General features: G+C 63.2%; 49 protein-coding genes and 1 pseudogene (1 of these 50 running past the window's edge). 30 read left to right on the top strand and 20 right to left on the bottom strand.

The window, feature by feature from the left end; all coding sequences use genetic code 11:
• Together VKP62_00250 and VKP62_00245 are read right to left on the bottom strand one after the other, a co-directional pair.
• On the bottom strand, window positions 1-646 hold the 5' end (the start) of the coding sequence (locus VKP62_00250) for a hypothetical protein (protein ID MEB3195610.1). 923 nt of this gene lie to the left of the window's left edge; the window shows 646 of its 1,569 coding nt (coding positions 1-646); its start codon is at window positions 644-646; its stop codon lies beyond the left edge, outside the window.
• A gap of 286 nt (window positions 647-932) precedes the next feature.
• The gene (locus VKP62_00245) at window positions 933-1,565 is read right to left on the bottom strand and encodes a hypothetical protein (protein MEB3195609.1); all 633 of its coding nucleotides are present in this window, start codon (window positions 1,563-1,565) and stop codon (window positions 933-935) included.
• Between the two features lie 542 nt (window positions 1,566-2,107).
• Here VKP62_00245 and VKP62_00240 point away from each other — a divergent pair.
• From VKP62_00240 to VKP62_00190, 11 genes are all read left to right on the top strand, one after another.
• Entirely contained in the window at window positions 2,108-3,268 is a 1,161-nt protein-coding gene (locus tag VKP62_00240; GenBank protein MEB3195608.1) for a glycosyltransferase family 4 protein, read from the top strand.
• 115 nt (window positions 3,269-3,383) lie between these two features.
• A complete protein-coding gene (gap, locus tag VKP62_00235) occupies window positions 3,384-4,406 on the top strand; it encodes a type I glyceraldehyde-3-phosphate dehydrogenase (protein ID MEB3195607.1) in 1,023 nt (340 codons plus the stop codon).
• Window positions 4,407-4,489: 83 nt separating this feature from the next.
• Complete coding sequence (locus tag VKP62_00230) at window positions 4,490-5,686, top strand: phosphoglycerate kinase (protein MEB3195606.1); 1,197 nt, start codon at window positions 4,490-4,492, stop codon at window positions 5,684-5,686.
• A gap of 12 nt (window positions 5,687-5,698) precedes the next feature.
• Entirely contained in the window at window positions 5,699-6,478 is a 780-nt protein-coding gene (gene tpiA / locus VKP62_00225) for a triose-phosphate isomerase (GenBank protein ID MEB3195605.1), read from the top strand.
• Between the two features lie 60 nt (window positions 6,479-6,538).
• Complete coding sequence (gpmI, locus tag VKP62_00220; GenBank protein MEB3195604.1) at window positions 6,539-8,050, top strand: 2,3-bisphosphoglycerate-independent phosphoglycerate mutase; 1,512 nt, start codon at window positions 6,539-6,541, stop codon at window positions 8,048-8,050.
• A gap of 164 nt (window positions 8,051-8,214) precedes the next feature.
• Window positions 8,215-9,168 carry a GGDEF domain-containing protein gene (locus VKP62_00215; GenBank protein ID MEB3195603.1) on the top strand — a complete coding sequence of 318 codons (954 nt, stop codon included), beginning with the start codon at window positions 8,215-8,217 and terminating at the stop codon, window positions 9,166-9,168.
• A gap of 68 nt (window positions 9,169-9,236) precedes the next feature.
• Window positions 9,237-10,187 (top strand): hypothetical protein, encoded by a 951-nt coding sequence (locus VKP62_00210; protein ID MEB3195602.1) that lies wholly within the window; start codon window positions 9,237-9,239, stop codon window positions 10,185-10,187.
• Window positions 10,188-10,319: 132 nt separating this feature from the next.
• Entirely contained in the window at window positions 10,320-11,312 is a 993-nt protein-coding gene (gene ricT / locus VKP62_00205; GenBank protein MEB3195601.1) for a regulatory iron-sulfur-containing complex subunit RicT, read from the top strand.
• Between the two features lie 43 nt (window positions 11,313-11,355).
• Complete coding sequence (locus tag VKP62_00200; protein MEB3195600.1) at window positions 11,356-12,648, top strand: sugar ABC transporter substrate-binding protein; 1,293 nt, start codon at window positions 11,356-11,358, stop codon at window positions 12,646-12,648.
• Window positions 12,621-13,568: a sugar ABC transporter permease gene (locus VKP62_00195; protein ID MEB3195599.1), complete on the top strand. Its 948-nt coding sequence runs from the start codon at window positions 12,621-12,623 to the stop codon at window positions 13,566-13,568. The genes VKP62_00200 and VKP62_00195 overlap by 28 nt, the downstream gene beginning before the upstream one ends.
• Window positions 13,569-13,581: 13 nt before the next feature.
• Window positions 13,582-14,001, top strand: coding sequence for a cytochrome c (locus VKP62_00190; GenBank protein MEB3195598.1), 420 nt, complete (start codon window positions 13,582-13,584; stop codon window positions 13,999-14,001).
• A 283-nt stretch (window positions 14,002-14,284) separates the two neighbouring features.
• Here VKP62_00190 and moaC read toward each other — a convergent pair.
• From moaC to VKP62_00175, 3 genes and pseudogenes are all read right to left on the bottom strand, one after another.
• Window positions 14,285-14,752: pseudogene (gene moaC / locus VKP62_00185) on the bottom strand (cyclic pyranopterin monophosphate synthase MoaC).
• Window positions 14,753-14,875: 123 nt separating this feature from the next.
• The gene (gene moaA / locus VKP62_00180) at window positions 14,876-15,871 is read right to left on the bottom strand and encodes a GTP 3',8-cyclase MoaA (protein MEB3195597.1); all 996 of its coding nucleotides are present in this window, start codon (window positions 15,869-15,871) and stop codon (window positions 14,876-14,878) included.
• A 123-nt stretch (window positions 15,872-15,994) separates the two neighbouring features.
• A complete protein-coding gene (locus VKP62_00175) occupies window positions 15,995-16,738 on the bottom strand; it encodes a hypothetical protein (GenBank protein ID MEB3195596.1) in 744 nt (247 codons plus the stop codon).
• Between the two features lie 149 nt (window positions 16,739-16,887).
• Between VKP62_00175 and VKP62_00170 the strand changes: the two genes are divergently transcribed.
• The 6 genes from VKP62_00170 (at window position 16,888) to VKP62_00145 (ending at window position 21,129) form a co-directional block, all read left to right on the top strand.
• A complete protein-coding gene (locus tag VKP62_00170) occupies window positions 16,888-17,472 on the top strand; it encodes a hypothetical protein (GenBank protein MEB3195595.1) in 585 nt (194 codons plus the stop codon).
• Complete coding sequence (locus tag VKP62_00165) at window positions 17,469-18,587, top strand: hypothetical protein (GenBank protein MEB3195594.1); 1,119 nt, start codon at window positions 17,469-17,471, stop codon at window positions 18,585-18,587. The genes VKP62_00170 and VKP62_00165 overlap by 4 nt, the downstream gene beginning before the upstream one ends.
• Window positions 18,584-19,180, top strand: a complete 597-nt coding sequence (locus tag VKP62_00160; protein ID MEB3195593.1) for a hypothetical protein — start codon at window positions 18,584-18,586, stop codon at window positions 19,178-19,180. Before VKP62_00165 ends, VKP62_00160 begins: the two co-directional genes overlap by 4 nt.
• A gap of 30 nt (window positions 19,181-19,210) precedes the next feature.
• Window positions 19,211-19,828 (top strand): hypothetical protein, encoded by a 618-nt coding sequence (locus tag VKP62_00155; GenBank protein ID MEB3195592.1) that lies wholly within the window; start codon window positions 19,211-19,213, stop codon window positions 19,826-19,828.
• Between the two features lie 22 nt (window positions 19,829-19,850).
• Entirely contained in the window at window positions 19,851-20,627 is a 777-nt protein-coding gene (locus VKP62_00150; protein MEB3195591.1) for a hypothetical protein, read from the top strand.
• Between the two features lie 208 nt (window positions 20,628-20,835).
• Window positions 20,836-21,129, top strand: a complete 294-nt coding sequence (locus tag VKP62_00145; GenBank protein ID MEB3195590.1) for a hypothetical protein — start codon at window positions 20,836-20,838, stop codon at window positions 21,127-21,129.
• A gap of 9 nt (window positions 21,130-21,138) precedes the next feature.
• Here the strand turns inward: VKP62_00145 and VKP62_00140 are convergent, their stop codons facing one another.
• From VKP62_00140 to VKP62_00120, 5 genes are all read right to left on the bottom strand, one after another.
• Window positions 21,139-22,458: an aspartate aminotransferase family protein gene (locus tag VKP62_00140; protein ID MEB3195589.1), complete on the bottom strand. Its 1,320-nt coding sequence runs from the start codon at window positions 22,456-22,458 to the stop codon at window positions 21,139-21,141.
• A 310-nt stretch (window positions 22,459-22,768) separates the two neighbouring features.
• Window positions 22,769-23,641: a nitrilase-related carbon-nitrogen hydrolase gene (locus VKP62_00135; GenBank protein MEB3195588.1), complete on the bottom strand. Its 873-nt coding sequence runs from the start codon at window positions 23,639-23,641 to the stop codon at window positions 22,769-22,771.
• A 192-nt stretch (window positions 23,642-23,833) separates the two neighbouring features.
• Window positions 23,834-25,219 carry a 6-bladed beta-propeller gene (locus tag VKP62_00130; protein MEB3195587.1) on the bottom strand — a complete coding sequence of 462 codons (1,386 nt, stop codon included), beginning with the start codon at window positions 25,217-25,219 and terminating at the stop codon, window positions 23,834-23,836.
• Window positions 25,220-25,582: 363 nt separating this feature from the next.
• A complete protein-coding gene (locus tag VKP62_00125) occupies window positions 25,583-25,906 on the bottom strand; it encodes a hypothetical protein (GenBank protein ID MEB3195586.1) in 324 nt (107 codons plus the stop codon).
• Between the two features lie 144 nt (window positions 25,907-26,050).
• A complete protein-coding gene (locus VKP62_00120; protein MEB3195585.1) occupies window positions 26,051-26,551 on the bottom strand; it encodes a CvpA family protein in 501 nt (166 codons plus the stop codon).
• Window positions 26,552-26,850: 299 nt separating this feature from the next.
• Between VKP62_00120 and VKP62_00115 the strand changes: the two genes are divergently transcribed.
• The 3 genes from VKP62_00115 (at window position 26,851) to VKP62_00105 (ending at window position 29,461) form a co-directional block, all read left to right on the top strand.
• Window positions 26,851-27,660, top strand: coding sequence for a hypothetical protein (locus tag VKP62_00115; GenBank protein ID MEB3195584.1), 810 nt, complete (start codon window positions 26,851-26,853; stop codon window positions 27,658-27,660).
• 51 nt (window positions 27,661-27,711) lie between these two features.
• The gene (locus tag VKP62_00110; protein ID MEB3195583.1) at window positions 27,712-28,041 is read left to right on the top strand and encodes a hypothetical protein; all 330 of its coding nucleotides are present in this window, start codon (window positions 27,712-27,714) and stop codon (window positions 28,039-28,041) included.
• A gap of 115 nt (window positions 28,042-28,156) precedes the next feature.
• Complete coding sequence (locus VKP62_00105) at window positions 28,157-29,461, top strand: peptidoglycan-binding domain-containing protein (GenBank protein MEB3195582.1); 1,305 nt, start codon at window positions 28,157-28,159, stop codon at window positions 29,459-29,461.
• A gap of 68 nt (window positions 29,462-29,529) precedes the next feature.
• Here the strand turns inward: VKP62_00105 and VKP62_00100 are convergent, their stop codons facing one another.
• The gene (locus VKP62_00100; GenBank protein MEB3195581.1) at window positions 29,530-30,189 is read right to left on the bottom strand and encodes a biotin transporter BioY; all 660 of its coding nucleotides are present in this window, start codon (window positions 30,187-30,189) and stop codon (window positions 29,530-29,532) included.
• A gap of 187 nt (window positions 30,190-30,376) precedes the next feature.
• Here VKP62_00100 and secD point away from each other — a divergent pair, with 187 nt between their 5' ends.
• Genes secD through VKP62_00085 form a run of 3 tightly spaced genes read left to right on the top strand, consistent with a single transcriptional unit; the run spans window position 30,377 to window position 35,610 of the window.
• Complete coding sequence (gene secD / locus VKP62_00095; protein MEB3195580.1) at window positions 30,377-31,720, top strand: protein translocase subunit SecD; 1,344 nt, start codon at window positions 30,377-30,379, stop codon at window positions 31,718-31,720.
• Between the two features lie 39 nt (window positions 31,721-31,759).
• Complete coding sequence (secF, locus tag VKP62_00090; GenBank protein MEB3195579.1) at window positions 31,760-32,671, top strand: protein translocase subunit SecF; 912 nt, start codon at window positions 31,760-31,762, stop codon at window positions 32,669-32,671.
• A gap of 20 nt (window positions 32,672-32,691) precedes the next feature.
• On the top strand, window positions 32,692-35,610 hold the full coding sequence (locus VKP62_00085) for a phospholipid carrier-dependent glycosyltransferase (GenBank protein ID MEB3195578.1): 2,919 nt from the start codon (window positions 32,692-32,694) through the stop codon (window positions 35,608-35,610).
• Between the two features lie 9 nt (window positions 35,611-35,619).
• Here the strand turns inward: VKP62_00085 and VKP62_00080 are convergent, their stop codons facing one another.
• The 6 genes from VKP62_00080 to VKP62_00055 are packed head-to-tail and all read right to left on the bottom strand — an operon-like array spanning window position 35,620 to window position 44,861.
• Window positions 35,620-36,303 (bottom strand): VanW family protein, encoded by a 684-nt coding sequence (locus tag VKP62_00080; GenBank protein ID MEB3195577.1) that lies wholly within the window; start codon window positions 36,301-36,303, stop codon window positions 35,620-35,622.
• 3 nt (window positions 36,304-36,306) lie between these two features.
• Window positions 36,307-41,106, bottom strand: coding sequence for an MG2 domain-containing protein (locus VKP62_00075; protein MEB3195576.1), 4,800 nt, complete (start codon window positions 41,104-41,106; stop codon window positions 36,307-36,309).
• Window positions 41,103-41,723, bottom strand: coding sequence for an AMMECR1 domain-containing protein (locus tag VKP62_00070; GenBank protein ID MEB3195575.1), 621 nt, complete (start codon window positions 41,721-41,723; stop codon window positions 41,103-41,105). The genes VKP62_00075 and VKP62_00070 overlap by 4 nt, the downstream gene beginning before the upstream one ends.
• Window positions 41,723-42,661, bottom strand: a complete 939-nt coding sequence (locus VKP62_00065; protein ID MEB3195574.1) for a glycosyltransferase — start codon at window positions 42,659-42,661, stop codon at window positions 41,723-41,725. Before VKP62_00065 ends, VKP62_00070 begins: the two co-directional genes overlap by 1 nt.
• Window positions 42,658-43,896 carry an O-antigen ligase family protein gene (locus VKP62_00060; protein ID MEB3195573.1) on the bottom strand — a complete coding sequence of 413 codons (1,239 nt, stop codon included), beginning with the start codon at window positions 43,894-43,896 and terminating at the stop codon, window positions 42,658-42,660. Before VKP62_00060 ends, VKP62_00065 begins: the two co-directional genes overlap by 4 nt.
• 32 nt (window positions 43,897-43,928) lie before the next feature.
• Window positions 43,929-44,861, bottom strand: a complete 933-nt coding sequence (locus tag VKP62_00055; GenBank protein ID MEB3195572.1) for a lysophospholipid acyltransferase family protein — start codon at window positions 44,859-44,861, stop codon at window positions 43,929-43,931.
• A 73-nt stretch (window positions 44,862-44,934) separates the two neighbouring features.
• Here VKP62_00055 and VKP62_00050 point away from each other — a divergent pair, with 73 nt between their 5' ends.
• The 5 genes from VKP62_00050 (at window position 44,935) to VKP62_00030 (ending at window position 50,672) form a co-directional block, all read left to right on the top strand.
• Window positions 44,935-46,011, top strand: coding sequence for a tetratricopeptide repeat protein (locus VKP62_00050; GenBank protein MEB3195571.1), 1,077 nt, complete (start codon window positions 44,935-44,937; stop codon window positions 46,009-46,011).
• A gap of 34 nt (window positions 46,012-46,045) precedes the next feature.
• On the top strand, window positions 46,046-46,429 hold the full coding sequence (locus VKP62_00045) for an EamA family transporter (protein MEB3195570.1): 384 nt from the start codon (window positions 46,046-46,048) through the stop codon (window positions 46,427-46,429).
• A gap of 4 nt (window positions 46,430-46,433) precedes the next feature.
• Complete coding sequence (gene rffA / locus VKP62_00040) at window positions 46,434-47,564, top strand: dTDP-4-amino-4,6-dideoxygalactose transaminase (GenBank protein ID MEB3195569.1); 1,131 nt, start codon at window positions 46,434-46,436, stop codon at window positions 47,562-47,564.
• Between the two features lie 73 nt (window positions 47,565-47,637).
• Window positions 47,638-49,716: a hypothetical protein gene (locus tag VKP62_00035; GenBank protein MEB3195568.1), complete on the top strand. Its 2,079-nt coding sequence runs from the start codon at window positions 47,638-47,640 to the stop codon at window positions 49,714-49,716.
• A gap of 2 nt (window positions 49,717-49,718) precedes the next feature.
• The gene (locus VKP62_00030; GenBank protein MEB3195567.1) at window positions 49,719-50,672 is read left to right on the top strand and encodes a glycosyltransferase family 2 protein; all 954 of its coding nucleotides are present in this window, start codon (window positions 49,719-49,721) and stop codon (window positions 50,670-50,672) included.
• Between the two features lie 21 nt (window positions 50,673-50,693).
• Here VKP62_00030 and VKP62_00025 read toward each other — a convergent pair whose 3' ends face one another.
• From VKP62_00025 to VKP62_00015, 3 genes are all read right to left on the bottom strand, one after another.
• A complete protein-coding gene (locus VKP62_00025; GenBank protein MEB3195566.1) occupies window positions 50,694-52,271 on the bottom strand; it encodes a hypothetical protein in 1,578 nt (525 codons plus the stop codon).
• Between the two features lie 167 nt (window positions 52,272-52,438).
• Window positions 52,439-53,761: an ATP-grasp domain-containing protein gene (locus VKP62_00020; GenBank protein MEB3195565.1), complete on the bottom strand. Its 1,323-nt coding sequence runs from the start codon at window positions 53,759-53,761 to the stop codon at window positions 52,439-52,441.
• 120 nt (window positions 53,762-53,881) lie between these two features.
• Window positions 53,882-54,778 (bottom strand): hypothetical protein, encoded by an 897-nt coding sequence (locus VKP62_00015; protein ID MEB3195564.1) that lies wholly within the window; start codon window positions 54,776-54,778, stop codon window positions 53,882-53,884.
• A 565-nt stretch (window positions 54,779-55,343) separates the two neighbouring features.
• Between VKP62_00015 and VKP62_00010 the strand changes: the two genes are divergently transcribed.
• Both VKP62_00010 and VKP62_00005 read left to right on the top strand, forming a co-directional pair.
• The gene (locus VKP62_00010; GenBank protein MEB3195563.1) at window positions 55,344-57,341 is read left to right on the top strand and encodes a hypothetical protein; all 1,998 of its coding nucleotides are present in this window, start codon (window positions 55,344-55,346) and stop codon (window positions 57,339-57,341) included.
• 57 nt (window positions 57,342-57,398) lie between these two features.
• Window positions 57,399-57,671: transposase (locus VKP62_00005; protein MEB3195562.1), on the top strand; the 273-nt coding region annotated here is incomplete at its 3' end.

Raw genomic sequence — 57,671 nt, 5'->3', positions numbered from 1 at the left:
AATTGACGAAGTCGTTGGCCGGATCCGCCGTGACGTTGAACTCGGAAACGCCTTGTGCACCGACCTGCACAATCACTTGATCGTGCTTGGCGTGTTTCGGACGCGGCCCCACCGAATACTTGAAGTCGGTATGACCGAAGGTCTGGAAGAAGGTGCGCGTGGCCTCGGGCACCTTGGTCTGCGGCGCTTTGCTGGGAGCCGCCGCGGGAGCCACCAGTGGCGTCGCCGCGGGAGCCTCGAAGGGAACCTCTTGAGGCACCAGCACGATCTGATGGCGGGAGGTGTCATTGAGGACCAGCACCTGCGTGGGCGCCTTGAAGTGGAGGACCAGGCGAGTGACGCCGCCCGGCCGATGCGCCATCGTGACGCGTTGCAGGGTCGTGCTTCCGCTCACGGCCTGCGCCAACAGGCCGACATGCCGTGGCATGGCCTTGAAGTCGAAGTACACCCGCGGAGGCGTCGCCAAGGCATCCGAATCGAACGTCGGGAACGCGCCGAAGTAAGGTAGGACCACCGCCTTCTTGGCCACATCGAATCGCGGCGTGCCCAACTCGGTTCCGGCAGCCGCCACCGTTGCGGGGGCCACCCAGGCGGGGGCCACGACAGCGGCAGCAATGCAGATAGAACGAGCGGGGGAGAAGAACATGGCAACCCCTTGTTATTTGACAACCGGTTGCCGTTTGAACGAGTCAAGACGGCATCAACGGGCGGTATCGTAACAACTTGGGGTAACAGAATCTGTGTTCCACGCACCAGAAATGACATAACGTCTGAAAGAGGTGCCGGGGCCGAGCGGACATCAGCGCCCTCCTCGCCCGCCAGCGAGGGACACGAACGGCACGCGACCCTATGGATGGAATGAATGGCAGAAGCCCCCCGTCACCGGTGGGCGAGGGGGGCTTGAAGCGGATGCCGGTGAACGTTGACTCGGGTCAGAAGCGCCGCGGAGCGGGGTAACCCGCGTTCATGGTGCCCATCCCGTAGGAAGCACCCATCGGCGCCCCGTAGGGGCTCCCCGTGGCAAAGCTTCCTGCCGCCGGGGCTGCCGGCATGGTTTCGACCGTCACCTCAGCCTCATCCATGTTCGATTTCGTGGCAGTGATTTCGAAAGGTAGACTTTGGCCAGGCGCCAGTTGCGCTATCACCTGCGTCTTGGTTTCCTCCGTCACGAAGGTCTTGGTGAACAGGCCCTTCTTGTCCTTGAAGTCCACCTTCAAGGTGCCCGAGAGAGGCACCGTACTCGTGTTCACGATGGCCCCCTTGACGATCAGCTTCTTGAAAATCAGGCCGGTCTTGGACTTTTCAACCCCGCTCACCACCAGCGACCCGGTCGTGGGCGCACTGTAGTTGGGGGCTCCCGGCGCGGGGGCGCCAACGGGCGGCGCCACCGGCTCTTGCGGAATCGGCGCGACCGACGGCGCTGGCACGGCAGGCGCCGCAGGAGGAGCGGGTTCTTCCGGCTCCGGAATGTTGGCAGGCATCCGATTCCCACAGCCCGCGAGCAGAAGGGCGCACAGCAAGGCGCCACAAATGCTGATCCGCTTGAGGGTGGTCTGGCTGGCCATCGGTTCGGTCCTCCTACCTGGGTGGCACCCCGACGCACACACACCCGGCGTGGGTCTACCCAAGGGTTGTATAGGAGGCAGTTCACAGTCTCTGAACGGAACCGCGTTATGCCTGCTTTAAGTTTGCAGAAATTTTACTTAAATGAGGCGCCCTGGAGCCCGCTGAAAAGCTGTTCCAGAGCGGAACGTCAGGGCAAAAAGAAGGGCGCGAAGGAGGAAAAGAGCATGGCCAGCACCACACATACACCGATCGCAGCCGCCAACACGTCCCGCGCGCGCATCGGTCGGCGCACGGGCCGCTCTGCCGGTACACCACCGTGGCTGGTCGCCTGTGATCTGGATGGGGAGCGAGCCGTTCGATTGCGTGAACTCATCGGCTTGATCGTAACATGGTGTCGGCCCAGGGAGGGCACATCGCGAGGCTCCAATCGGTTCAACCCGCATCGCAGGCTTTGGCCGTTGCGCCTCGCGCGACCCGGCGGCCGTCGCCTCACTGAACGATGGGTTTCGCACTCGGCATCGTGCCTGGCTATAATGGCCCCATGGCGCTCGACATCGCTCTGACCGTCGGTAGTTTCGACCAACGCGGCGGAATCGAACGCGTCACTGTCGACATGGCCCACGCCTATGCCCGCCTGGGGCACCGGGTGACCGTCTATGCGACGTCCTGGGACCCCCGTTACGCCGAGCGTTTCCATTTCGTTCGACTGCACGCCCCCCATCGTCCGGCCTGGCTCAGAACGGCATTTTTACCGCTCTCAGCTTCCGCGCGCCTTGCCCGCCACGACATCATTCACGTGCAGGGCACCAGTGCCTGGCAAGGTGACCTGCTCACCTTTCACTCGGTGCACGCCGCCTGGTGCGAGCAATCGATTCAATCGGACGGCGCCCTTTCCGTCCATGGACTGGCCAAGCGCCTCCACCCCTTTCATCGCTTGACGATTGCGATGGAAAAACGCCAGGTCAAGACCTGGCAAGGCCTGCTGCACGCCTGTTCAGGGGAGGTCGCTGAGGAACTGGCCCATCACTATCAGGCCCCCAGCGGACGCGTTTTCGCCCAACCCTGGGGCGTTGACACCACCTTGTTCCGGCCGGACCCCGAGGCGCGCGCGCGTCAGAGAAGGGCCTGGGGTGTACCGGAGGATACGCCCGTCCTGCTGCTGGCCGCGAATGAATTTGCGCGCAAGGGACTGGCCACCATCCTGGAAGCGCTCCCCGCGGTTCAACCTCATCAACCGTGGCTGCTGGTGGCGGGACGGGATGACCCTGAGCCGTATCGCGCCCGCATCCAGGCTCTGGGGCTCGACGCCCGCGTGCGTTTTCTCGGTAGCGTGGCCCCCGAAACGCTCTACCCCGCGGCTGACGCTTTCGTCATGCCCTCCAGCTACGAAGGCTGGGGCCTCGTGGTGGCAGAGGCCCTGGCCTGTGGCGTGCCGGTGCTGGCCTCACGATTCCCTGCCAGCACCGCGCTGATCCAGCCGGCCCAGAACGGCTTCCTCCTGAACAGCCCCCGCGATGCCACGGAGCTCGCTGGACGCCTCAATACCCTGCTGACGCCTGACTGCCTGGCCCACCTCCGGGACCAAGCCAGAGCCAGCGTGATGCACCTCGATTGGCTGCGGGTGGGGGAACGGCTGGTTGAGCTGGGGCAGCGAGGCGCCCAGCTCCGAAAGGCGGGAGGCCGCATGATGAGCCAACCTTGACCCTTGCCCCCTCGGGACGGTACAGTGGGCGCGCTTCGGGTCACCGTTCGTGCGACCGCCCCCTGTCGCGGTCGGCGTGAACCGTGCCCCATCGATTCGAGGAGGGACTTGCAAGATGGCCACTCAAGTGGGAATCAACGGCTTCGGCCGGATCGGGCGTCAGGTGCTTCGGGCAGCGCTGAAAGAGAATGCGCCCCTGACGTTCGTGGGAATCAACGACCTGACGGACGCCGCCACGCTCGCGCACCTGTTCAAGCACGACACCATTCACGGCACCTATCCGGGTGACGTGCGCACCGATGGTAACGCGATCGTGATCGATGGCAAGCGAATCCCCATCAGCGCGGAGAAAGATCCCGCTGCGCTTCCCTGGAAAGAACTCGGGGCCGAAGTGGTGGTGGAATCCACCGGCCGTTTCACCAAGCGCTCGGATTGTCAGAAGCACCTGGACGCCGGTGCGAAAAAGGTCATCATCTCTGCGCCTGCCACCGATGAAGACCTGACGGTGGTCCTCGGCGTCAATGAGGATGCCTATGACCCGAGCCAGCACCACATCCTGTCCAACGCCTCCTGCACCACCAACTGCCTCGCGCCGGTGGCCAAGGTGTTGCACGAGCAGTTCGGCATCATCAACGGGCTGATGACCACGGTTCACTCCTACACGAACGACCAGGTCATTCTGGACCTGCCCCACAAGGATCTGCGCCGCGCCCGTGCCGCCGCGGAGAGCATCATTCCCACCACCACCGGTGCTGCCAAGGCCGTTGCGCTGGTGCTGCCGGAGTTGAAGGGCAAGCTGAATGGCTTCGCCATGCGGGTACCGACCCCGAACGTGTCCGTGGTCGACCTGGTGGTGAACGTGTCCCGCGACGTGACAGTGGACGAGGTGAACGCCGCCCTGTCTGGCGCGGCCGATCAGGGCCGCATGACCGGCATCCTGAAATACACCACCGAGCCGCTGGTCAGCCGGGACTACATCGGCTGCGCCTACTCGTCGATCGTGGACGCGCCCCTGACGATGGTCATGGACAAGCGCGTGGTCAAGGTGATCGCCTGGTACGACAACGAGTGGGGTTATTCCAACCGCGTCGTCGACCTGGCGGCCTATGTTGGTCAGCGTCTGAAGGCGACCGTCTGAACCATCCGATGCCCGGAGCGCGCCTGCGCTCCGGGCTTTCCCCTTCATATCCCTTATAAGGAGGCCCCATGACTGCCACGGTGCTGCAGAAACGCTCGATTTCCGATTGGAGCGACGCCGACCTGCGAGGCAAGCGCGTTCTGGTCCGCGAAGACCTCAATGTTCCGCTGGATGGTGAGCGGATCACGGACGACACCCGCATCCGCGCGGCGGTCCCCACCTTGCAGGCACTGCGGGAGAAGGGAGCCCGTGTGATTGTCGTCTCGCACCTGGGCCGCCCCAAGGGCGTCACTGAAGCCCTGCGGCTCGACACCGTCGCCGCTCGTCTGGCGGAATGCCTGGGAACCCCCGTTTTGAAGGCCGCCGACACGATCGGACCAGACGCCCAGGCCAAGGTCGCAGCCAGTCAGCCTGGAGACGTGATCCTGTTGGAAAACGTGCGTTTTCACCCGGAAGAAGAGAAGAATGATCCCGCGTTTGCCCGAGCCCTGGCGGACCTGGCCGACTTCTATGTGAACGATGCCTTTGGAACGGCCCACCGAGCGCACGCGAGCACGGCGGGTGTGGCCGCTCACCTGCCCGCCGCGGCGGGCTTGTTGATGCAGAAGGAGATCGAGATCATGGGCCAGGCGCTCAGTGCGCCCAAACGCCCCTTGGTCGCCATTATCGGGGGTTCCAAAGTCAGTACGAAGATCGGGGTGCTCGATCATCTGGTCGGCAAGGTCGATGCCCTGGTGGTCGGGGGGGCCATGGCCTTCACCTTCCTGCGGGCGCAAGGCCACGCCACCGGCAAGAGCCTGGTGGAGGAGGACCAACTCGCCGTGGCGACGCGCGTCCTAGACCTCGCCGAGCGGATGAAAACGACCCTGATTCTGCCCTCGGATGTGGTGCTCGCGCCAGATATCGCAGCCCCTGCAGCCAGCGCCACGGTCGAGGTGACCGCCATTCCCGCCGACCAGATCGGCGTGGACGTAGGCCCCAAAACGCTGGGTCGCATCGCTGAAGTGCTGGCCGGAGCAGAGACGATCATCTGGAACGGTCCGATGGGCGTGTTCGAGAACCCGGCTTTCGCGGTGGGCACCGAGGCCGTCGCGCGTCAGTGCGCCGCGGCGACCGAGAGAGGCGCCATCACGATCGTCGGCGGAGGCGACTCGGTCGCAGCCGTGGAAGGCTTGGGCCTGGCGGACCGCTTGACCCACGTCTCCACCGGCGGTGGCGCGAGCCTCGAGTTCTTGGAAGGCAAGGTCCTCCCGGGCGTGGCTGCCCTCAACGACCGTTAGGAGGTGCTGCCCATGTCTTCCCCTCGTCGCCCCGTCATTGCGGGCAACTGGAAAATGCACAAGACCATGGCGGAAGCGCGGGACCTGAGCCGCGCCCTGTTGGCTCAGCTCGGGCCCGCCGAACTGGCCGCGGAGGTGGTACTCTGTCCACCTTTCACCGCGCTTGCGGCCGTATCCGAGTCAATTCGCGGCACGGCCTTGCGCCTCGGCGCCCAGAACATGCACTGGCAAACGCACGGAGCCTTCACAGGTGAGATTGCACCAGCCATGCTGGTGGAACTCGGGGTCTCTCACGTGATTCTGGGGCATTCCGAACGCCGTCAGTATTTCGCGGAGACAGATGACACCGTCGCTCGAAAAGTCGAATCCGCCCTGGCTCATCAACTCATCCCGATCGTGTGCGTGGGCGAAACGCTCACGGAACGCGAGGGCGGCCTGACCGATAACGTTGTCATCGTCCAGGTTCAGCGTGCCCTGCAGGGCCGCACGGCGGAGGAGGTCGCTGGACTCGTCTTTGCTTACGAACCAGTCTGGGCGATTGGTACGGGCAAGACCTGCGAGGCAGGGGAGGCCAACCGGGTCTGCGGCATCATCCGCGACACGGTGGGGCGTCTGTTCACCCCGGCGGCCGCCGCCGCCGTCCGCGTGCAGTACGGCGGCAGCGTCAAGGCTGAAACGATTGCAGAGCAGATGGCGCAGCCCCACATCGACGGCGCTCTGGTGGGGGGGGCCAGTCTGGAGGCCAGCTCGTTTGCGGCGATCGCCCGGCTCGGCCTCATTCCTACCCACTGAGGCGGCCATCCCGCGCCCCCCACGCCCCGTCTTGAACGCCTGAAAGCGAAATGACCTGCCATGACCCGACCCGTCGCCCTGATCATCTGTGACGGATGGGGGATCAACCCCCGTCGAGAAGCCAACGCCATCGCAATGGCCAGAACCCCGCACTTTGACGCGCTCAGCCAGCGCTGGCCCCACACCCAGCTGTTTACCTCTGGGCTGGCGGTCGGCCTTCCCGAGGGGCAAATGGGCAACTCGGAAGTGGGCCACATGAACATGGGGGCAGGCCGCATCGTCTACCAGGAACTGACGCGCATCGACGAGGAGATCCGACAGGGTCGACTCCAGGGCAATCCCGCCCTGGTGGCCGCCATGGACGAAGCCAAACAAACCAGTGGGCGGTTGCACCTGATGGGGTTGCTCTCCGACGGGGGCGTCCACAGCAGCATCCAGCACCTGTTTGCCCTGCTGCGGATGGCCAAGGACCGAGGGGTTCCCCACACTTACATTCACGCGTTTCTGGATGGTCGGGACGTCTCCCCTCGCAGCGCGCTGGGCTTCCTGTCTCAAACCGAGGCCATGCTGCAGGAACTGGGATACGGCCGGATCGCCACCGTCTCCGGTCGATACTACGCCATGGATCGTGACCAGAACTGGGAACGCATTGAGCGGGCCTACAGGGCCTTGGTGGAGGCGCGCGGGGAATCCGCCCCCTCCGCCCGGGAAGCGGTGGAGCGAAGCTACGCCGCGGATGTCTCGGACGAATTCCTGGTCCCCTGCGTGGTTGACGCGGCCGGACGGATGCAGAGCGGCGATCGCGTGATCTTCTTCAATTTCCGACCAGACCGCGCCCGCCAGATCTCCCGCGCGCTGACTCAGGCAGACTTCCCGCACTTCGAGCGCCCGGACTGGCCCAGCCTGCATCAGACCTGTTTGACGCAGTACGACGCCAAACTGCCCTTGCCGGTGGCCTACACGCCGCAGCAGTTGAGCGACAACCTGTCACAGGTGCTGGCAGAGCGAGGCCTCAGGCAATACCACACCGCAGAAACGGAAAAGTACGCCCACGTGACCTTCTTCTTCAACTGCGGAAGGGAGGCCCCCTACGAGGGGGAAGAGCGCATGCTGATCCCCTCGCCGAAAGTGGCCACCTACGATCTGCAGCCCGAAATGGCCGCTCCGGCGGTGGCCCAGGCGGCGTGCGCGGCATTGGATGGAGGCCACACAGACTTTCTGGTGATGAATTTCGCCAATGCCGACATGGTCGGACACACGGGCAACATGGCGGCGACCCTTCAGGCCATCGAGGCCGTCGATGCCGCGGTGGGCCGGGTGGTGCAAAGCGTGCTGGCCCAGGGGGGAATCGCCCTGGTGACGGCGGACCACGGCAATGCCGAACAGATGATCGACTATGAGACCCGGCAACCGCACACCGCTCACACCACCAACCCTGTGCCCCTCTACATGGCGGGTTCGGAGCGCCGGCTGCGGGAGGGGGGGGTGCTTGCCGACGTGGCCCCGACCATCCTGGACCTGCTCGAGCAGAGCGTTCCAGGCGCCATGACGGCACGTAGCTTGCTGGCGTAAACAGCGCCTGGAGGCAGCATCGGCCTCATTCTCGGTCAGGTTTAGTCGATTCTTAACACGCACTCTGTAACTTTTGCTCGTTTTTGGGTTCAATAGGGGGGTACCCCCAGGCGGTTGCCGTCGCATCACAGACAGGCACCTGGAGGACGCCACTGGAGGCAATCATGGAAACCAAGACCACACTGTCGACAGCGCAAGCCCAAGCGCTCGTTCAATTCGCCACCCAACTCAACCTGACGGTTTCCTGGGAATACAACCACCAAAACATCAAGCAGCTGGTCGGGAAATACCTCAAGGAGGTCGACCTGGCGGTGTGGTGGCCCCAACCCGAAGGTTTCGTCCCGCTTTCGGACGGTGCGGAGCAGCGCTTCGGTGCCTTCGTGGAAGCCAATCAGCTCGAAGTGGTTCAGCAGGAGGCGGCCCTGCGGGAACTGCCCAACGTTCCGGGCGGCTGGATGACCGCCATCGTGTCCAACCGTCAAACCTTTGGCGTGGCCTTCGCGGCCAGCCCCTCGGACGAACTCAGCGAGGCGGTCCTCAAGACCGTGTTGCCACAGCTCGGGCTGTCCAGGCTGGCCACCGCCTTGACCGATGAGGTGGCCAAGCGCACCTCGACCGACAAGGTGACGGGCCTGTGGAACCGTCAATACTTCAACGAACGCTTCCGGGAGGAGTGCGAGCGCCTGGTGCGCTCGAAGGAGACGGGCTCCGTGGCCATCATCGGCCTGGATAACTTCGGGGCCCTGTCCCGCACCATGTCCTCCGATGAAGTGACGCAGTTGTTCACCCTGGTGGGCCAGACGGTCCGCAACGTGATCCGCCAGACGGACTGGGCCGTGCGTTGGGACACCAACGAACTGCTGTTCTACTTCCCGTCCACGCCCGCGGAGGCGTCCTTGGAGGTCCTGAAGCGGTTCGGTAAGCGCCTGGTGTCTTCGCACGCCATTCTGGAGCCCTTGGTGGGGCTGTCCAGTACGGTGGAAACCACCTCGCCGCGCGCCTTGATCCAGCTGGCCACGCGCCGGCTTGACCTGGCCCGCAAGGATGGCCACCGTCGCGTGATCTGTTACGCGACGCCGGCCCACGGGCTTCAATTCTGGCGTGGAGAAGAAAAATAGCCGACTCCGAAGGGAACGAGGTCACAGGCCTGCGCGGCCTGCTCGGACAACCGCTGGCTCGCCAGCGGTTGTTTGCCGCATTGGAGCATCCCTCCCACGCCTATTTGCTGGCAGGCCCCGCTCACACCGGCAAGCGCACCGCCGCCAGGGCCTTTGCTCAGGCCCTGTTGTGCGATACCCCTGAACGGACTGGCGAGGGCCCGGATGCCTGCGGCGCGTGTCGCGCCTGTCGGCTGATTGCCGCGGGAAGCCATCCGGACGTGCGGGAATGGGACGTTCCGGAAGGGGAAAAAACCTTCAAGGTGGATCAGGTGCGCGAGTTGATCGCGGCAGTATCGTGCAAGCCCTTCTCCGCGAAGCGCCAGGTCCACATTCTGGCGGCCCTGGACGCCATCCATCCCACAGGGGCCAACGCCCTGTTGAAAACCCTGGAAGAACCACCGCTGACCAGTCTTCTGATCCTGCTGAGCGCCGATCTGGACGGCCTTTTGCCGACCTTGCGCTCGCGCTGTCAGATCGTGCGATTCGGCCTCACACCGCCGGAGCAACTGGTGGCCCTGCTGCGGGAACGCGGCGCCGAGGACGTCACCCGCGCGAGGACGGTGGCCCTGAACTCGGAGGGCCGCATCGGCTTGGCGCTGACCAGGCTCTCCGAGTCGCCCAACCCTGTGCTCCCCTCCGCTCCCTGGCCAGAAGCGCATCTTTCCGGCTACATGACCTGGGCCGACGCCCTGGCCGCGCGCCCCCCCGAGGAGCAAACGGCGGCGCTCGATTCCCTGCTGGGTCAATTGCGAGACCTGGCCTTGCTGGCGGCCCAACCGGACATCAGCGCTGAACGACTGCGCGCGAGCGACGCGCGCGAAAGCCTGCGTCATCAGGCCGCCAGCGCGCCAGTCACCACCTGGCTGCAAATGGCGCAGGAGGTCGAACAAGCACGTGAGGCCCTGCGGCGCCATGCGAATGCCCGGCTGGTCTTCGATGCGCTGGGACAACGCCTGCTGGCCCAGCCCCCCGTGTAACCTCGCCGCTTTCGGGGAATGCCATGGGCAGATTGGCCCTGCTCGTCGGGCCGTTTTTGATAGGTTATCCGTTTCCACCGTTTGCCACTTACTCGGCTTGTCCAACAGGCCGTCATCAGAATCGAGGGACCCTTGGCCCGACTGGCCATCCGGTTTCGGCCGGGTGACATCCGGCTGCTGGAGCACGCTCCGGAGGGACTGCTCCCCCGCACGCCCGTAGTGTTCGAACTGGACGGGGGGCTGGATTGCCGCCCCCTCTCGGTCATGGCCAACCCGGTCGTGGCCGCGCACGGCTCCTTGGGCGCAGCACGATTCGTGAGGGTCGCCACCGAGGCCGACCTGGTGCAACTGGAGTCAAAAACCACGGAAGAGGTCAAAGCGCGGGGAGTCTGCCTCACCAAGATTGCCCAACACGCCCTGCCGATGAAGCTGGTCGACGCCCTGTACACGTTGGACTTCAGTCGCCTGACCTTTCTCTACACCTCCGAAGGCCGCGTCGACTTCCGCGACCTGTTGCGCGACCTGACGGGCACGTTCCGACGGACCCGCATCTTGCTCAAACAGATCGGGGTCCGCGACGAGGCCCGCCATCTCTCCGGCGTTGGCCCCTGCGGCAAGGAACTTTGCTGTTCCACGTTCATCCGAGAATTCGCCCCGATCAACATCAAGCTGGCCAAGGACCAGGACATGTCGCTCAATCCGGCCAAGCTCTCTGGAGCCTGCGGACGCTTGAAGTGTTGCCTGAGCTACGAGGTGGAGGCCTATCGGGCCGCCAAGAAGCAATTGCCGCGCCAGGGAGCACGCGTGCTTACCGGCGGCGGGGAAGGACGCGTGCTTGAAGTGCAAGCGGCCCACGAGCGAGCCCTGGTGGAACTCTCCGATGGAACGGTGGTGGCACTCGCCCCGCACGAGATGAACGTGCTGGCCCCGGCACATCCCGGTGACTCGGCGCCAGCGCCCACCTCGGGTTCAGATGAACTCCGGCCGGCGGCAGCGCCAAACGCACCTTCGGCTCCCCCAGTCCCCCCTCGGAATGTGGGACCGACGCGCGAACGGGTGATCCCCGAAGCGTCGCCGCGGGCGTCTCGTAACGACCCTCATCACCCCTCATCGACCAGTTCCTGATCGCCTCAACCCACGCATCGACGCGTGATATACTGGCGTCGACATGCGCCACGTCTTCGTTGAAACCGGCCGTTGCCTCGCACGCCGAATCACCACCCTGCTCCTGGCCGGTGCGCTCTTGCTGGCGGGATGCGGTCGTTCGGACGGTGAACGAACGGTCGAAATCAAGTTCTGGACCATGCAGTTGAAGCCCACCTTCGAGGATTACGTGGGGGGCTTGATCAAGGCGTGGGAATCGAACCACCCCGGGGTCCGCGTGAAATGGGTCGACCTGCCAGCCAACGAAATCGAGAACAAGACGCTGACCGCCACCGCCAGTGGCCGCGCCCCCGACCTGGTGAATCTGAACCCGATGTTTGCCAACAAACTCGCGTCGGCCCGGGCCCTCGTGCCCTTGAACCTGCCGAAAGCGACCCTCGACGCCTATTTTCCGGCCGCCCTGGAGGCCAACACCGTCGCGGGGCGTTTGATCGGGCTCCCCTGGTATCTATCGACCTCGATCACGCTCTACAACGCTGACTTGTGGAAATCAGCCGGTTTGGAGACCGGTTCATGGCCGACCACCTACCGAGAGCTGGCAGCCGCCGCTCGCACCATCAAGCAGAAGACCGGCCACTACGGATTTCTGCCGGCCTTCGGCGACCGTGGCAAATGTCTGGATCTGTTCGCCGCCGACCACGTGCCGTTGTTGACGCCGGACGGCAAACACGCAGCCTTTGCTGGCCCTGAGGGTATCCAAACCCTGAGCTTCTGGGCGAGTTTGTTCCACGACGGGGTGCTGCCGCAGGAAGCACTGACACAACCCCATCGTGAGGGCATCGATCGCTTCCAGGCCGGACAAATTGCAGCCTTGCCGGCCGGTCCCCAGTTCTTGAAGATGGTCCGCCAGAACGCCCCCGAGCTGTATCAGCGCATTGGCCTGGGGCCGCAGGTAGGAGGCGCAGACGGTCGCGTCGGCATGCAGGTGATGAATTTGGTAATCCCCTCTGCCAGCCAACATACGGACCTGGCCATCGACCTGGCGCTGCATGTGACTTCGGGAGCCAGCCAGCTGGCATTCTGTCGCATCGTCCCGATCCTGCCTTCCATTCAGGTCGCCTCCCGCGACCCCTTTTTCCAGGCACCGCAGGAAGCGCCCCTGGAGGACCGGGCCCGTGCCCTGGCGGCCGCGCAACTTCAGCGCGCCACCCTGCTGGTCCCGCCGCTCTATCGCCAGGCAGAACTGGCCAAATCCCTCGACAACGCCCTGCAGCGGGCCGTCTTGAAACAACAGACGCCCCAGCAAGCCCTCGAACAGGCAGCCGACGAATGGTCTCAGATTCTGGCATCCTCGTAAATTCCGCGCCGCCAACCCCCGGGTCGCCCCACGCCCCGGGGCGCACCGCGCTGCGGGTGGCTGCGCCGTACCTGTTTTTGCTGCCTGCAGCCGTCGTCCTGGTCACCTTCCTGTTCGCGCCGCTGGCCTACGCGGGATGGCTGAGTTTCACAAACTTCAACGCGCTGGTGCCGCCGGACTGGGTGGGAGGTGCGAATTATGCGCGACTCGTTTCGGATCCGGTCTTCTGGAAGACCCTGCGCAACACGGTGATCTACCTCGCGGGCGTGGTGCCGGCCTTGGTTCTGCTGCCCTTGCTGCTGGCCGTGCTGGTCAACCACTCGCTGCCCGGCGTGACGTTTTTTCGAGCGGCGTACTATCTGCCCGTGGTCATTTCCATGGTCGTGGCCGGCTTGATGTGGAAGTGGATCTTTGCCGAAAATGGGCTGCTTAACTATCTCCTGGGCCTGGTCATCCCCTGGTTGGCAGCCCATCCGGTCGCCTGGTTGTCCCGCCCGGAAACCGCCCTTGCGGCCGTGATGGTCGTGACCGTCTGGAAGGGCCTGGGCTACTATATGGTGATCTACCTGGCCGGCCTCCAAACCATCCCTTCTGACATTTACGAGTCGGCGGCGATCGATGGGGCCAGTCGCTGGCAGACGCTGTGGCGGTTGACCGTGCCGATGCTCTGGCCGTCCATCACCTTCGTGGCGATCGTGTCGAGCATTTCGGCCTTGAAGACCTTCACGGAGATCTATGTGATGACCGACGGGGGCCCCCTGAATGCCAGTACGACCGTCGTTTATTATCTGTACCAGCAAAGCTTCCAGAACCTGAACATGGGCTATGCCAACGCCATCGGGATGGTCTTGTTCGTTCTGATCCTGGCGTTCTCCATCCTGAACGTGCGTGCCTTCGAGCGGGGGCAGGCGCCTGCTTGAGGCCCGTTTTCCCATGTCCAACGCACCCAAGTGGTCTCCCTCTCTGATGCCCTGGTTGCTGGCAGCGAGCTTGTTGCTCCTCGGTGCCGGCTGTGACCGTCTCAGTCGCCAGACCAGCCAAGAGTCCGCCGGAGCAGACCAGGGAGCCAGCCCCGGCGCCCCCCAGGTGGCGAGCCTCGCCGCGAGCCCGTCGCCCCCCGCCGGCGCGCCGGATGGGGCCGTGCTGTTCAAGACCCATTGCCAGGCCTGTCACGGAGAGGCGGGGACGGGCGGAATGGGCCCTGCGCTGGCAGCGGCGGCCCAGCGTGGGGAGGGGCATGTTCGCACCATGATCGCCAATGGCAGCCCCGATCGCGGTATGCCCCCTTTTGCGGCAGCGCTGACTCCCGGTGAGGTGGACGCCATCGTCCAGCACGTGGGGGCGTTCAAGTAACGGCGTCCAGGAAATCTCCGGCACGCAGCACGCCCGCATCGTTCACCTCAGCCAACCAGCCGTTGGCTCGCGCATAGCGAACCTCCATTTTCAGAGGGCCCGCTTCCAGACACGCCCCGGGCGCGAGTGTCTCCAGGTCCGAGGTATTGAGCCAGATGGCCGGTTGATCCGGATGAGGTTCCCCCGCTTGCGGCATCAGTTGAACCTGCGCCTCGCGCGCCAGAGACAGGACCCTTACCTCCCCAGCTGGCTCAGCCAGGGCCACCACCTGAGCCCTGAAGTGTCTGAAACTTCCGCGTTTCCCACCCTCTTTGGCGGCCAGCCAGGCCGGTCCGATCACCATGCCCGGATCAAGTCCCTTGGCCATGTCGTAGATCGTCAACGCGGCAGCTGATACGGCCGTGAGCGCCTCCATCTCGACACCCGTGGGCCCCTGCGCCTGCACGCGTGCCTCGATCTCCACCTGGGCCAGGGCCTCATTGAGACGAAAGTGCAAGTCAGCACCGGCCAGCGCCAAGGGATGACACAGCGGAATCCAGTCCCCGGTGCGCTTGGCAGCCATGATGCCCGCCAGTTGAGCGGTCGCGAGCACGTCCCCTTTGGAGATGGTCCCCTCCCGAATGGCATTCAAGGTCGCCGGGGCCATGCGCACCGAGCCGCGCGCGATCGCCATGCGCGAGGTCGACGGCTTGCCCGTGACATCCACCATGCGGGGGCGCCCCTCGGCGTTCAAGTGGGTAAAGCCTGACATCCTGACCTCCACCCTGAATCGCGGGCAGTCAAGGCCGCCCGGCGTTTCTGCTAGCTCGTCCGACCCTTCAGGCCAGCCGCCGTCTCACGGAAATCCCCGCGGCGAATGGCCTCCAGCAGGAACCTACCCACCGATCTGGGACATGGTACGCCCGCGCCCTGAAATCCCCTGGCCATCGAAGTGACGCTGCGGTTTGCGCTGCAGGTCCAGGGCGATCGCCTCCCGGATATCGGCCCAGGCCCCCCCGGAGCGGAGCAGGGCGCGCAGGTCGAGTTCGTGGTCCGACAGCAGGCAGTGTCGAAAACGACCATCCGCGGTCAGGCGAACCCGGTTACACGACGCGCAGAAATCGTGACTCATCTGGCTGATGAACCCCACGCTCCCCAGGGCACCCTGTACCTGCCAGTACCGAGCCGGGCCATTGCCGGCAAAATCGCGCTGAGCGAGGGGCTCCAGGCGATGCCGCTCAGCGATGCGAGCTTGCATGTCAGCGGAAGAGACGTAGCCGAGGTGCTGGAATCGGGCGTAGTCTCCGACCGGCATGAACTCGATGAAACGCACGTGCCAGGGGCGCTGCAAGGTCAACGCCACGAAGTCGACCAGTTCGTCTTCATTGAAGCCCCGCATCACCACACAATTCAGCTTGAGGGGCGCGAAACCCAGACGCTCCGACGTTTCCAGACCTTCCCAGACGCGCTGGAAGTCTCCCCCCCTGGTCATCTCCCGGAAACGCTCCGGGCGCAGCGTATCCAGCGAAATGTTGAGGCGCGTCACGCCCGCCACCTGCAAGTCACGCGCCAGCGTCGTCAGCAGCGCACCATTGGTGGTCAAGGCCAGATCACGAATCTCCGGCAGTGCCGCCAGGCGTGCCGCCAGGCCGGGCAGGCCCGGGCGCACCAGGGGTTCACCACCGGTCAGACGCAGCTTGGTGATGCCGAGGGGAACGGCCACTTCGCGGACAAAGGCCACGATCTCATCGAAGCTGAGCAGCTCCTCGCGAGGGGCAAACGCCATCCCCTCGGCCGGCATGCAATACTGGCAGCGCATGTTGCAGCGGTCCGTCACCGAAATGCGGAGATAGTCGATCCGACGGTCGAACGCGTCGTGCAAGAGCGCCATCGTGTTTCCCTCTGCCCCAGTGTAACGCAAGCCCAGGGTGACAGCGCCAGCGAGAGGCCATCGCGATGCCTTCAAGACCGACTAGCCGCGATCACCCTGCCCCGGTGGTCTGAGCGACCGCTTTCAGAGCCAGCGCCAGGTTTTCAAGATGGCTGTGACGTCCCGCTCGATGGCCCCAGCCTCAGGGGTGCGTTTGTCCCATTCACTGACGATGCGCCAGTAACGACTCCGATAGATGAAGCCCCGTTCGATCACGTAACGCTTGCCCTCGGCGCCGTCGCGATTGCTGTTGATCTGAAAACCACGCACCTCATCGAGCGTCAGCGCCGCCTGGGCGAGATAGCCATCCCCGGCCAGCCCGCGGGCCTCCGCTTGACGGCTTTCCAGGCGCGTATCGCCCGCCTCCTCGACGGCCACGCGCAGGCCACCGACCCCAGCACCGGGCACCAGTTGCAGGGCAATCGGCTCGGTTTGCTTGAGGGCGACCCGCCAGGGATGCGGCACGCGCACCAGAAAGGCATCGAATTCCAGGACTTGGGGCTCCGGCGTGGGGGTGGGCGTGGGACTGGGACTGGGCGAGGGCGTCGATGCCGGGGGCGGCGTCCGCGCGATCGGCGCACCACCGGAGGTGGGATTGCCCCCAACCAGCACGGGGCCCGTGATCACCGGCGGAGGGGTCACGACCCAGGGGACCGAGTTGAACAGCACCGGAACCCCAGGTGGGCCCTCGGTGGGGCCCACCCCCGCGTGGGGCACGGGCGAGCTGGAACCGCCCGGCGCCACCCCGGCGGGGGGAGGCAGGTGGTCGCAAGCGACGAGACTGGCCAGCGCCAGCCATCCCGCCACACGTTGAGTCCATTGCGTCATATGCGCATTATAACCGCCCCATCCCCTCCGGCGCGGCCCCGCAACACCCGGTTGAGGGAAAACAAGGCCTGAGGCTGACGTGGCGGTGGCTGGCGGGTACAAGGAATGAGAGAGCCAGTGCTTCCCTCTCGCTTCGGGTCTCTTCATCGATGCGTCCCACCTCTTACTTTCTGGCCCTGACCCTGATCACGCCGCTGGTTGCTTGCAGCCCACCCGACAGCGCGGCGGCCCCGGCTTTGGCCCGGGCGCAAGGCCGATTGGCCTGGCCCTCGGCTGGCCCGCGCTATCCTCTCCAGCAGGTTCCCGAGTCCCTCCGGCCCTTCTCGAAAGCATTTCTCCATCACCTTGAACTGTACGTCCGTCGGCGCGACAAGCCCACGCAACCGGATGTGCTGCTCGGCGTGCTGGAGCCCGGGCAATTCGACCGGCCCATCTGGGTCGACGGCTTGACCCCCCAGGCTCCCTATCGCGTCCTCGCCAAGGCCTACCAGGCTTGGGACGCGAGCCGAAGCACCGAATTGGTGGAGGCTCAGGTCGACGCGTCCAGCATCACCGACTTCATCGCTGGCCCCCCCGACAGTGTGACCGACCTGGATGCCCTGGGGGGCATCCGGGTCGTCCTGGCGGAACGCTCCTTTGTGGCGCAGGCCACGGGAAGCCTGGCCATCACCTGGGGCCGTTTCGACGATCCGCCTGCCGCAGAGACCCTGCGCCAATGGGAATGGCCCCGATGAGGCGCGCGGGAAGCCTAGCCGTTCACTGGAACGAGTTGGCCCGCCGAAGCGTGGTGGTGGCCGCATCCTGGGCCTGTGGAGCCTGTCACCCTGTCGGTCCCGGCTCGCCGGAGCCCCGCTCGTTCCCGCTTGATGCCACGCAAGGCCTGCAACGGCTGCGATTGCAAGGCCAGGTGCTCCACCAGGGGCAAGCCGTGCGAGGGGCTCAGTTACAGGCGTTCGATCTCGCCACCGAACGCGTGGTGCCTGTGATGGCGATGGAGACCACGACGTGGTTCACCGACGACCAGGGCCGCTTCAGTCTGGAATTGCTGACACGCTCCCCCCATCAGGTGTTCAAACTGATGGCCGTGGGGGAGGGGCGCGCCTATGTGACCCTCTGTGATGGACGAGGCCAGTCGCTGAGCAGCGATGTGGCGACGAGGAACGCCCGTTTCCAGCTGGCCCAATGGCCCCTTGCTGCCCCCGTGCGCCTGACGCCAGCCAGCACGCTGCTGGCTCAGGTCTTGGAGGGCCCTCTGCAACTGCAGTTCCGTCTGCCGGACACCCAGCGGGATGTCGCCGTGGCGCAAAGTCTGGACGCCACCCGGCTTCTCGTTGACCAGCTAGAAGTTGGCCTGGGCGCCAATCCGATGCTGGCCGAACGACTCGTGCGCAATGTCGACACCCAGGGACGGGCGCGAACGCGGGAAACCTTGGTGGCGCCCTTGGTGTCGTTGGATCTGCTGACCGCGGTGAATGACCTGACGAACCTCGTGGTGCGAACCTTCAACCGGCAAACCGACCCTTTCGTCCCCCAGGTTTCCCGGGAAGCTGGATTGGCGCCATTGTCGCCGGAGGCCTTTCCCCTGGGAACCTTCAACCTGTCAGAGGATGGAAACTTCAGCTACGTGGACGCGAACGGCCAGGCCATCGATGGCGTGTTGACGCTCGAGGCCCTCAGCGAGGAGCCCCTCCCCTCCTCCGCGCCCCCCAGCGGGCCGACGGGAGCCCTCGCGTCTCCGGAGCCGGCTCCTGGCTTCATTCCGGGCAGTGAAAGCTTTGCCTCCGCCACTCTGGCCATTCAGGATGGTTCCTTGCGCAATCCGACAGCCAGTGAGGGTGTGACGCCGTGAACGCGCGTGCCTCCCACATCGTCACGGCAGGATTCGTCGTTTTCGCCGGATGGCTGCTCACCGCCTGCGACCAGGCCCCGGCTGTCACGAGCGAACCGGGCCTGGTCGCGAAGGGTCGCATTGCGCTCACCGCGACGAGGGCCCCACTGGCACGGGGATTTCGTCTGCAGACCCTGCGCAGCCGTAACGATGAGGCCGCCCTGCTGGCCGGCGAGATCCACGTCTTTCTGCGGCGCCTCGGCGATCCCCCGCCCGGGAGCTTGCTGGCGGTGCTGCCTGGAAGCCGCCGGGATTTGACCCTGTATCGGCTGCAGAAGGACCAGACCTACGAGGCGCTGCTGCGGGCCTCCAAGCCCGACCCGGAGCAGCCGGGGGGCTTGCTGCCGATGTCGGACGATGCCAGCTCGACCGTTCGCTTCGACACCCTGCCGAGCGGGGGCAGCTATGCCACCACCCGCGAGGTCACCTTTCAACTCAAGCTGAGCGACCAGGTATTTTTGGGCATCGCCAGTGGCACGGCCCATATCACTCAGGGCGAAATCGACGATACACTGGAGTTCGAGACCCTTGCCACCTTCTTCCCCCGGTTGTGAATCCCGCCTTCCCGACGGAGGAGGTTCCCGATGACGAGACCCCACCCCCCATTCCGCGCCTTCCTCTGGCTCCTGGCCCTGCTGTTCGCAGGGGGGTGCGTCCTGCCGCTCGGTTCGGCCAGCCTGCGCGGGGAGGGGCCAGTCAAGGTCACAGGCAAAGCCCGCGTGACGGCTGGGGCCACCGGCTATCGGCTGGCCCAGGCGCAGACGTATACCATGACACCCTATGTCGCCAGCGATATCGCCACCATGGACGTGATCATCTGGCAAAGCAATGGTTCGGGCGACCTGGATTCCGATGAGAACTCGGTGGCAACGGCTTTCTTGGGCAGCGTCACGGGTCCGGATGCGCCCATCGTGATCGAAAACCTCAAAAAGGAAAAAACCTATCGGGTGCGCCTGGTCGCCTATATCGGCCGGAACGAAACCCATCCAGAGGGGCGTGTGCTGGCGCAAGGCGCGCGCTTTGACGACGAAAGCACCGCCTGCATCACCCAATTCTCGACGGGGTTGGAGGATTTCCGGGACGGCATGAGTTTCAACCTGCGTCTGCGCAACCAGACCTTTGCCGGTGAACGCGAGGGCACCGCAGCCATCACGCCTGGCGTGATCGTGGACACCTCAAGCCCGGAACAGTTGGGCAACTGACCGGCGTGCCGGAATGAAACCGATGCCCACCTCCCGCTTCCCCGACTTGAGGGCCACGGCCATGACGGCCTGGGCCCTACTGGGACTGGCCTGCAGCGTGCTGCCCCCGGCCGCTACCTCGGCCCGATCGGCCGGCGTCAGCGTGCAAGGGGTGGCCCATCTCTCGCCCAGCGCGGGCGCCCCGCGCCGTTTGATGGCCTACGTCCCCTACACCGCCACGGACGTGGACCATCTCGAAGCCAGCATCTGGCGAGCGGACCAGTCGGAAGCCACGTTGCTCGACACCCAGTTCAACCTGGACCCCGCGACCCCGATCGTCATCACCAACCTCAAACAGCACACCGATTATCGCGTTCGTTTGAAGGCATTCGATGGTTCGGGGGCTCGCATCGATAACCAGGGCCCCGAATGCGTCAGCGAGTTCAGCACGGGCCAGGTGGACGCCACGGGCACGTTGACCTTCGGCGTGAGACTGGCCGACCGGGTATTCCCCGGCGTCGCTTCCGGGACCATCGTGGTCACGGGCGACGCGAGCGCGGTCGCCACGGCCACCGTGGCCTTGCGTCACCAGGGCGCGCTGCTGGACCAGCTTGAAGTCTCGGGAGGCAATCTGGGCACGGTGATCGAACTCAGTCACCTGAAACGCGACCGGGAATACGAGGTGCTGGTGACCGCCGTCGACGCAGCAGGTCACCCGGTCGATGACTGCGAGGCAGCGACGCCCGCCTGCCTGGCCACTTTCACCATGGACCCGTCGGGTCCGATGGCGCCGCTGAGCTTCGGCTTGCGCCTGCCTTGAGGGCGAAGACAGCCTGCTCCCGGTCCGTCTCCACGTCCCGGCGAACCAGTTGTCGCATCACGCCAGCCTCGAACCACGCCGGAGCGGGCCGCAGGCGTCCGCGCGTCGCAGGGCTGACAGTGGCTCAGGATTGCCTGTTGGCGCATCGAGGGGCGTCACCCAGGATTGGGGGGACGCCGAAGCGGCGTTGAGGTGAAGGAGGAGCCAGATGCAAAGCAACACCTTGAAGCAAGCCAGTTACGTGGCCCTGGGCGCCGGGGTCGGGGCCATGGCGCTGTCCGCACTGACGTTCCTGGCCGGGCGCAAGGATGACGGGGGCAGCCCGCGCCACACCGGTCAGTTCATCGGTTTGTGGGTCCCCACGCTGTTCATGCTGGCCGAGATGCTCGATCGCATCGCCGTCGAGGATGATTCGTTTCTGGGAGTCCCGGTCGAACGCCCCAAACGCGATGCTCAAGGTCTTCGGAGTGCGGCGGAGCAACTGATGGGCCGAGTCCGCTGAGCGCCAGGCTCAGCCGGTTTTACTCGCCAGTTGCTCGCTCACGGTCGCGATCGCCCGGCGCATGCTGGTGACCAGGCGATCGCAATCTCCCCGCGTGATCACCATCGGGGGCTGCAAGCGCAAGACGTTGCCGTGGAGGCCGCCTCGGCCCACGATCACGCCATCATCCTTCATCAGTTCCAGCACGCGCTTGGTCTCGACCAGGGCCGGGAGCTTGCTGCGAGGGTCTTCCACCAGTTCGACCCCCAACATCAACCCCTTCCCTCGCACGTCTCCGATCAAGGGGAACTCCTCCTGGAGGCCCCGCAAGGCATCCAGGAGGTAATCGCCCAACTCCCGCGCCTGAGCCATCAGATGCGCCTGTTCGATGTAATCGATGGTGGCCAGGCTGGCCGTCGCGGAAATCGGATTTCCACCGAAGGTGTTGATGGTTCCAGCCTTCAGGCTCTCCGCAATCTCAGGCGTCGTGATGCAGCCTCCGATGGCGAAGCCGTTGCCCATGCCCTTGGCCATGGTGATGATGTCCGGTTCGACGCCATAGTGCTCAATGCCGAACCAGCGGCCGGTTCGCCCGAAGCCCGCCTGCACCTCATCGATGTGGAAGACCATGCCGTGGCGCTGCGTGATCTCGCGCACCACCTTGAAATAGTCCGGCGGCGGGGTAATGATGCCACCCACGCCCTGCATGGTTTCCGCCACGAAGGTGGCAGGAGCCCCGGTCGTTTGCGTCTTGATGACATTTTCGACATCTTTGGCGCATTCCAGCGCGCAGGCGCTGGGCACCTTGCCGTAGGGGCAGCGGTAACAGTACGGGTTCTCCGCGAAGCTGATGCCTGGCACGGGCACCGGATCGACCCGATAGGAGGCGATCGCCGTCAGGCTGGCAGCCAACCAGGACCGCCCGTGATAGGCGTGCTTCAGGGCCACGATTTCATTTCGCCCGGTAAAGCGCTTGGCAAGCAAGACGGCCGTCTCGTTGGCCTCGGTGCCGCTGTTGGTCATGATGCTCATCTGGAGGCGGCCGGGCGTGATCTGCGCCAGCCGTTCGGCCAGGTTCACCATGGGCTCGGTCAGGAACACCGTGCTGGTATGCTGCAAACGTCCGATCTGGTCGATGACGCGCTGGTTGACCTGCGGGTTGGAATGACCGACGCTGACGGTGCAGATGCCGGCAAAAAAGTCGAGGTAACGTCGCCCGTCCGAGTCGAACAGGTGCTGCATTTCGCCCCTCACCAGGTTCATGGGGCGCTCGTAGTAGTGGGCCAGCGTGGGGGCCATGTACTGTTGGCGCTTGGCCAGCAGTTCGGCAGGGGTCAATGGTTCGCTCACGGCAGCTCCTTTTTGACCAGCGAGGCCGATGGTGAAGCAGCGACGCAGCCAGGGCCCCGAGCAAGCAGAGGCGGCCACAATGACGCCTCCAGGAATCCCATCCCAGCGGGGTCGCGACGCCTGGCCCCGGCTGTTTGGCGAAGGTTTCCCTCCGAGGGATATCCTAGCACAGGGCCCCAGGGCGGACAGCCCTCCTCACCCGGGCGAACGTGCGCCCTGAGGGCATTCCAGGGGGAATGTCACCCGCGCGACGGCCCCAGAGGAAGCCCCCTCGGGTCGGCCCCCACCAGCGCTGCCCCCGGACGCACGCTCAAGGAAGCAGCGCCGACAAGTCCTGATAGGTTTCGGGACGGCGGTCGCGATAGAACTGCCAGGTGTGGCGTGTCGCCTTGATGTCATCAAGATTCAAGTCCGCCACCAGCAGTTCGTCACGGTCCCGCGAGGCCGTCGCCAGAAATTGACCGCGCGGGTCGACAAAATAACTTTGCCCGTAAAATTCCCCGATGTTCCAGGGAGCTTCCGTGCCAACCCGATTGATGGCGCCCACGAAATAGCCGTTGGCCACGGCGTGGGCGGGTTGCTCCAGTTTCCAGAGGTATTCGGACAGACCTGCCACCGTAGCGGAGGGGTTGAACACGATCTCCGCCCCGTTCAGGCCCAGCAAGCGAGCCCCCTCCGGGAAATGGCGGTCGTAGCAGATGTACACGCCGACGTCCGCGTAGCGGGTTTTGAAGACGGGATAGCCCAGATTGCCGGGTTTGAAGTAAAACTTCTCCCAGAAGCCTGGGTGCGTGTGGGGAATGTGCTGCTTGCGATATTGGCCCAAGACGGCCCCATCCGCATCAATCACGGCCGCCGTGTTGTAGTAGGTTCCCGTTCCCACTTCTTCGTAGTAAGGGACCACCAGCACCATCCGATAACGTTCCGCCAGTTCTCTGAAGCGCTGGATGGTCGGGCCATCGGCCCGTTCAGCGGAACCGTACCAGCGCGTGTTCTGCTCGGCGCAGAAGTACGGGCCGTAGAATATTTCCTGGAAGCACAGCACCTGCACCCCTTGGGTGGCCGCCTGCTCCACAAAGCCCACGTGCTTGTCGACCATGTGACGCTTGATCTCGTCGATGGCGCGGTCGCTTGCGATGTCGCAAGCCGCCTGAACGAGGGCGCACTTCACGTTGCGTGCCATGGTGGGACATCCTCCCTCTCGCCGCCTCGGAGGGCTCCGGGCAGCCCCTGCGCGTCGCCCATCAGCGCCAACGCGCCGAAGCATCGACTGGGCTGGATTCTGACCGAAGCGTACCCACGCGTCAAGGCAAGCGCCACAACAAAACGCCCTGACCCACCGAAGGGCCAGGGCGAGCGTCTCGGGCGTCCCGAACTACTTGGTCGGATAGAACACGTTGTTGAGCGAGTTGGCCTGATTGAAGAGTCGGCCGGGAGCGAACTTCTGGATTCGCTTGTTGCCGGAATCCGAGATGAAGATGTAGCCGTCCTTGTCGATCGCGATCCCGTAGGGACGGTCAAACTGTCCGTTGCCACGCCCGGCCGAGCCGAACTCGGAGACGAAGCGCCCATCCCGGTCGAAGCGTTGCACCCGGTTGTTGCCCGAGTCCACCACGTACACGTCGCCGTTCCGGTTGTCGATGGCCAGGTCAGTGGCCCCCCGGAACTGGCTGGGACCGGAACCCGAATTGGTCGCGAACTGCAAGACCGGCTTGTTGCTGCGGGCATCGAACTTCTTCACGGCCGCCCCGGGGCCCGCCGAGTTGTCGAGGACATAGATGAAATTGGCGTTGTCGACCGCCATCCCGCGGAATCCGCCATTGATGGCCGCGTTATCAGCCGTTCCAGCAAAGTCTCGCGAGGCCGCCGTCAGGTTGACGTCGAACAGGACCACCTTGCTGGTGCCCGAGGAACTGACGCCAATCTGCCCGGAGTTCAGAACCGCCACGTCGAAGTTGTTCTTCACGTTCTCACCAAACTTGGTGATGTAATCGCCATCCGAACTGAACTTGACGATGCGGTCCCGGTTGGTCTCCGCCACGTAGACGTTGCCACCGGCATCCACGTCGACCCCGTAGGACCAGGACAGGTGATTGAACACGTCAAAGGCCCGGCCGGTCTCATTGCCCCGACTGAGGTTGAACTTCTGGCCGCCGAAGCGCTTCACGAAGCCCCCGTTCAGGTTGTACTTCTTGACCTCGCAGCGACGGTCGAGCGGCGTTCCGTACCCGATCCGGTCCACCGCGTAGAGGGCGTTTCGGTTGTTATCGAGGGCCAACCCGTAGGGTTCGACCAAGCCGCCAATGGCCGTCAGAAACGCATTCGAGGCCGCTGCGATGGCCGGGCTCAGCTGGATCGTGGGGAGGTTGACGGTGGTATTCGGGACGACGTCCGCAATGATCGATCCCTGGGTGGCGAGGTACACGTAGTCAGGGCGGTTGACCACGACAATCTGCTTGCCCTGGGGCACGTTTTGCAGGACAAAGTTGCCCGAGGAGTCGGTCCGCGCCATCACGGCCGGTTGCACGTTCTGGACCTCGACGATCACATCCGGGATGCCCATCTTGGTCCGTTCGTCCATAATGCGCCCCGTGACGGTCCCGGTGGGGAGACGGTTGTAGGGTCCCCCGACCGGCGACAGCAGGCCGTCGCCCCCGTAGGCTGGAAGGGCCGGTACGTCCTGATAACGGCCGCAACCCGTCATCGTCCCGCTCAACAGGAGCAGGGCAACGAGTTGCAAACTGGCGGACGTCTTGGACATAGCGAACACCCTCTCGGAGATTTTTAACGCGCTGTTAAGTGCCACACGGGATTTATCGCAGAAGGGTCGGCTCGACTTGCCTATGAGCAGGTTAAAGTATGACGAAAATAGGATGAATATGGCCAGTTTCCCCGAACCCTGCGGTGGCCGTCAACGGTCTCGCCAGGCCGCTCGAACGCCCAAAATCAAGTCCGACCTGCGCAAGCAGGTCGGACCAGGAAAGGGCCGCAGGCCAGGCGCCTGTGCCGCCAGATCAGACGGATAGAAATGATGGCCCCAAGGCCTCACGGTGAGGCGAGACGCTGCCACCGGCCGTCGAGGCGCTCGAGCGTCAAGCGCAACCGAGCAGGGCGTGGCACTCCGTCAGCGTTCGTACCAGCCCTCGGGACTGGGCCCCATCGGAGGCAGGTAAATGCCCGCGTCCGATGCCCGGCGAGCGAACAAGGACTTGCGGCTCAAATTGTCGAACAGATGACGGGCCACTGCATCCGAGAGTGCATCGTGGTGCGCCGCAATGTCAGCATGATGCGCCGCCAGACCGGGAAGAAACTCGATGGTCATCCGGCCCTGGGACTGACACGTGGCGATGAACAGCACGAAGCCCGCCCGCGAACCGATGCGGAAGGCCACCGTGCCGCAGTGCCCCAGATCGGTCTTGCGCTCGATGGTGATTGCACCGACGTCCATACCCCACCCACCTTTCGCACACCCCCGCTGTCGTCTGCACTTGACCCTTCGCGTGCCAGACCCCCAGCGGACAAGGCGCAATGCGTCTTCGTGCGGCATTCTACGGCGGCTTCAAGCGTGGCGTCAGCGAGTTATGTCACATTTTCAGCGCCGGGGCAGCGCCGAGTTGCTGGCAAGCCGTTTGGCCCAGGGGTGCACAGCCCGAATCACCACGGACTCGCGAAAGTAAATCCGGTTGGGGGTGTGGGCGTAGGCGCCCTTCGCTTGATAGATGGCCACAGCCGGAAAAGTGGCCGTGAGAAGGCCCGCGACCACCCCCAGCAAGGCGCCCAACAGCTTGTCGTACACGCCCAAGCCGATGTTCTCGATCAGCCCCGTCACCACGAAGCCCACCCCTTGGAAGGCCACGAACATCACCAGGGCCAGCACCAGCCGGTTCAGCAGTTCATGGTTGGGCGAGCCGTAGCGGATCAGGTAATGCATCGGCTGAGCCAGCAGAAGCGGCATGACCCCGGACATCACCATGGCGGCCCCCAAGGCCACCAGGGTCACGACGCTTCGGAAGGTTCCCGTGATGTAACCTTTCGCGGTGAGCACAAAAATGGCCAGGAGCAGCAGGAAATCGAGGAAACCGGGTTTGAGCACGCTGAGTTGTTCTCCCCATGATTCTGAAATGGACACCCACGCCAGCCGCCGTGACGACCGGGTGAGCAGCCCTGCGATTGTACCGCCATGCGTCGATTGGCGTCGGGCGTGGGGGCCGCTCCCTCAAAAACCCCTTGCACCAGGGGCCAATCGACCCCCATCCGCCGGAAGGACCTCCACGCCATTGACGTCGCGAGGCCCCTGGCGCGGCTGCCTTCACCACGTCAGCATACCGCAACCCGGTTGTGACCTTCCGACACGCGGCAAGCGGCGCGTGAATGGTATCCTGACGAGGCCCTATGCGCAGCACGTCCGAAATCCTCCACGACACTCGCCGGATCTTGACCACTCACCCTGTTTTGTGGATGCCGGCCTTTGCCATCATCCTGCTGCAGGATGCCGTGTTGCCACTGAGTTTGCGCGGCGGCAGCCCGACCCAGGCGCTCGCGGCCCTGAGTGCCGCCTTGAGTGCCGTCTTGCTCGGCGCAGGCTGGTACGCCCTGATGGGGCGTGCCGTGCGGGAGGGGAACCCGAGCTGGACCGACTTCCTGGACGGCATCAACGCGCGCTGGCTGACCCTGCTGGTCGGAACGCTGGCCCAGTGGGGGCTGGTTCTGGCCTGGGCGGCCATGCTGTTCTGGTACGGGGAACACACTTATGGATGGGAAAGGCTGCTCGCCTGGTTCAAGCCTCTGCTGGAACTGCCTCCCGCGGCCCAGCAAGCCGCGCTGGACCCGAGCCGCATTCCAGCCTGGGTGGTGGGCTGGATGAACCTCTTTGCCCTCTGGTTTGTCAGCGTGGCGGTCCTGCACGTGCTGCTGCTGTTCTGGCAGCCGATGGTGGTGCTCAAGGGCTTGAGTTGGCCGGCCGCCTGGCTCGGCAGCTGTGGCTTGACCCTGAGACGCTTCACTCAGGTGCTGGCGATCGGCCTGTTGCATGGGGTTGCCTGGTTGGGCGCCCGATTGATGATCGCCACGCTCCATCCGGCCTTCACGTTGATCGGGGTAATGGCCTACATGGTCACGGTGGCATTCTTCACGTTGGCTTACACCATGCTCGTCGAGGACGAGTGGCCGGCCAGGGCGCCCAACCTGGATGTGCGGGCTTGACGTGGGAGCGCGTCCCATCAGCTTCCCCTCGTCCAGGCGAGGAGGGGAAGGATGAGCCCCGGTGCCAGCCGCGCTGACCAGGACGACACCAACCCGGCCCGGACGCGATTCTGGCTGCTGCGCCTGCTGATCACGGGATTGAATGCCCTGGCGCTGCTCGGAACGAGCGCTGGCCTGGTTTATGCCGCACTGGCCTACTACGCGACGAAAAACGGGGCCGAACTCGCGCGGGCCACGGATGCCCTGTTCTGGAGCGGGGTGATGATTGGCGTGAGCATCTTGCTCGCATTCGCCACGCAGCTCGGACGCGTGCTGCTCGCCATCGAGGAGAATACCCGGCGTTTCGGGCGCCCCATTCGGCCACGCAAACCCCGTGGCTAGAACCGCTCGCGAATGAGCTCCCTTCATCCGAGGTCGTCTGGCAGGGAAAATTTAACACCTGCTTCGTTCAAAGTTAGATGACACTTAACCGAGTTTGGCGGACGGATGCGGATACATGCGATGTCCCCCCCTGACCGGAGTCGTCACCATGTACAATCCTGTGCGTCCCGTCGGCCTGCCCCCCGCCATGCCCCAGGCGGGCTATCCGCGTGTGGCGCCGGCCGCCCCCATGACGTTCCAGCAAGGGCCCGTGGCCTATTCGACGGCGCCTGCCCAGGGCGGGGGATTCGCGCAGTTCGTCGAGAACCTCGTCAGCGGCATCGTCAACTTCTTCAAGCGGTTGTTTGGTGCCGCCGGTTCGCCTTCGGCCCCGGTGCCGACGCAGCCGAGTAACCTACCCAGCCAGGATGCGGTCCTGGCCCAGCAGTTCGGCTTGCTGGCCAGCCCCGACAATGTGCGCCTGTTCCGTGAGGCCCTCGCCCGCGCTCAGTCGGAGCCGGGGGTGATTGGACCGGGACACGCCCAGGGGGATGCCGTGGCTGAGTTGCAGCAGGTCCTGGCGCACTTCGGCTATGCCGTTCCCACCACCGGGCAATTCGACGCGGCCACCGCCGACGCGGTGATGCGCTGGAAAGCGTCGGTCGGCCTGACGGAAGCCTTTGTATTTTCGAGTGGACAAGCCGGCACCACCCCCTTCGTCGACGCGCGGACCAAGGCCAGGATGCTCGCCTTGCTGACGGGCTCCCCCAGTGCGCCGGCCAACCCCGGGATGCCGACCACTCCCGGCGTGCCGGTCGCCGCCCTCCCGCCGGCCCCATTGCCCCTCCCTGTCGCGCCTGTCGCCCCGCCCCCGGCGGCGACTCTGCCCGTGGCACCGGCCGTGCCGCCTGCGGCGCCCCTGCCTCCGGCGCTCCCCCCAGCCGCTCCCCTGCCTCCGCCCGTGGCCCCGATTCAGCCGGCTCCAGTACAGCCAGCACCAGCGCCCGTGAATCCGCCCTCGCTGCCCTCTCAGCCGTCTGCTCCGGTGGGCACAACCCCCGCAAGCCCACCCCAAGCCGGTGACACGCTCAGCGCTGAAGAAACCAAGGTGGCCCAGGAAGCCGGCCTGCTGGCCACCAAGGCCAATGTCGCCAAGTTCGTGGCGTCAGCGGCAGCGCTGGAGGCAGACACGCAAGCGGTGGGCCCGGGACTGAACGATGGGCGGGACGTGATCAATGAACTGCAGCAGGTGCTCGCCTCCTTCGGCTATGCCGTCCCGCTCACCGGAGTGTTTGACGCGGCTACCGTGGAGGCCGTCCTCAAGTTCAAGCGCGAGAATCAGCTCACGGAAGACTACGTGATGGCGGATGGAACGCCTGGCGCCCACCCGTTCATCGACCAGCGGACCAAGGCCGCGATGATCAAGAAGCTGGGCGGCTGAGCCCCTGGGGCCACCGGAAGTCATCTTCTGCCCGACCAACCGGTCTGAGCGAACCGGGGCCATCAGGGTCAGGCCTGGGCAGAGGATGGCAAAGCAGCGGAGGGTTCACCAGCGCCGCCATCGAGCAAGCCCAGCGCCACATAAGTGAACTTGCGAAGGGCCAGGACTGCAGCAGCCAGGGCGGTCAACAGGGCCACCTGCCCGGGCAGGAACTGAATCACCTGGTCATAGAAGAACGGAAGCCACAGGGAGGGAGTGCCCAGCACCCCCTCCCGCAGGAACTGAAAAACAAAGCCCACGGCCTGAACGATGAGCAAGGCCTTGAAAAAGCCCGACCAGATCGCGCCGAATCTCGGCTGAACCGCCAGTTGCCCCGCCACCACCACCGCCGGCAGGAAAGCCAGGAGATAGCCAAAGGTGGCCTGAGTGACGTAGTCCAGGCCACCGCCAAGCGAGAACACCGGCAAACCGCCCAGGCCTATCCCCAGATAAAGCATCGCCGCCACCGCGCCTCGCCGGGGTCCCAACCAGGCTGCCGTCAGCCACAGGAGGGGAAGCTGCGCGGTGATCACGTGGGAGCCGAACACCAGGCCGCGCAATTCGTAGAGGCCGTCCGCCGAAGACAGATGCCGAGGAGGTCCCCAGGTCAGAAATGGAATCTTCACGGCCACGAAAGCGCTGCAGGCGAGCAAGGTCGTGAACAGAAGCAGTTGCAGCAGGCGTAACATTCCCAAACATCCACCAGGGGAAAGAGACAAGAGCACGGGCGCCAGGCCCCTGCGGCATCATACCTCGCGCGGACGAGGCCCTGCACCCCGCGGGCGCAAAGATGCTTTATCAGGCAGGCCGGAATAAGGTATACTGCGGGCCACATTTTAAATGCGGTCGCTGTCGCGGCCGGGAGGAATCGGTCAGGTGGACGTCCGCAAACTGCTTCTGGGCATTATCTTCCTTCTCGCCATCGGCTCAGCCTATGTGGTTTCCAAGCAGGACGCCAAGTGGCCTTTCGAGTTCAAGCTGGGCCTGGATATCCAGGGCGGCATGCACCTCGTCTTGCAGGCCAAGCCCACCCATGACGTCAAGGCCATCACCCCGCAGGTGATGAACGCCGCGATCGCGGTCGTGCGGGCCCGCGTCGACGGCCTTGGGGTGGCGGAACCCCTGATCCAGCCGAAGGGCGAAGACCAGATCATCGTGGACATGCCGGGCATCAAGGACAAGGACGAAGCCCTGCGCATCCTCGGCAAGACCGCCGTATTGACCTTCCGCGCTCGCAAAGCAGACTTCCCGGAGGGAAAGCCCGCTCCGAAGTCCTTGCAACCGAAGACGGTGCTCTCCAAGACCCCCTCCGGCAAGCCCGACCCGCTCAAGAACAAAGAGGAGGACTGGGTCCTCACGGGCGTCGAGGGCCGCATGATCACCTCGGCCCGCGTGGAACCCATGGGGTCTTCCTGGGCCGTCACGGCGGATTTCAACTCAGACGGAGCGACCGTGGTGGCGGACGTGTCCCGCAAGTTGCTGGGCAAGCCGATGGCCATCTTCCTTGACGACAAGCTGATGTCCGCGCCGGTGGTGCAGTCGGAACTCACGACGGGGAATGTGCAGATCACCGGCAATTTCGACGTCAAGGAAGCCAACGAGTTGATGATTGTCCTGCGTGCCGGCAGCCTGCCCGTGCCGCTGGAAGTCATTGAGAACCGCTCCGTCGACGCCAGTCTGGGGGCGGAGTCGGTCCGCGCCAGCATCATTGCGGGGGCGATCGGCTACCTCCTGGTGCTGGCCTTCATGATGGGCTACTACCGGATTCCCGGCCTGGTGGCCAATGCGGCCTTGATCATTTACGGCTTCATCGTGCTGGCGATCTTCAAGATGATTCCCATCACCCTGACGGTTCCCGGCATTGCCGGCTTCATTCTGTCCGTCGGGATGGCCGTGGATGCGAACATCTTGATCTTTGAGCGCACCAAAGAGGAACTGCGCAACGGACGGACCATTTACGCCGCCGTGGAAATTGGCTTCAAGCGGGCATTTTCAGCCATCTTCGACTCCAACTTCATGACGCTCCTCTCGTGCGCAGTGCTTTTCTATTTCGGTACAGGGTTGGTCAAGGGGTTTGCACTCACGCTTGCCATCGGCGTCATCATCTCGATGTTCACCGCCATCACGGCCTCCCGCAATCTGCTGCACTGGCTGCTTGAAAGTCGCTTTTTCAAGAGCCCCAAGTTGTTTGGTGTGGCGGTCCCCTCCAAGATCCGTTGATGGGCGCTGGCCCAATTCGAGGTTGATGGCACAATGGCGATGCGGTTCGAAGACTCCGACTTCAATTACATGAACAAAAAGCCGCTCTGGTTCGGCATATCGGCTTTGTTGCTGGTGCCGGGCATCGCGGCCATCCTGTACTGCTTGATGGCCTTCGGGAGCCCGTTGCGCCTCGGCATCGATTTCACCGGGGGCACCCTGGCCCAGCTCACGTTCGAGAAAACGGTGACGGCGCAGGAAGTCAAATCGCTGGTGTCCAAAGCGGGCCATCCGGACTCGCAGGTGCAAATCGCCGACAACAAGACGGCCCTGATTCGCACCAAGGCCATGTCGACCGAACAGCGCCAGCAGCTCTTGGATGCCGTGCAAAAAGAAATGGGGGCCTTCAAGGCCGACCGCTTCGAAACCGTCGGACCCACCATCGGCAAGGAGCTGCTGCTGAATTCCATGTCCGCCGTGGCGTTGACCCTGCTCGGCATCATTGGATATGTGTCTTTCCGCTATCAGTTTGACTTCGCCATGTGTGCCATCGCGGCCTTGCTCCACGACGTGGTGTTCATCCTGGGGGTCTTTGCCATTCTGGGCATTTTCCTCCACGTAGAGGTCGACAGCCTGTTCGTGACGGCGGTCCTCACGGTGGTGGGCTTCTCCGTGCACGACACGATCATCATCTATGACCGCATCCGCGAGAACATGCGGACGGCGGGCAAGCGCGACACCTTCGATGACGTGGCCAATCGCAGCATCAAACAGACGCTCGCGCGCTCGATCAACACCTCGTTGACGGTCTGTCTGACCCTGCTGGCCATGCTGCTGTTTGGTGGCGAGACGGTGCGCTGGTTCGTGCTCGCCATGTTGCTGGGCATCGTCGCAGGCACCTACTCCAGCATCTTCAATGCCAGCCAGTTGCTGTCGGTCTGGCGCATGATGGGAGTCAAGCGCGCAGCTTGACCCTCGGACGGTGACCCCCTATGACTTCTGAGCCCTTGCCTCCCGATGCCGCAGCGCAGGAGCCTGTCACCGCTTCCGTGGCAGGCTCTGAATCCAGTGGGAGAGATTACACCAGGCTTTTCTGGTACGTGCTCATCGCAGCGCTGCTGCTGAGACTGTTCCTGATTCGCTTTCCCTACCAGTTCACGCTGGACGTGAACACCTTCCGCAGTTGGGGAGACACGCTGTTCAAGGTGGGCCCCCACCAGTTCTACAACAGCACCTGGAGTGACTACCCGCCCCTGTTCCTGTACCTCCTGTGGGGGTGGTCCTGGGCCTGGGCGGCGGTCGGCAAGCTGTTCTCGGTCGACCCGATGATGACCGTTCAGTGGGTCAAGGTCCCCGCCTGCCTGGCGGACGTCCTGAACGGCTACCTGATCTTCTCCATCTTGAAGGGTCGGGTGGCGATCCGCTCGGCCTTCCGGACGGCGGCGTTCTATCTCTTCAATCCGGTGGTGTTGTTCGTGTCTGCCATCTGGGGCCAGGTCGACTCGGTCGTGACGTGCACCATGCTGCTCACCACGCTGGCAGTGCTGACGGACCGACTCACCCTGGCCGCCGTCGCCGCCAGTGCGTCGGTCTTCATCAAGCCTCAGGGCATCTTTTTGATCCCCGTGGTCGTGTTCGCGATGTGGCATCGGCACAGCTGGCAACGGTGGTTGCTGGCGATCGCCGCGGGCCTCACCACCGCCTGGTTGGTGCTGCTGCCCGCCAACTGGACCAAGGTATGGGATCTGTCGCACGGCGTGACGGGCTTCCTGCACGCCCTGTTCATCGCGCCGTTCCTCTGGTTCGCGAACCTGATGAAGCAGACCGGGGACAACTACCCCTACAGTTCGGTGAATGCGTTCAATCTCTGGATGCTGCCACCGCCCAACGAGGCCTGGAAGGGTGACGATCGCCTGATCTTGATGCTGCCGCACAGCACCTGGGGATTGATCCTGGTGAGCCTCACCCTGGCCCTGGTGGCCTGGTATCTGTGGCGAAACCGGCAGCACGCCATCGCCTTCCCCTTTGTGCTGAGTGCCAGTGTGGCCCTGACGGGCTACTACATGCTGGCGACCCGCATGCACGAGCGCTATATCTTCCCGGCGATCGCCTTTCTGGCGCTGGCCCAGGCGTTCAATCGGCGACTGAGCTGGATTTACTGGCTGTTCTCGCTGACCTCGATGCTCTCGATCTCTTACATCTTCTTCTTTTACAACGATCAGAGTTCCTGGGTCGAAGGCCTCAAAGCGATCATGAACAATGGTCCGATGCTGGGCAATCTGAAACTGTCCGGCATGGTGATCATCTCGCTGTTCAACGTGTGGCTGTTCGGGGAACTGCTCGCTTACCTGTTCGTCAAATCGGAAATCGTGCAGGAGATCGCGGAACATCCGCTCTTCAAGGCCCTCCGGACGCTGCGAGCAGAGGTGCGGCAGCATGGTCTGACCTGGGCCGACCTCCTGCTGCCCCTGGGCATCGCCGTGGCCTTCTGCAGTCTGGCGTTCTGGCGTCTGGGTACGCCCCACGAGCAAATTTTCGACGAGGTGTATCACGCGCGGACCGCCATGGAATACATCAAGGGGGTCTCACCCTACGAATGGACGCATCCGCCCCTGGCCAAATTGATCGCCGCCCTGGGGGTGCTGGCCTGGGGAGGCGGCTGGGAGCTGGAGGCCAAGACGTTCACGGAGCAGCAGGCCTTTGCCTGGCGTTTCACCAGCGTCCTGTTTGGTGGCGTGGCCCTGATGGCGACCTATGCCCTCGCGCGCGCCATGTTCGCGAACCGGACCATCGCGGCCGCAGCCACCGTCTTGCTGGCCCTGGACGGGGTTTTCTTCGTGCAGAGCCGCGTGGCCATGACCAACATCTACGAGGTGGCGTTCATCATGATCGGCACCATCGGTACCTGGCAGTTTCTCAAGCGGGATGACGGTCGTTGGCTCCTGCTGACCGGCTTCGGCCTGGGCTGTGCCCTGGCCACGCGCTGGTCCAGCCTCTATGCCTGGGGCTTGACTGGCCTGCTGCTGATCGACCACGCCTGGCGGGTTCGCCGGCTGGTCTGGGTCAGCGAACCGTCCACCGACTTCGTGGGGAGCCTGCGCGACTTTCTGCGGGCGAGCAAGCTGGGCATGCTGCGGTATGTGGGCTTGGTGGTGGTGAGCATGGGGCTGGTGCCCCTGGTCATCTACGCGCTCTCTTACATCCCTTACATTTTGCAGGCGCCCGGCTCCGACTGGCAGCTCAAACTGCTGTCCTGGGACCATGCCAACCACGGCTGGGGGCGCGTGGTCGCCTGGCAAAAAGAAATGTGGGACTACCACGCCAAGCTCAACGCGACCCATCCCTACAACTCCCCCTGGTGGAGTTGGCCCCTGATGCTGCGCCCCACCTGGTATTACTTCCAGGACCTCAAAAACACCGGGTTCAACGGTCTGGGGGCGGTCTGGGCCATCGGCAATGCCTTCATCTGGTGGAGCAGCATCCCGGCCCTGGGTTACGCCGCCTTCCTGGCCTGGCGTGACCGGGTGCGCGCCTTGGGGGCGATCGCCCTGCTGGGCATCGGGCTCTGGGTCATGTGGGGCGTTCAACCCCGCCCGCTGCTCTACATGCACTACATGTTCGAAACGATTCCGTTTGCCTGTCTGGCGCTGGCCTACGTGGGCTATCTGCTCTGGCACGGCCAAACGGACGCGGAAGCGCAGGCACGCCCCGTGGATGGAGAGGGCAGCGCCAGTGGTGGGGAGGCCGCTCCGGCTTCTCCGCCCAAGCGGGCGTGGCGCAGGGCCGCGGTGACCGTCTTCGCGGGGGTGGCCATCAGCTGGTTCATCTACTACTACCCGCTGCTGTCGGCCCTGCCGGTCTCCTGGGACTTCTATCACGGCCACGTCTGGTTCGGGCGCGTCTGGATCTGACCCCCGGCGTCAACGCACCCGATAGAGGTCGTTGGAGAGCAGGCTGATCTGCGAGCCCCACTGCCGGTAGACCTTGACGCGCTGTTCCCCGCGACGCCGCCCCGGCTCGTAAGCGAAGCGCAGGCCGACCTGCTGTCCGGGATGGGCCTTGCCCCAGAGCTCCACCCGGCAAGAGGTCGGCGCGATCACCACCCGGAACTTGACCGGCTCCTTGAAGCTGTTTTCCACCAGCAGATCGGCCCGACCGTACCAGACCGTGGCATCCCGGCCAGGCGGCACCGCCTGCACCCGAACGGGATGGGCCACCCGTCTCAGAATCGGCCAGGGGGTCTGCTGAACCGCGGCATACACACCTGAGGCCAGCAGGCAAACGCCCCCACCGATGCTGCGCGTGCGCTGACGTTCGAGAAAGGCATTCGCCTCCACGAAGCCCCGCTCGCGGGTACGAGGACCGACCACCTCGTTGAAGGACATCCGCTCACCTGGCCCCACCACCCAGCCATCCAGCTGGGCGGCCGCCACTTCCACGTTCCGTCGCTGGGCAGCGGAAAGATGCGAGAGCGAGGTCGCGTGATGTGCCACCAGTTCCTTGAACGGGCGCCGATGGTGAACCCAGAGCGAGGCCGTCAGCAAGACCAGCATCACGGTTGGCCAGAGCAGTCGATATTCGCGCGTGATCAGCAAGGCCCGCACGGGTCACTCCACAATCGAGGCCGTCTGGGCATCACTCCAGGCCCGAAGCTCCTGGTCATACATGGCCCACAAGGCGGCGGGAAGCGCGCGGAAACGACCGGGGGTGGTGGGACGTGTGACATAATACACGGAACGCTCCCCCGCCGGCAGTTCGGAGAAGAAAAATACCGCCGCGTCATCGCGCGCCTCCTGATGGGTCCACCAGTAGCGCCAGTCGGTGGGCAGGTCCTCGAGAATTTCACAGCCGGCTGGAATCGGGTCGCGCAAGCACATCCAGCGGACGGGCTTTTCCGCCCGCAGCGTGAGTCGCACCAGAATACGCTCTCCCGCACGGACATCGCCCCGCCAGAGCGGCAGGCGATCGGCCAGGGCGTCATCATAGCAAGCAGCCCAGCCCTTCCCCTGCACCCGCGCCGCGACATCCGCCGGGAGACGCAGATAGCGACGCTCCACCGACAGGCCACGCCGCGAGGCGGCCCGCCAGGCCTGAGCGGGTCTCTGAAGGCGAATGCCGCCACTGACGGCCCACGTCAGTGGCCGCGGCCCCGCGACGACCCATTCCAGCGTATGTTCCCCGGGCGTCAGAGGCTGGCGAATGCGGGGCGTCTCCACGGGGCGCTGGGGATCCGTGACCTCCCAGGTGTGAACGGCGTGGCCGTCCAACGCGAGGGTGCCCACCCCACCGTCGCCCGCATCCGCCCGGGCGATCGGCCAGTATTCGGCCAGCGCCCACAACGCGGCCGTCGAGGCCCGGGTATCTCCCCAGTGTCCCTCGGCATTGCGCGAGAGCAGCCAGCGCGCCAGCTTGCCTACCAGTGGCGCATCAGGGTCAGCGGCCAGCACGGCGCGCAACCCCCAGGCGGTAGCCTCAGGGGCAGAGGCACGCCACGCGGACGCCTCCTCCCGGGGATTCCAGTGGGCGTAGGTGGTGGTCTCGTCCACCGTCCGGGTCAACTCCGTCAGCACCTCCCGGGCAGCCGCTGGCCCGCCTGTATCCAGCAGAGACAACACCAGCTGCGCCTGCGCGCGTGGCCCCAACTGGGTCAGCTCCGTGCGCAAGCGGCGTTGGGCCTCTGGTTGCGGCTCTCCCCAGCGCGTCAGGGCCAAAACGATCTGGGCACGCAGTTCGGGCCCCTCCCCGTGGTGAACGCGATCGCGCTCGGTGGCATCACGTCCCGTTTGGGCCAGGTCGGCCCGCATCCGTTCCAGCGCGCGTCGAATCTGAGCGGGGGGGAGCGGGAGCCCCATTCGCCGAGCCTCGGCCAGGATCAGCATGACGTGCGAAGTCAGCTCCGGGCGGCTGATGTCCTGGCGCCACCACCCCCACCCCCCATCGGGCTGCTGAAGGCTCAGCAAGGCCGCCAGCATTTTGGTCGTTTGCGCGTCGCCTTCCGGTTGCCAGGAACGCCAAGTTGCAGGCGGCAGGCCCGTTTTCGCCAGTGCCGGCCCGACGACCAGGTCAGGGACCAGGCGGGCGCTGGTCTGTTCACTGCAAGCATAGGGGTAGCGCCACAGGTATTCGCTCCCCGTGCGCAGGGCTGAGAGCGGGGAGGCTTGCAGCTGCGCCTCCAGCTGAGCCCCGGGCAACGCATCGGAGGGCAGGCTGAGCGCCACCGTCGCGGGCGTGGCCGTGGTCGCCTCGAGCGCCACGGGCAGGAAATCCTCGATGCCATCCGGGCGCACCGGGATGTCCTGGGCCATGGCATCCCCCTGAACGGTGCCCACGAGCGGCCTCGCCAGCGCACGACAGGTAAGGGCCGAGACGGCCGGCACCTCGATGCGCCGCGTCACACGCCCCGTGCCCCCCGGAGGCAGGGCGAGGGTTTCCTCCCCCGGCGAGGGTGGCGCCACGCCGTCCACCTCGATCCGGAGCGCAATCCGCTGCTCGCGGCCGGTCTGGTTGTGGGCGATCGCCGCCAGCACCACCTCGTCTCCCACGACGGCGAAGCGCGGCCCCTCCAGGCGCACCAGCAGGTCCTGGGTGGCCAGCAAGCGATGGCGCGCCGTGCCCACGCGCGTGTCGAGCGTCGCCGCACGGGCGGTGGCGACCCAGGTCGTCAGGTTATCCGGCAAGCGCACCCGTACCGCCGCCCGGCCCGACCGCCCGGTGCGCAGGCTGGGATACCAGGCGGCCGTGTCCTTGAACTGCGCCCTCACGCGCGGATCAGGGGCGAACTTATCCAGGCCGCCGCTGTAATCCTCGGCAAACGAATAGGCCGTCTCCACCTGGTTCCAGCGTGGACCGTGAAAGAAACTGCGAATATCGGGGGTCCGGTCGGGCTCGATCGCATAGATGGCCTCGTCCACCACGCCGAGCGCCACCTCCGCCTCCACCGGACGGCCTTTCCAGTCACGGGTCTCGACCGTGTAGGTCACGGTGTCACCGGGTCGGGCCTTGGCGGGGTCCGCGGAGACCGTCACCGCCAGGAACTTGTCCTCAGGCAGCACGTTCAACGAGCGTTCCGCGGTCAAGAACTCCAGCCCGTTGACCACCGTCGCCGCCAGGTGGACGTTGGGTTTATGAGCGCTCTCCACGGGCAGCTCGAACAAGCCGATCGTGCCATTCAACTTGATCAACCGGGGCGCCATCACCGTCCGACCTTCCAGGGTCAGCAGAACGGTGGCGCCGGGCTCGGGACAGATCACCATGCCCCGGGCCGTGTCGCCAGGCCGGTAGACCGCCTTGTCCAGACGAATCTGCAAACCGCCATAGCGATAGCTGCTGGGCGTTTCAGCAGCGGCGGCGACCCACACCCCGGCCACATCATGACTGTGGCGTCCTTGCGCGTCGCTCACCTCAGCCTCCAGTTCATAGCTGCCCATGCCGGGTGAAGCCAGTTCCAGCCAGGCCAGCCCGCGCGCATCGGTCGTGACCTGTCCCTGCTGGACGGAGACGCGGCGGGTTTCGAAGTAGGAGTCCCCCTGAGGACTCACCCGCTCCTCGCTCTCCAGGCGATACAAGCGCGTCGTGACCGGGCGCGTGAGCGGACGGCCCTCATGCGAGGTCGTTTCCACCCGGATGCGCACCTTTTGCCCACCAACATAGAGGCCCTGCTCCGCATGCACCCGCAGCCGCACGTCCGATTGCACCACCCGGAAACTGGCCTGCGACTTGACCGGGCGTCCGCTGCCGTCCAGGGCTTCGGTGACGACGGTGAAGAGGCGATCGCCCGCAGCCCCCTCTCCCGCTTGGGGCAGAGGAATCGAGAGTGCCGCCTGGCCGCCGGCATCGGCCTGCAAGTCTTGCTGCAGAACCACATCCCCGAGCCCCCAGACCGGGTCCGCCTCATCCTGCAGGAAGCGGGCAAAAAATCCGGTCTCCTCGTCGTAGCTGGGATAGGCCGGCGCGGAATAAACGGTCGTCTGGAGCCTGGCTCCCGCGACCGGTGCCCCGAAGTAGTAGGTCGTGCGAAGATCCACCTCGGCGGTCTGCCCCCCGATCCAGCGGACCTGACGCGGCAAGATCTCCAGTTTGAACTCCGGTTTGCGATAATCCGCCACCACGAAGGAGACCCACTCCTCGGACTCGCCCACCCGAACGCGGGCCCGGTACTCGCCCAGGGCCGCCTCCTCCGGCAGGCTGAAGGCCGTGTCGAAGCCAGAGGCGTCGGACAGCACGGCGCGCGTCTGACCAAGGTCCTCCCCGCGCGCATCCTGCCAGTTCACCTCCACCGTGCCGCCCCGCAGCGGTTCGAACCCCTGAGCGATGCGTTTGCGCAGCACGCCCTTCAGAAAGACGGTCTGCCCCCGCCGATAGACGGGCCGGTCGGTAAACGCGAAGGCTTCGAGCGTCCGCTGGTCGCCCCAGAATCCGGCTTCGACCAGCGCCGGCGCCCCGGCGTGGTCGGCCAGCAAGGTGACGCGCTCTGCCCCCGCGGGAATCCGCAGCGACACCAGGCCCTGGCCGTTGGTCACGCCGGCATTTGCCCGCCCCTGGGCAGTGAACAGTTGCACCCCGGCCCCCGCCAGCGGCTGTTTGCTCTCCAGGTCGACACACCAGGCCAGCAAGGCGTCAGCGCTGCGCTTGGTGACCAGCGCCGTCCGGCTGACAGTGAACCACCAGGAGTCCTGAATGGCCGCTCGCGGCTTGCCCTCGGGATCCGGCACGGGCACGCCGCCCACCAGCACCACATAGGCCCCGGGTTGCTCGACCGGCAGCTGAACAGGCTGGTGAAACCAGTCCTCATCCTCGAAATGCTCCCGGGCGACCGGCAAGCTCCAGGTCCGCTGAGTTTGCAACACCCCGAGACGCTTCAGGCGATCGACGTCCAAGGCGCTGCGCAGGGAGGATAGCCCCGGGCGCGTGGCGGCCAGACGCGCCAGGTCGAGGCGCAGCAATTCCACCTCAAGCCGCCTGAACTGATTGCCGCGGGCCATCACGCGCACGGGTTTGCCCGGCAAAAACACGCGCTGCACGTTCGAGACGGAGAGGGACGGTTCGGTGCGAGAGAGCTTGAAATCGACGTGGTCGAGGGTTTTTCCCTCCTGCACCAGCATCGTCTGTTCCTGATACTGGGGCTCGTGACCCGCCGCCTTGGCCGAGACGTAGAATTCCCCCGTCGGCAGGTGCAGGAACTCGTAGCGACCGTGCGCATCGCTCCGACGGGTGCGCGTGACGGCGCCAACAGCCACCACGCGGGCCCGCGCCAGCGGCTGGCCGCGTTCATCCAGCACCACGCCGCGCAGCGAGCCGGTGGGACGCTCCAGGGCGATCGCCGCGAGCCCGAGGCCGCACAGCAAAAGCCAGGTCAGGGCCGTCCAGCAAAAGGCCTGCCAGTTCTGCGACGTGCGAGGTTCCCTCATGGCACTCTCCTCACCGCCGCCAGCGAAATCGGCCCCAACAGCTCCGTCTCGAATCGATAGAGGCGCGCCGGATGGCGGGAGGACAGACCAGCCTTGCGACGGCAGAGCAATTCCTGCCAGGCCGAGGAGGCCGCTTCCCCCGGCAGGACCACCCCGCCGCGCCCGCCGGCCGTGAGCCACAATCCGTGACGTCGAGGATCGAGGGCCGCGGCGCGCGCGATCGGCACGAGCGCTCCCACCACCGACACATGCGCCACCAGTTGGGGCCATTCGGAATCATCGATGGGTCGATTGCGCCAGTCGGCCGTGCGCAAGCGGGCAGCCACCGACACCAGTTCCTCGGCGACGCTCGCTCGGGTGGGCGCCAGTCGTCCCCAGCACCCGCGCACGACCCCTGCCCGGCTGACGGTGATGAACACGCCAGCGGGTGCGCGCAAGGCCTGCGGCAGCCGTTCCGGGTCCGCCCCCAGAGGCGGCTGTCCCGACAGGCTGGCCACCAAAATCTGAGACACAGTCTGTCGGACTCCCGAGGCACCCCATCCCCGCAGCTCCGCGGCCAGGACCGGCGGCGCACTCAGCATCAGAGCAGCGGCAATCGACACCTTCAGCGCGTTCATCAGCCCCCCTGGGGTCGCTCGGCCGGCGGCAAGGCCAGCTCGGCGGCCAGGGTCGCGAGGTAGTGGCGGTTCAGCAAGACGATCGCCAGTTGCTGCGCCCAGAAGGCGTGGCCCCTCGCCAGCAGCCAGCGCAACCAAGGCTCGGCACGAGTTTCATCCAGGCGCCCCCCCCCACGCACCAGCCAATCGAGCAGGCGGTGCAGGGGCGTGTGCTGGACGATCATCCGCACGGCCCAGGTGGGATGCTGACGAAAGAAATAAGCCCCCATACGGCCTCGCTGCACCTCGATGGCCCGCATCCCGGGGAGGTCGGCCAGCGTGAAACGGGGATGCCAGTGAAATCCACGGGCTTTCCGACTTCTCACGATTCCCACCCCGGCCCGCTTGAGCCGGACCCCCAGTTCGAGATCTTCGTACCCATACGCGACGAAGCCTTCGTCGAAACCACCAACTTCCTCCAGCAGGCGCCGCGGAATCGAGACGTTGTTGGTGGCGAAGAAAGCGGCTGAGACGTCATGCCAGCGGACCGGAGTGGCCAAGGGCTCATGGAAGTCATCCGTGTTGACCGAAAGCCCCTGGACGAAGATCCGTCGCGGCGCATACCGCTCGTGTAACTGGCGATGGACCGCCAGAAAGTCCGGAACCACCACGACATCACTGTCGATGAACACCACCAGTTCCCCTCGGGCCATCGCAATGCCGACGTTGCGCGCGTGACTGCGCCCCGCATTGGGCTGCCAGTGATAGCGGAGCTGGGGGGCTTGCGCCTGCAAGGCCGCCATGCGGTCGCGGGTGTCATCCTGCGAGCCATCGTCGATCACCACGATCTCAACCTGTTCCGGCGACAGCGTTTGCGCCAGCAGGGCCCGCAGGCACTTCTCCAGGATCGGGGCACGGTTGTAGGTTGCGATCACGACGGATAGGGTCGGCGAACTCACGCGAAGGCCCCCTCGGAAGGCCCCTCGCCCGCGGCAAGCGCCCCCTCCCGGCCCCCGGACAAGAGCGGCATGCGGCGGGCCGCCGCCGCGCCCCCCAACAAGAGAAAGAACGCGATGGCATTGCGTCCTTCCAGCAGGGCCGCGTCGAAGCAGTTGGTGACCGCATAGCCCAACGTGGTGCACGTCAGGGCTACCACGATCCCCTGCAGCGGCGTGTCCCGCGTCTCGAGCAGGGCCTGGCGAAGGGTCAGGAGGACCAGGGCAGACAGGAAAACCAGGGTGGGCACACCGAACTCCGCCGACACGTGCAGGAAGGCATTGTGGGCGTGGGGCAGATGAACCGTCTCCGCCGGCAGCCGAAAGGTGGGGTAGACCTCACCCCACGTGCCGGGGCCCCAGCCCGTCCAGGGGCGAGCCTGAATCATCTTCAGCGCAGCCTCCCAGCCCATCAGGCGAAAATGGTCGAAGGCGGGGTCATTCCAGGCGAGCGCCGACAAGCGCGCCCAGATGAGCTGGGGAAAGCAGGCCGCGGCGGTGGCAGCGGCCAGGCCGCCGGCCAGCCACCAGCGACGGTCGACCGAGAAACCAAAAGCCGCCAGGGTCACGGCGGCCCCCAGCCATCCCGCTCGGGAAGCCGTCAGAAGCAGCGTGAGGGCCAGACAGAGCAAACCGGCCAGGACGATCACCCTGGAACGGCCGGGGGGAGCACCGTGAAACAAGCCCAGGCCCGCTCCGAGCGCCAAGACCAGCAGTCCCGCCAGCTGGTTCGGGTGGTACATGACCGCATTCACCCGCCGGTCCGGCGTCCCGATGGCCCATTCAACCCCAGGCGCAACCTGCCAACGCGCGTGCAGGTCGAAGGCATAGACCGTCAGACCGAACAGTGACATCCCAATGGCGACCTGAAACAGGGCCCGCAGCAGGAGTTGGAGGTGGGCCGGCCGTTGCAGAATCCCCCGTGCCAGGGCGAAGGTGATGGCGCATCCGACGGCGAGCGCCCAGTGCGGTAGACTCTGGAGCGGATGGGGCGAAGCCAGGGTCGCCAGCGAGGCCCCTGCCAGCGTGAGCAGCCAGAGGCGCTCAGCCGGGGGGAGCCTGCGGCAGCACTCGTGCCAGGACCGCGACCTCGCGACCGGGGGCGCTTGGTGTCGACGGGCGGCCGCCTCCCGCCAGAGGGCCAGCAACAGACAGCCCGCGCTCGCGATGACGCCGAAGGGCATCAGCCAGAAGCTCATCAGGAGAAGCTGCAACGACGAGCGAGGCGGTCTCATTCAGAGGCGCTCGCGAGAACAGACGCGGGTCGTGCCATCTGTTGGTTGGGGAGCGGCGCCACCTCCCGTGCCCAGCGATTGTGTACCCATAGCCAGTGGTCGGGGTGTTCCACGATCCAGCTGGCATAGCGATCGTAGATGGCCTGCATGGTGTCGCGGGGCGCCTCCCGCAAACACACCGGCGGTTCGATCCGCAGACGATGGCGCGAATCGGCTTCGCGCACCATGCGGGCGGGCAAGAGCGCGGCACCACTGTGCTGGGCCAGGAACACGGGCCCCAGCGGTGCCGCAACGGCACGGCCCAGCAACTCGACCGTCGCCCCTTGCGATTCGCCGTGCTGGTCCGCCAGCAACCCGAGCGCCTCGCCTCGACGAAGCGCACGCAACAGCGGACGCAGCGAGAGCAGGCTCGAATTTTCCCAGGTACGCACGCCCACCGCGTCTCTCAGGTGCCGAAAGAGCCAGTCGAAGGCTGGCTGACTGGGGCGCTGCACCAGCACATTCAGGCGCAGGCCGCGGTGCGCGAGCGCCGCCGCCAGCAATTCCCAATGACCGTAATGCGCCGTCACGATCAGGACGGGCCGCCCGGCCTGCTGGGCCTGTACCACATGCTCCCAGCCGTCCACGCCCGCCAGCCAGACCTCGGGCTCAGCGGGGAAGCGTCGCAGGCGAAGCAACTCCGCCACGTTGCGCGCCAGTTCCACAATGTGGGCACGGGCGATCGCCCGACACGCCGCACGCCCGCGCGTGGGTCCCCAGACCGTTTCGAGGTGGCCCTGTACGAGTCGACGCCAGGGCGTGAGGCGATAAACCCACCAGGCGAGCGCAGCGGTCCATTCAGCCAGACGCAAAGCCTGGCGACGCGACAACGCCTCCGCCAGATGAATGGCGGCACGACACCCCCAGAACAGCCAGCCCGCCCCTTCCATAACCGCCATTATACGCAGGGAATGCCCGCCTGATCGCGGTGCTCGATTCAGGACGGAGGGCTATAATGAGGCCATGGAAACCGATGCGATCGCCCTGCACGAGCAAGGGGTACGCTTTCAACGCGCCGGGCAGCTGCGCGAAGCCGCCGAAGCCTATGAGGCCGCCTTGGCGCTGACCCCGGGCTTGGAACTGGCGCGCAGTAACCTGGCGCTGGTGCGCTACCAACTCGGCGAAAACGAGGCGTCGATCGCCCATTACCAGACCTTGCTCGCCGAGCACCCGTTCAACGCGAAGGCGCGCTTCAACCTCGGCGTCGTCTACGCCTCGATCGGTCAGCTCGACCAGGCGGCGGCGGAGTATCGTCAGGTCCTGACGCTGGAACCCGGTCACGCCATGGCGCTGGCCAACCTCGCCTGGCTGCTCCAGCAGCAGCATCGCTTCGGCGAGGCCGTCAGCGCCCTGGAGCGTCTGCACCAGCTCACGCCGGACGACCTGAACGTGCTGTATCAGCTGGGCAACTTGCACAAGCAGGTGGGGGACCACGGCGAGGCGGAGGCCTGCTGGCAGCAGGTCACCAACCGCGATCCTCGCCACGTCCCAGCCCTGATCGCGCTGGCCGACCTGGCCCGTCAGCGCCAGGATGACCGGCGCACCCTGTCGCTGGCGCTGGATGCGTTGGCGATCGACCCGCAACACCCGGCCGCCATGATCCTGGCCGCCCGCGCCCACGTGGCCTTGCTCGAATATGGCGAAGCCAGTCGCCTGCTGACGGAACTGGCGGAGCGTTTCCCCAACAACGCCGAGGTGCGCTACCACCTGGGGGTGCTGGCTTCCCTCCGACGTGACTTCGGCCCCGCGCGCCTTCACCTGGCCGAGGCCTGCCGCCTGGCACCCCAGTGGCTCGAGGCGCATCTGGAACTGGGAGCGGTCTTCTACCAGCTCGGGCTGTATGATGATGCCATCGATCACTTCCGGATGGCCGAGGGCCTGGCCCCGGCCAATGCCGTCATCAAAGCCAATATCGGTTACGCCTACCTGGCCATCGGCGAGCGCGAGGCCGCCGCGCAATATTTCGAGGCCTATGAAGCGAGGCCGAGTGAAGTCCCGGAGATCGACCTCGCCGTCCGCTGTGCGCTCGACCTGGCCTGATGGTCCCCTTCCCCCCTTCAGAGGACACCGCATCGTGAAATGGACCTGGCCCTTGCAATCAGGATACCTCTACATTGCCGGGACGATTGGGTTGACGGTCTATGGTCAGCTCGTGATCAAGTGGCAGAGTCTGATCCAAAGCAACCAGTCGGGGGCCTCGTCGGGCAAGATGGGCTATCTGTTCGCTATGTTGTCGAACCCCTGGGTGATCAGCAGCCTGCTCGCAGCCGTGCTGGCCTCCTTCTGCTGGATGCTGGCCGTGGCCCGCTTCCCGCTCAGCGTAGCCTACCCTTACATGAGCCTGAGCTTTGCCGGGGTCATCGTGCTGAGCGCCTGCTTCTTCGGGGAGACCTTCACCCCCTCGAAGGCGCTTGGCCTGCTTTTGCTTGGTTGTGGCATTTATTTCCTCGGGAGGTAAGGTCGTGACTCGTATCCCGTTCAACCGCCCCTACACCACCGGCCGAGAGATCGAATACATCCAGGAGGCGATCGCCAATGGGCACTTGTCCGGTAACGGGCCTTTCACCAAGCGAGTGGAAGGCTGGTTTGAAGCGTTCCTCTCGGCCCCACGCGTCCTTCTGACCCACTCATGCACAGCCGCCCTGGAAATGTGTGCGATTCTGGCGGACCTGCAGCCAGGTGACGAGGTCATCATGCCCTCGTACACCTTCGTCTCGACGGCCAACGCGTTCGTGCTGCGGGGCGCCGTACCGGTGTTCGTGGACATCCGCCCGGATACCCTGAACCTGGATGAAAATCTGATCGAGGCGGCCATCACGCCACGTACGCGCGCCATCGTGGTCGTGCACTATGCCGGCGTCGCCTGCCAGATGGACGTGATTCGAGACATTGCCGACCGCCATCAACTGCTTCTGATCGAGGATGCAGCACAAGCGCTTCACGCCTTTTTTCAGGACAAGCCCCTGGGAAGTTGGGGCCACCTGGCAGCCTTTAGCTTTCACGAAACCAAGAATATCCAGGCGGGTGAAGGTGGCGCCCTGGTGATCAATGACCCTCGCTTCGTGGAGCGCGCCGAGATCATCCGAGAGAAAGGCACTGACCGCAGTCGGTTTTTTAAAGGGCTGGTGGACAAGTATACCTGGGTGGATGTGGGGTCGTCCTACCTGCCAAGCGAACTGAACGCTGCCTTTTTATGGGCCCAATTGGAAGAAGCTGAGCATTTGACCCAATTTCGCATCAACCTCTGGAACCACTATCAAGACGCCCTTCATCCATTTTCGATTACGCAGGGAGTCCAATTGCCCTCGCCGCCCGAAACTTGTCGGCACAATGCCCACATCTTCTGGATTCTGCTCCGCGACGCCAGACAGCGTGACGACCTACTGACGACGCTCGCGAGCGAGCAGGTTCAAGCTGTCTTCCACTATGTTCCCTTGCACGATTCGAAGGCTGGGCGACGGTTGGCCAGAACCCACGGTGACCTACATGTGACCGAGTCGATCTCACCACGCCTGCTGCGGCTTCCCCTCTGGGCGGGGATGGAGGCAAGCCAACCGCGGGTCATTCGAGTCATCCAGGCCTCCATTGCTTGAAGGCGCGCCCCCCGTTCCCCGAAAGAGGCGCCCCATGCGTCAAGTCTGCGGCCAATCCCGGTAGGAGTGCATTTTGCAAAGCCTGCGAGAAAGATTGTTGGCGTCTTCTCAGGTAGACACCCGCGAGGCCTCGGATGAGTCGGCCGCGCAGACTCTCCTCGTCGCAGGACTCCTGACCACCACCAGCCTGGCTTTCCTGCTTGGAAACTTGGCGGCGGGTCCCTTTCAGGTTTTTTGGCAGACCTTACCCATCTATGGGATCTGCGTTGCAATCGTGCTGAGCCTGTACGGCCTGTCCCAACGGATGGGGGGGCTGGCCCCCGGAATGGTGGGGACGCTCGGGCTCCTTACCTGTGTGACATACGGCCCTCGGGGTCTGTTTACGGTAGCCTTCGGACTTGCCGCTGCCTGGGGCGGGCTGACCCTCATCGCTCAGAGGCGCCATCTTAACGGTCACGCGCGCGCGATCGGAATGATGGGGGTTGTGGGGAGTACGTTGATGCTGGCAAGTTCGAACAGCTCGTTTGATGTATTTCGGCAACTTCACGAAGGCACCTTTCACATGGACCTGCCCTTCCACGCCAGTATTGCCGCGATGATCAAAAATTATGGCGTGACCTCTACCGGTCTTCATGGATTGGTTTACACCCCTTACCATGTGCTGTCTCACGCCCTGATGGCAAGTATCAGTTTGCTCTCGGGCGGTCCGGTGGTGATGGTATATGCCGTGGCACACTGGATCCTTTTTGCTCCCTTACTGCTGGTGTCTTGGTCGTATTTTTTGATTCGCGCGGGAGGTTTTAAACTCAACAGTATTCCTCTCGTCTGGACACTCCACTGTTTAGCTTTACTCGCATTGGGTTGGTGGCAAGCGCCATTGAGCGCAAAACTGAGCAGTCCCGAGCCATTGGCCCCCTTGACCATCACGGACACGATCACCACGGGATTGTTTTTCATGGGCTCCGAGAGTCATGTTCTTGGTTTGACCTTGTTCGTCTTGGCCTCCCCCTATCTGCTTTTGCCGAAACTCACAGGCCGCGATGGTGCGGTGATGATGGCACTCGCCGTGCTGATGGCAAGTGCCAAGGGCCCTGTGGGTCTAATTTTTGCGGCCCTCTGTTTACTGCGAACAATTCGCGTTGCGGGTTCAAGCACCTCACGCGACTGGGGGCTGGCGCTCGCCGTCTTGTTCGCAGTAGTGGTGGCTGTTTTCCCGTCAGCGTCTGGGGCCAGCAGCCGTGGTGACATGAGCCTGGAACTCTTCTCGCATGTTCGTCGCTATGGCCATTTTGGTGAATACATCGGCCAGATGGTGCCGGAAAACTTGCTGCATGGGCAGATAAGCCTGCGCAACCTTGCCTACGGGGTCTTGGGGATTTTTATCTTCCTGCTGCAGTTCTTCGTGACACCATTGCTTGCCCTCGGATACGCAAGACCTTGGCCCAGTCGGGGAGATGACAGCGGCACCTTGGTGAAAATTTACCTTTGGGGGAGTTTGGCACTGAGCTTGATGGCCTTGTTGTTCCTGAAACTTCCAGACGGGAATGCGTTCTGGTTTTTCCATCTCGCAACCGTGGCAGCATTGCCCTTTTGGATTGGCAGTCTCGCCACGCAGTTGATGAAATTACGGGAACCCGAAAATCAACGTGGAATGTTGTTGAGAAGTCTGACTGTTGGAGTTCTTGCAGTACCATTCCTTGTGGTTGGAGTGGTCGAATGGTTTGAAGTTCCCCTGCGAGAATCGAAAAAAGGAAAACGGGCCGAGAATTCCCTGATTGCCAGGCTAGTGGAGATCCGGGACCAAGCGTCGCTGAATGTCGCGTTCAAACCGCTCCCAGGAAGCATTTCAATGCTGGCATCAAGCCACTGCTTAGCTCGCCCGTTCATCCTACCGGCCGTTTCGGAGAGGCCGTGGCTGAACCTGATCTCCCCTGAGGATGGATGTGAATTGAAAAATTATCTCTACAATTTCTATGGTGTAGAGCCAGGTCACCCGGATATCGGGGTGGCCCCCGTACTTCCATCTAACATGCGCTTGCAAGAAATGACATTTCCACTTTCTCCCCACCTACCCTCACTGGCCCCAGGCCCCGACAGGAAAAATGCCCACGTGTCGGATTCTTGGTTAATGGGGCCGGGCAGAGGAGAATGACCGTGTCGATATCTGATTGCTGCATTCAAGTGTCCGTTGTCTCGCCTGTTTACGGTTGTAATGAGGGGCTTCTTGAACTATGTCAGCGCCTGAAAACATCGCTCGAGTGCATATCGGCGAATTACGAAATCATTCTGGTTAATGACGCGAGTCCGGATGAGTCTTGGAACACCATCCGTGACCTGGCGGCTGCGGACCCTCGTGTGAAGGGAATAAACTTGTCCCGAAACTTCGGCCAACATCGTGCCATTACCGCCGGACTGGACCATGCAAGCGGCGAATGGGTGGTCGTGATGGATTGCGACCTACAGGATGTTCCGGAAGAGATTCCCAAACTATATGCAGCAGCTCAGCTTGGATACGACATCGTGGTGGGACGACGTGTCGAGCGTATGGACACTTGGCTCAAAAAATTTTTATCGCGGGCTTTCCACCAGGTGTTTTCGTATTTTACTGAGAGGAATTCCGAACATCGCATCGCGAATTTTGGAATATATTCCAAGAAAGCCATTTCAGGAATCCGCAGCATGAGAGAGCAACATAGGGCATTCAGCCTTTTTGCTAGCTGGGTCGGATATCGACGACTAGAAATTGACGTCCAGCACGCCATTCGGCCATACGGTCAATCGAGTTACAACTTCACCAAAGCGTTCAATTTTGCACTCGACAACATCCTCACACACTCTGACAGAATGCTGCGCATTACAGTGCGCTTGGGGCTCTTGATGTCTTTGGTGTCATTCTCATACGCCGCCTGGATGATTCTCCGTTATTTCCTGTGGGCAACCCCGGTAATGGGTTGGACCAGTTTGATTGTGTCGATTTATCTCTCCACAGGCTTGATCATTGGCGCATTGGGAATCGTGGGTCTCTACGTGGGCAAGATTTTCGATGAGGTTAAACGGAGACCCCTGTACCTGATTGAGAGCACCACCTTCGACGGTTTGGATTCCTGAACGCGGTTCAAATCACTCTTTTCAATCGGACACCGCACACCGCATGCGCCTGATCTTGAAGACCCCACATTCCTGACTTGCCATTTCTCGTAACTCAAGGCCCCAGTGTTCTTGGCAATAGCCTCTCAGGAGTTCGACGTACTCATTTCTCGCGACCAGCAAGACCCCTTCTGGAGACCGCAAACGCGTAAGAAAACCTCGTCCTGATTTTTCCAGTGGATAAGAGTTCGAAAATGGCATGTAGGCCTGCTCGCCCAGCGTATAAAACTTCAACTGTCGCACCTCGTGCGGCACCTTGAAAACCGGATAGATGGCCTCAGACGGCAAACTGTCGGCCCAAATGGTGACGACTTCTCTCGGGAACGAACAGAGTTGCCCGCGTATCTGGCTCAGTAATGCCTGGTAATCACGCGAAGCCTGGGCGATGTGAGCGCCGTGCGCCAGGGCTGTTGCACACAGCACAGCATAGTAGACCGGGTGGAAGCGAGGGCGCGGGAAGGTCAATGTGGTAAGCAGCAACAGAGCCAGCGGCGCAAACGCGACACGCACCGGCGCAGGTCGCCCCCAGGCACCCAAGAGAAAAAAAGCGAATAAACACAAGAGGCAAGCCAAGGCGTAACGCCGATTCGGCCTCAGGAACAGAAACACTCCCACGGGAATCACCAATGGAAAGACGTGGCTGTCCAGGACGGCGCGGACCCCTGTGTAGCCCAGATAGCCGAAGGTATACACACCGTCCGAGAGGGGTCCAACATCCTTCAATGCGCCCCCCAGTCTTACCGGGTCGACCAGTGAACGGTCCACAAAAAACCACGACTTCAACAGCCTCAGATCATTGATACTGTATTGAAACTGACTCATGACATCGGGTTGACGCATCAAGCGTTCATCTGCGATCCACAGCAAGATCTGCCCCAAGTTTCCGCCCATGCTCACGATGTCCTGCCAAGGTGCCGCACTGTAAGCCCGAGCATCAAGCCAGAACGCGAATGCAGCCGAGGTAACAAACACAAGCCCGCATCGTCTTGCCACGATGTCGGTAAACAGCATTCGCCAGGGCAACATCGGCGCAGCAACAAACAACACCAGCACAAACTCCCGAGGACGAACAAGCAAGCCCAGGAACGCGAGACACCACCCGCCGATTAGCAGTATTTTCTTTTCGGTGCGACCCCAAGCAATCCAGGAAAGGACCGCTGCTGCAGTCAGAAGGCCTGCAGTGGCCGTGAACTGGATGAACAGAAAAGGTCGAAGAAAGACAAAAATTAATCCGATCACCAGGAATGCCCAGCGGACTTGCATCACCCGAAGCGAATAGACACTAAAAAAAAGAGCTAAAAAAATTGAAAAGACGGAAAATATCGAGTACCCAAGTATTCCAAACATCTCCGGAATAATACAAACCAGATACCCGATCAATACGTTCGACAAAAGAATATTGGGGCTGGATTCCGCCACAAGGCCAAATCCGTGCGCAATGCTCATCATTGCGATGTCATCATTTGTTTCCCAGGTGGGAGTATAAAAAAAGTAGATGACTGCAGGAAATAAAATCGCAGCCGCGAATATCCAGGACGAATCTTTATCTATTTTCAACATTCAACAGTCCATTCACTTGAACCGGCCGCCTCAAAAGCGGGAAAACAGTGAAAAACTTTCAATTCATACTCCGGAAGCGGATTCAGGAAATCCTCACGGTCCCAGGATGGGCCGCATCCAGTCCAAGGACAACAGGACCTGTCACGAGAGGCGTTGAACCAACCAATTCAGGCAAGGGTTTCCCAGCCGAGACAGTCGATGTCCGCAGGGGTCACGATGCGAATCTCAGGGAAGGCCGCCTGAAATTGGAATAACTCCGAATAGGAGTCGTTGACAAGTACCAATTTGCTCAGTTCCAAGTGATGGTCGGCTATCATCTGACGCAAGGTTTCAAATTTATTTTCCGACTGACGTACATCACTGAACAGACGAGGAATACAAAATCTACGCAGCACGCCGTCTACGTCCCGATTCTTGCTCAACAAAAACTGCCGTATGCCTCGATTGTGCCCGTCAATGAGATGAGCTACCGCGATTGGGTCCGGTTTTCCGTCTTTACGGAGCAATGTGTCATCAAGATCCCAGATGACCGCATCGTAGGGATGCATTTCGACCCAACTCGCCAACGAGCGATTCACCAGGACTCCCGATTGCAACTGAGGGACCTGGACGTTGTAACCAAGAAACATGAACACACACATCAGGGGAATGTTGACACCTGAATAACGGGTAAGTCCCATTGAACCAGCCACGCGCGCGTTGATCTCCAACAGTTTGTAATTCCCCTCGCGATCTCGTTTGAACTGAGCAAACCAGGGGCCTCGGAGATGAAGTTTGGAAGATGCCGCGGACAGCCATTCCTGGATTTGAGCGGAAACGAATGATTTCGCGCCGAGTGCGATGCCCCTCCCCACTTTCCCCCTGACGCGTGGATTTGCCACCAACAGTCGCCCTGCTAGGTCACTGACACAATCCACCGTGCATTCCTCGCCGGGAAGGTACTCCGTCACCAATAAGCCTTCACCACGCGCGTTGTAATAATCATCCACAGACTGCAGGATCCGACCGCCACGAGAGCCAGAACCGATGTCCGGTTTGGCAAAGGCTGGCCTCCCGTCTGGCGCAGAAGGATAAACCTCCGGTACCGGAACGACGCCTTCCAGATGACGATAGGTCTCTGATTTCGAAAGCAGGATGCGCGCGCAATGCTCTCCTGGCGTCACGAAACGCGTGGTTGGCGACGTCCAGCTCGAGAACTCGGCGACTAGGGCGTCTGTCGTCGGGAATACTAGATCGATAGCCTGACGTGTCAGAAAAGCCCGGAAATCAGCCGCGAACCCGGGGGATTGGAGGCTGGAAATGTCGTGATAGTCCCGGAGTATGGCTCGAGCTGGATCGTACTGGTGATCCTGGCTACTCCCGCCAACCACCTCAACTTTATTGCTTTTGATCAAAGAATGGATGATCTCGAGCCCCGGTTCGTTACAAGCAGGAAATACGAGCACTCTGAACACGGAGGAAGGTTGCCTGAAGTTCAAATCTTCGGTCATTCTGGTTTGAGTGTCTCATCATTCAGTTGGGGGACCACGATCTGCCCCCTTGAAGCAGCGAACTGGAGTCTTAGAGGAGTTGCGACTGGCTCTAAAACGTTTCAAACAGAAGCGCGTTCCCTAATTGCTGCCCTCCGAAGGGGAGGGGGATGGACTGGGCGCACGTGTCAGTTGCTCCAGGGGGCCGGTCTCGATGTAATCCACGCGCCAATTATGGAAGCGGGCGCCCGGAACGGGGACGTTGGGGTAGCGCCCTATCCAGAAGTAGCGGGGACGCCGCGTCATCTGCTCAGAGACGACAATTTTGGAGTTCACCAGAACCTGGTAGTCACTTTTTCCGTCAAATTCCAGGCGAATGACGAATGGTTCCTGCGACGTGTCATCCAATTGGCCAGTGACCTCTTTGCTTCCAGTTCTCACGGTCACCGTTGGCTTGTACCAGTAGTTTCTAACTTCAACTGTCGGGGGAACGAAGCCTGGGTCAGCTGGGCCGCTGGGAGGAAGAACGTCCCAATTGAGGGAGGAGGCAATCGACTCATTGACTGCGCTCAGCCATTGCGCCTTGCTTTCAAAATACCAGGGCCCGGACTTAGGAATGACCTTTTCACTGCTAACCAGCAGCGGAAAATCTGCCTCGCCCACCACTTGCATCACGTTCAGCCAACCGTCTTTCAGCCTCACCACGCCCGATTTCTCGTGAACGCTCCAACTGGTCCCGTCGATCGCGCTACCGCTGAAATCCTCACGGAAATGGACCACTCTCTGGGGCGAGGTTGGAGATTGCGCGTGATTCGGTGAGTTGGGGTTATCCGACGACGGCTCTGAGCCCTTGGCGTTGGATGTTGCCGCCGCAGGAGACGCTCCCCCCTGCGCATCCTGGCTGCTTGCTGTTGCAGCAGGTCCTAATGCGAGAGGCGTCAATGTCACACCGATGGGTTGCCTTTCGGCCTGACAAGCCAAAAGCGACGCCGCCAAGATGCATATGATGCTGGCTGGCTTCAAACGCGGAGCGGGCATGGAGATTCCCTCAATAGAAAATTTTCTTTACAAATATGCAGCGGAGGCAAATAACTCGGATGTCGCCGATGCCCAGAAAGCTTATCGGGTAATCTGCGTGCAAGCTTTAAACACGTTTCCGCTTGAGCCAGATCTGACACCACAGTGACTTCCCATCGCCCTCACAATGGCCTTTTGACTCGCTCAGACCAGTTCCGCCCGCAAGGATTGCTCTGAAGCACTCTACCTCAGCCAACCGTGTCCAACTTTCCGGGTGCGGTGCGTAAAGCAATCGGGTTCAAAATGTGTCAGCCGCCTCTACGCACCAAACGTTGTGTCTCGGCAGGATTGACGAGCACCTCAAACAGAGAGGCTACATAGCGTGCTGGACATTCTCCTCAGCGTGGGTACCTCTTACAATGACGAAGATGATGTGCGCTTGGATTTCCATTGCCTCCCTCAAGCATCATGCAGGCACACCCGAAAATTCCCTTCGAAAACCGGTGCGAGGTCAGTGTCCCGTGTCAATTCGATGCCGGGGATCTAATTTCGAGAACAGTCAGGGCAAAACGCAGCCCGCTAAGACGTGGCTTTCGTAGAAATGAATCAAGCATCACCATCTGAAGTCAATTCGGCGTCCCCCTCGACGTGGCGCCGCGCAAGTGTTACGCAGGAATGGCTGGACCCCTCCCCCCGCGAATTGAACCGAATCTTTGCCGCCTTGCTCGGAAGCTCCGTGTTCGTGTTTTCAGGCGGTCACATCTTGCTGAGAGATGCTGGCGTTTTCGTGGAAACACTCCCGGTCGCAATGGCGTGTCTAGGAATCCTGGTTTACTTCTACAGCCTCTCTTTCATCACGGGTAGCGTGCCCTGGGGTTTGCTCGCTACTTATGGAAGCTTGTTGGGCCTGGTTTATGGGCCGCGCCCACTATTTGGAGCGATCCTGTTCGGCGGTTGTGGCATCGGTGCATATCTGATTGCGACGAAGCTTCGACTGCGCAGAGAGGATTGGCTCGGCCTCGTCTTGATGGCAGCCACCGCTGCCGCGCTCATTCTAGACTGTGGTTTTTCCCCCTTCGACGTGACGCAACGCGTGAACGCGGGCCTCATTCATCGGGACACCCTCTTTCACGCCAGCATCGCCGCCATGATCAAAAACTATGGCATCACGTCTACAGGATTACACGGGCTCATCTTCACCCCTTACCACGTCCTTTCGCATACCCTGATGGCCAGCATCAGCCTGATTTCTGGTGGTAGTATCCTGCTGGTCTACGGCGTGGCGCAATGGGTGCTATTCGCTCCCCTGCTGATTTTCTGCACCACCTATGCAACCACGGCCATCACGAAGGTCGAACATGACGACATCCCATCCGCCTGGCTTCTAACCTGTACCGCCCTGGCCTTGCTGCCTTGGCTCGTAGACCCGTGGACCTTGGTGCATCACAACCCATTCATCTCAGAGAGTTACGTCCTCTCGATGGGTCTCTTTTTCATCGGAATGAAGCCTCTTTTTCAAGAGAGACTTGACCGTCGAGCCCTCTGCTTCGTACTGGTACTATCAGGGATGCTGGCGTACGCCAAAAGTCCGGTAGGGGTCATTTATTCAGGCCTGTGGGGATTGCGTGCGTTGCTGCTTCCAGGAGCAACGGTGAAACGGACCTGGATTTGTTTCGCTCTGGCAACCTTGATCGTGGGCGGCGTTACTTTCGAAACAGCCTATGCAATCGCAGCCCCCAAGCTTGGCGCATCGATCAGCATTGAATGGTTTCACCACATCAGAAATTACGGCTATTTAGGCGAGCAAATCATTCAATTACCTGGCAGTCAGACTGGTGTGAGGGAGTTGACCTGGCGGTCCGTGGGTCTCACCGTCGCATCACTGGGCATATTTTTCGGTTTACATTTCTGTTTTTCTTGGTGGGTCCTGCTGCGCAACGTGATGGCCGCCGGACCTGCGAATCTATGGAAAACCCCCACCACCTTGTACACGTTGGGCTCATTGGGGGCGGGACTGCTGATGGTGACCTTCGTAAAGTTACAGGAGGGTACGGCTTATTTCTTTTACAATCCAGCGTTCTATGTCGCCTTGCCACTCTGGATCTCTTGGTGCCTATCAGATGGCCAGATTTTGCGTCAAAAAGTCCTGCCATCACGATTCGAACCCATAATCGCACGGGCCGGTCGCTACACGCTGATCATCGTGACGTGGGCCCTCCTGACTCCTCTCAATTTCTATGAATACCGTTCAGATCCAAATTTCATCATCAAGCAAGCTCCGCTGGTAAAGTCTCTCGTAAGAATTCGCGATGAACTCCCAATCAGTGTGACCTTAAATTTAAGCCCTGGCACCCTCGACAAAACACTCTTGCGTGATTGCGTCGCTAGACCGTTTTTATACCCTGCCCTTTCAGAAAGGCCCTGGGCCAATCTGCTGAACCAAGATGAAGACTGTGAGTATCGCCTATATTTGTTCCCGCTTTATGGTCTGACGCCCTCGAATAGGAAGCTTTCCAACGTACCCGTAAGACTAGAAAAGACTTTTCTCATACCAGACTCGGCATTGAGTGACCTGACCCCCTAAATCCGGGTCAGATGAAAATTGGATCTCTCCCGGGCATAGAACCCGAGGAGGACCAGCATGAAGTCCAGCCGATTCAGCGAGGAGCAGATCATCCGCGCCATCAAGAAGTTCGACGCCGGCCGCAAGGTGGGCGACGTGTGCCGCGAGCTCGGGGTGACGGACCAGACCACGTACAACTGGCGCCGGAAGTGCGGAATGCCGGGTCATTCACCGTTGCGGGCGCCGCCCGTCGCGGAGGCTTGGCCTTCACATCCGGGTCGCGCTCCCAATCGTCCCAGGCCGCATCCAACTCCGCGATCTCAACGTCATTTTGGCGGGCCTCGAAATACA

It is taken from the genome of Candidatus Sericytochromatia bacterium, from assembly GCA_035285325.1.
GTDB lineage: Bacteria > Cyanobacteriota > Sericytochromatia > S15B-MN24 > JAQBPE01 > JAYKJB01.
The sequence above is the reverse complement of the archived record's forward strand: the minus strand, read 5'-3'. Positions and strand labels throughout refer to the sequence as shown.

What these genes read in the sequence shown, in the direction of transcription:
- VKP62_00245 (MEB3195609.1), bottom strand. Translation starts at nt 1,565, where the DNA reads ATGGCCAGCCAGACCACCCTCAAGCGGATCAGCATTTGTGGCGCCTTG.
- VKP62_00240 (MEB3195608.1), top strand. Translation starts at nt 2,108, where the DNA reads ATGGCGCTCGACATCGCTCTGACCGTCGGTAGTTTCGACCAACGCGGC.
- gap (MEB3195607.1), top strand. Translation starts at nt 3,384, where the DNA reads ATGGCCACTCAAGTGGGAATCAACGGCTTCGGCCGGATCGGGCGTCAG.
- tpiA (MEB3195605.1), top strand. Translation starts at nt 5,699, where the DNA reads ATGTCTTCCCCTCGTCGCCCCGTCATTGCGGGCAACTGGAAAATGCAC.
- gpmI (MEB3195604.1), top strand. Translation starts at nt 6,539, where the DNA reads ATGACCCGACCCGTCGCCCTGATCATCTGTGACGGATGGGGGATCAAC.
- VKP62_00215 (MEB3195603.1), top strand. Translation starts at nt 8,215, where the DNA reads ATGGAAACCAAGACCACACTGTCGACAGCGCAAGCCCAAGCGCTCGTT.
- VKP62_00200 (MEB3195600.1), top strand. Translation starts at nt 11,356, where the DNA reads ATGCGCCACGTCTTCGTTGAAACCGGCCGTTGCCTCGCACGCCGAATC.
- VKP62_00195 (MEB3195599.1), top strand. Translation starts at nt 12,621, where the DNA reads ATGGTCTCAGATTCTGGCATCCTCGTAAATTCCGCGCCGCCAACCCCC.
- VKP62_00190 (MEB3195598.1), top strand. Translation starts at nt 13,582, where the DNA reads ATGTCCAACGCACCCAAGTGGTCTCCCTCTCTGATGCCCTGGTTGCTG.
- moaA (MEB3195597.1), bottom strand. Translation starts at nt 15,871, where the DNA reads ATGGCGCTCTTGCACGACGCGTTCGACCGTCGGATCGACTATCTCCGC.
- VKP62_00175 (MEB3195596.1), bottom strand. Translation starts at nt 16,738, where the DNA reads ATGACGCAATGGACTCAACGTGTGGCGGGATGGCTGGCGCTGGCCAGT.
- VKP62_00170 (MEB3195595.1), top strand. Translation starts at nt 16,888, where the DNA reads ATGCGTCCCACCTCTTACTTTCTGGCCCTGACCCTGATCACGCCGCTG.
- VKP62_00165 (MEB3195594.1), top strand. Translation starts at nt 17,469, where the DNA reads ATGAGGCGCGCGGGAAGCCTAGCCGTTCACTGGAACGAGTTGGCCCGC.
- VKP62_00155 (MEB3195592.1), top strand. Translation starts at nt 19,211, where the DNA reads ATGACGAGACCCCACCCCCCATTCCGCGCCTTCCTCTGGCTCCTGGCC.
- VKP62_00150 (MEB3195591.1), top strand. Translation starts at nt 19,851, where the DNA reads ATGCCCACCTCCCGCTTCCCCGACTTGAGGGCCACGGCCATGACGGCC.
- VKP62_00145 (MEB3195590.1), top strand. Translation starts at nt 20,836, where the DNA reads ATGCAAAGCAACACCTTGAAGCAAGCCAGTTACGTGGCCCTGGGCGCC.
- VKP62_00135 (MEB3195588.1), bottom strand. Translation starts at nt 23,641, where the DNA reads ATGGCACGCAACGTGAAGTGCGCCCTCGTTCAGGCGGCTTGCGACATC.
- VKP62_00130 (MEB3195587.1), bottom strand. Translation starts at nt 25,219, where the DNA reads ATGTCCAAGACGTCCGCCAGTTTGCAACTCGTTGCCCTGCTCCTGTTG.
- VKP62_00125 (MEB3195586.1), bottom strand. Translation starts at nt 25,906, where the DNA reads ATGGACGTCGGTGCAATCACCATCGAGCGCAAGACCGATCTGGGGCAC.
- VKP62_00115 (MEB3195584.1), top strand. Translation starts at nt 26,851, where the DNA reads ATGCGCAGCACGTCCGAAATCCTCCACGACACTCGCCGGATCTTGACC.
- VKP62_00110 (MEB3195583.1), top strand. Translation starts at nt 27,712, where the DNA reads ATGAGCCCCGGTGCCAGCCGCGCTGACCAGGACGACACCAACCCGGCC.
- VKP62_00105 (MEB3195582.1), top strand. Translation starts at nt 28,157, where the DNA reads ATGCGATGTCCCCCCCTGACCGGAGTCGTCACCATGTACAATCCTGTG.
- VKP62_00100 (MEB3195581.1), bottom strand. Translation starts at nt 30,189, where the DNA reads ATGTTACGCCTGCTGCAACTGCTTCTGTTCACGACCTTGCTCGCCTGC.
- secF (MEB3195579.1), top strand. Translation starts at nt 31,760, where the DNA reads ATGCGGTTCGAAGACTCCGACTTCAATTACATGAACAAAAAGCCGCTC.
- VKP62_00085 (MEB3195578.1), top strand. Translation starts at nt 32,692, where the DNA reads ATGACTTCTGAGCCCTTGCCTCCCGATGCCGCAGCGCAGGAGCCTGTC.
- VKP62_00075 (MEB3195576.1), bottom strand. Translation starts at nt 41,106, where the DNA reads ATGAGGGAACCTCGCACGTCGCAGAACTGGCAGGCCTTTTGCTGGACG.
- VKP62_00070 (MEB3195575.1), bottom strand. Translation starts at nt 41,723, where the DNA reads ATGAACGCGCTGAAGGTGTCGATTGCCGCTGCTCTGATGCTGAGTGCG.
- VKP62_00060 (MEB3195573.1), bottom strand. Translation starts at nt 43,896, where the DNA reads ATGAGCTTCTGGCTGATGCCCTTCGGCGTCATCGCGAGCGCGGGCTGT.
- VKP62_00055 (MEB3195572.1), bottom strand. Translation starts at nt 44,861, where the DNA reads ATGGAAGGGGCGGGCTGGCTGTTCTGGGGGTGTCGTGCCGCCATTCAT.
- VKP62_00050 (MEB3195571.1), top strand. Translation starts at nt 44,935, where the DNA reads ATGGAAACCGATGCGATCGCCCTGCACGAGCAAGGGGTACGCTTTCAA.
- VKP62_00025 (MEB3195566.1), bottom strand. Translation starts at nt 52,271, where the DNA reads ATGTTGAAAATAGATAAAGATTCGTCCTGGATATTCGCGGCTGCGATT.
- VKP62_00020 (MEB3195565.1), bottom strand. Translation starts at nt 53,761, where the DNA reads ATGACCGAAGATTTGAACTTCAGGCAACCTTCCTCCGTGTTCAGAGTG.
- VKP62_00015 (MEB3195564.1), bottom strand. Translation starts at nt 54,778, where the DNA reads ATGCCCGCTCCGCGTTTGAAGCCAGCCAGCATCATATGCATCTTGGCG.